Below are 57,671 nucleotides of genomic sequence, written 5' to 3'. Positions count from 1 at the left end.
CCCACGCCGGGGAAATACACCAGTACCTCGCGCTTCTCACCCTGCCCAAAGCCCTGAAGCAGGTGGCCCTCGCCCCATTTGGCATGGTGTAGCCGCAGGGGAGAGGTGGACGCCACTGCCCGCTGAATCTCGCGGCTGGGAATGCTGAGCCGCGCCGAGACTTCTGGCAGCGACAGCCCGCGCAGGTCTAGCAATTCGCGGGCTTGCAGCGGCCAGCCAGCAGGCGGGGCGGGCGGCTGGTCGGGCAGCGGCTGTATGGGCGGCAAGCTGTCTCGCTGCTCTGGGGGCGCGGTGCCTCTGGGTACAGTGACCTGTGCAGTGGGCTGGACATGCAACCCCGGCACCCCGGCCAGCAGGGCACGGGTCGCGGGCTTGCTGGTGGGCCGCCGCTCACCGCTGGGCAGCAGCGGCGCAAAGCAGCGGCTGACCGCAATACATTCATAGCAGCCTTCGGGAGCGGTGCAGCAGTCCTTTTCAGTGAGGTCCAGCGCCCGCTGGAGCAGCTGCGGCAAGCTTTCCAGTGCCCGCCGGGCAATGCCCAGGCCGCCGCGCCAGTCGTCATAAATAAAAAAGGACGTGTCGTGCCCAGTGCGGAACGCTCCCGCCAGGTCGCCTTCGTCGCAGGCCACGGCTTCGGGAATCAGTTTGAGGAGCAGGTGCTTGAGCGTATGCGCGACAGCAGTGGGTTGCTCGGTGGCTCCTGCGTTCACCGCGACTTCCAGCGCCGCCGTCTGAAGCGGTTCCAGCGTGACAGGCTCCTCGTAGAGATGCTCGGAAATTTTCTGGTCCTGCATGCGGTCCTGAATGTGGCCACCACATTTGCGGCAGACCCGCTCGGTGGGTTCGGGCACGCGGTCACAGCCGGTACACACCCGCTCGAACACCGAGCGCAGAATCTGATACCCCCGGTAGATCCGGGTGACCAGCACGTCGCCGCCCCGGTAGGCCACCGGCCCCTGTTTGGTCCACTCGCTCATCCGGCCTGGCAGCGGACGCACCTGCACCTCGTACAGACCGCGTGTCACTTGTCCGCCGCCCACGTAGGGTTGCACCAAGATGGCGGTGCCCTGCGGCGTTTTTTCCCAGCGTGTGACCTTGTAGTCCTGGCCGTCCAGGCTGAATACCGCTTCGGGGTGCTTTTCGGTGAGGGCGTAGTGCTGGCTGGGACTGTCCAGCGGCGCGTGCAGGCTGCGGACGCCTTCTTTGTCCCAGGCGCTTTCTTCGACCACGGCGTGCAGCGCCATGTCGTCGCCCCGCAGCAGCCAGTGGGCTGGAGAGCCCAGCTGTTCGGGTGGTGTCAGGCCTGCCATGCGGAACTCGGCCATTTGCCGCGCCCAGTGCCGGGGGGCCAGGTAAGGATTGGCCGCTTCGACCACGGCCTTTTCGGTGGGGCCGGTCAGCAGTTCGCGGAAGTTGTCCGCGTTGGAATAAAAGGCGTCCACCGGCAGCGGCACCCCGCGTGAGGAGAGCGTGGGCAGGTACAGCACCGCGCCCGGTGCGATGCGCCCGGAGCGCCCCGCCATCTGCCGGAACGCCATGCGTGAGCCGGGGTAGCCGTCCAGAATCACCACTTCCAGATCCCCGATGTCCACGCCCGCTTCGAGCGCATTGGTGGCAAACATCACCCCGCTGCGGGCGCGGCGGAACTCGGTCAGCCGTCCAGAGCGCTCGGCGGCGCCCGACATGTACAGATGCACGTGGTCCTGGAACTGCGGGTCGCGGCGGTAGGTGCCGTACAGCCGCGTCACCCGCGAGCGGCCCCGGAAAAAGGCCAGCACCTTGAGTTCACGGGCCACCGCTGAGCGCACCACCGCGTCCCAGAAGCGCCGGGGCTGACCACGGTGGTCGGCCAGGTAGTAGCGCTTGCCGCGCCGCGCCGCGCCCGACTGCGCTACCTCGACGGCGTCTACGCCCACCAGCTCACGGGCAAACTGCGCCGGGTTGCCGATGGTGGCGGTGCTGAGAATCACCTGCGGAGTTGCTCCTAGGGCCCGGCTGAGCGCCAGCAGCCGCCGCAGCATGCCAGAGACTTCCGACCCGAATCCGCCCCGGTAGCTGTGCGCTTCGTCCAGCACCACAAAGCGCAGATGCCGCAGGAACTCACGCACCCGGGGGTGACCCAGGTTCCAGTGCAGCTTGTCGGGCGTGGCCGTGACCATGCGGACACCTGGCGCAAATGCCGTGCCCGGCTGCGCCCCACCCTGAAACTCGCCAATCGGCCAGCCGCCCGGCTGCCCCGTAAAGCCGCCTTGCTGCGCGAACGCTTCCAGCTTTTCGCGCTGATCCTGTCCCAGGGCCACCAGCGGATAAATCAGCAGTGCGGTGGCCTGCGGGTCCGCTTCCAGCGCCCCAAACAGCGCCGGAAAAAAGGCTCCCGTTTTGCCGCTGGCCGTCGGCGTGGTCACGATGACGTGCCGGCCCTCAGCGAGCAGCCGGTAGGTTTCGGCCTGGTGCGTGTAGGCTGCCGGAAAGCCGAATCCCTGCCGCACGCCCTCGCTCCAGCCCAGCTCGCTTACCGGCACCGTCTGCGCGGGCTGCACCTCTTCTTCGTACAGCAGGCTGGCCCCGCCGCCGAGTGTGTCCCGCACGAACCCTTCCAGGCGGGAAAAGTCGGCGGCGTCGGACATGAGGGGCAGTCTAGAGGTTGAGAGGCAGAAGGTTGATGGAGTGCGCAACATTGGCGCTGAGCAGAGAACTGCTGGGGGTGACTTGAGGCAGGCGCCGTAGATGGCTTCTGGATGTCTCTAGACGTGTCCGAGGATGGCATCCATGCTTTTGTTGATGGAATGATGCCCATCTTGCAGGAGCGCGGTCTGTTGCACACGGATGACGAGGGCGCCACCCTGCGCGGCCACCTGGGCATACCGCGTCACTATGGGCTGGATTAGCGGCTGCGTACCCAGGACTGAAATGCAGCGTGCTGCTGCCCCTACCTGGTGCGCGGCTTATTTCCCTTCGTGTCCGCTTTTCATCTGGCCCGCTACACTGTGACTGTGACCGTTTCACCCCCGCGCCCACGCTCCTCTGCACCGTCAGACCCGTCCACGCCCACCCACTTGCCTGCGCCCACCCGCAGCCGCTGGCAAAAGCCTTTGCTGGGTGTGATTGGGCTGTCGCTGTTGCCGGCGCTGTGGCTGGCCTACGAGCGCGTGAGCTTTGAGCAGGCCCAGCGGACCGTGGCGGTGGTGATGGACTACCCGGCGCTGAAATCGCAGGCCGACCAGTACGGGCGCGACCCGCTGGACCTGCTGGCCGAGTACCGCGCCCAGGGCGTCAACGGCGTGGCCGTGTTCGAAGATGTGCTGGGCAACTGGCAAAACCGGGGAGATGTGTTCGTGAAGTCGGGAGCCGACCTGCTGGAGCAGTATCCCCAAGAAGCCTTTCAGCCGGGCAAGTTCTATCTGGCCGAAGCCCGGCCCGGCGTGCTGGAGCGCCTGGAGGGGCGTTTCTCTATCCAGCCGCGCCCTGTGACGCTGGCTGGACGTGAGTGGCAGGAGTGGAACATCAACCCCACCTATCTGCCGGTGGGCCCGGATACCGCCCTGATTGACACGCTGAAATCGCAGGGCTACACGGTGGTGTACCGCCCCTATGACGACCCAGCTGTCATCAATGTTGCCGCCGACTGGCCGGACGTGCCCTTTGTCGCCTTCAATGGCACCGAGGTGGTCGGTGCCCGCGACCCGGAGCGTCTGGAAGCCGTGAAAGCCGCGATGGGCAGCCGCATTCCGGCCCTGATCGAAGCCACCACCCAAAAGGGCCTGCCGGAGCTGATGGAGGGCCGCAGCGCAGCGCGGATGTTCAGCCTGAACGCCCAGTGGCAAGACACCCTGCTGCCCGAAGAAACGGCGTCCAAATACGCGTTGGCTGCCCGTGAGCGCGGACACCGGCTGCTGTACGTGCGCCCTTACCCCACCATCGCGGAGACGAGCACCCTGCTGACCCGCACGAGTGAGCTGCTGGGGCGGGCAGGCATTCAGACGGCGGTCCCCCAGATTGCGAGCTTTGAGCCGAGCGCCGCCCTGCGCTACGCCAGCATGTTGGGCCCGCTGGCCGCACTGCTGCTGATTGGCCTGAGCTACCCGCTGCCGCGTTTGGGTTTGCTGGTCGCCGGGCTGGCGCTGCTCGGTGCGCTGGGACTCAACCGCTTTGAGCCGTTCGGCGGCATGGCGCTGGTCGCTTCTATCGCTTTTCCGGCGCTGGGTTTCGTGCTGTGGCGCTCGCGCATGGCGCACTGGTTTACGGCCACGGCCCTGAGCCTGGCGGGCGTGCTATTTGTCTCGGCGCTGGGGGCTGGGCCACAGAGCATGCTGGGCCTGGAGCCGTTCCGGGGCGTGGGCCTGACCCTGATTGCCCCGCTGGCACTGGTGCTGGGCAGCTACCTGCCGCGCCAGGACCTGCGCCAGACCGCCCGCGACCTGTACCGCCGCCCTATCAGCACGGGCGACATTGTGGTGATGGGCGTGGCGCTGGCCGCTTTTGCGGTGATGTTCCTGCGGCGGGGCAACACCAGCGCGGTGGGCGTCAGCGACGCCGAAGCCAAGCTGCGCCAGGAAGTGCAGGACTCGATCATTCGTCCTCGCTTCAAGGAAGTGCTGGGGCATCCGCTCGCACTGCTGGGACTGGGTGGCGGCCTGCCAGCGTACTTTCCGGGCCTGCTGCTGCTGGGCGGCGTGATGGGTCAGGCCAGCATCCTCAATACGTTTGCGCACTTCCATACCCCGCTGCTGATTTCGGCCACCCGGATGTTCATCGGGTTGGGCCTGGGTCTGGCGCTGGGCTATGTGCTCACCTACGCGGTGCGCTGGGGCCTGAAGGTCTGGCAGAGCTACGGCGGCGGCCTGTGTGAGCGGGGCGATGGTGAAGTGCAGGTCATGGAGGTGAGGCAGTGAGAGTGCTGGTGAGCGGCTATTACGGCTTCGCCAACGGCGGCGACGAAGCCATTGCCCTGAGCATCGCCCGTGAGCTGAAGGAGCGGGGGCACACGCCCGTGCTGCTCTCGGCTGACCCGGTCCACACGGCGGCGCTGTGCGGCTGCGAGGCGGTCCCGCGTATGCAGCCGCTGACGCTCGCCCGCGAACTGCGCCGCGCCGACCTGCTACTCTCCGGCGGCGGGGGCCTGCTGCAAGACAAAACCAGCGCCCGCAACCTCACCTACTACCTGGGTCTGATTCGGCTGGCCCGGCTGCTGGGCACGCCCGCTGCCGTCTTTAACCAGAGCATCGGGCCGCTGTCGGTGCGCGGCGGCGGGCGGGTGGTGCGCAGCGTGCGTGGTTTGCCGCTGATTGTACGTGACCGGGGCAGCCTGCGAACGCTGGAAACCCTGGGCCTGCAAGGAGAGCTGGGCGGCGATCCGGCGCTGCTGCTGCGGCCTTCGCCGGAGGTGGTGCGTGGCCCAGAGACTGTGGTGATCGCTCCACGCGGCGACGTGGCCGAGTCGCTGCCGCCTCTGCGTGAGCTGGTGCGCACCTTGCAGGCCCAGGGACGGCGCGTGGTGGCCCTGGCGCTGATGCCTGCCCACGACGGCGAAGCGGCCCGCTCACTGGGGGCCGACGCGGTGCTGGAAAGTGCCGATCCGCAGCAGCTGCTGGACACCATCGCGGCCAGCAGCTATGTGGTGGGTGTGCGGCTGCACGCGCTGATTCTGGCTGCCGCTGCTGGGGTGCCGTTCGCGGGCCTCAGCTACGACCCCAAGGTGCAGGGCTTTTGCGCGGACGCCGGGGCACCGGTTCATAGCACCCGTCCGGACGTCGGCCTGCTGCTGGAACAGGTGCAGCAGGGTGTAGGTTTTGATGACAGATGCGTGGCCGAGATGCAGGACCGCGCCCGCCGCAGCTTCGATCTGGCGCTGGCCGCTGGGCGAGGTTAGGCCGTGACCATCCCCTTGCCGCCTGCCCCAGACACGTTGCCGCCCGCTCCAGTGGCTGCTCAGGACCGCGCCCTTCTCCCAGACGCCCTGCGCGGCTTCGCACTGCTGGGCATCGCCCTGATCAATGTGCAAGATTTTTCCGGCTTCCGGGTTTGGGAGCAGCAGGGCCTGGACCGCGCCGTGCAGGTGGTCACTGATGTGCTGTTTAACGGCAAAGCGGTGGCCCTCTTCGCCATGCTGTTTGGCTGGGGCGCGGCGGGCCTGTGGGAGCGGCACGGCCTGGGACTGTACGTGCGCCGTCATCTGCTGCTGTTGGTCATCGGGCTGGCGCATTTCGCGCTGCTGTGGCATGGGGACATCATCGGCGGGTACGCGGTCAGCGCGGTCATTTTTATCCTGCTGCTGCGCCGGCCTACGGGCGCACTGCTGAAGTGGGCCTGGGGGCTGTACCTGCTCAGCGCCCTCAATTACGTGGCGGGCTACAGTCTGTACAAAGTGACACCCGGCTCGCGCATAAGCTTCTCGCCGGACTTTGCGCCCCACCAGAGCTACGCCAGCATCCTGGCCGACCGGATTGCAGAGCTGCCGTCACAGCTGGGCAGTGGGCTGTTTCTGGCCTCCTTTACCATTCCGCTGTTTGCGTTCGGGGCCTGGGCCTACCGCAGCGGCCTGCTCAGCCGCCCTGCAGAGCACCGCCCGCTGTTACGCCGGCTGCTGGCGTGGGGATTTGGCCTGGGCTTGCCGCTAGGCCTGGGGCTGGCCTACCTGAATACCCTGGACACCGAGCAAGCGGGCATGCTGTCGGAGGGCCTGAGGGTGATCAGCGGGCTGCCGGTGGCGTTCGGGTACGTGGGGCTGTTCGGGCTGCTCAGCCTGCGCCCCCGCGTCCCGGCGGCCCTGACCGCCCTGGCCCGCAGTGGCCGACTGGCCCTGACGCACTACATCACGCAGTCGCTGGTGCTGACGCTGATTTTTTATCCCTATACCTTTGGCTTGTACGGTCAAGTCGGCGCGGCGGCAGCAGTGGGCATGGCGTTGCTGCTGGCCTTGGCCCAGATCGCCCTGAGCCGCTGGTACTTGCGACGCTATGGCCGGGGGCCGCTCGAAAGCCTGCTGCGCTGGGCGGTCTATGGGCGGCGCTAGGTAAAGCAGCGCCGTCTAGGGAGCCGCTGGGAGGGCCAGCGAGAAGCAGGCCCCCGCGCCCGCTCCTCCCGAATCAGCCCAGAGGCGTCCGCCCTGGCGCAGCATCAGGCGGCGGACCACAGCCAGGCCCACGCCCTCACCAGCGAATTCGCGGTCCGGGTGCAGCTTGCGGAACACTTCGGTGATGTGTTCGCGGTAGTTGGGGTTAAAGCCAATGCCGTTGTCGCACAGGTGAATGATGATTTCGTTGCCCTGCCGCTCCGCACGGACCTGCAAGCGGGGCTGCGGGGTCTGCGCGGTGGCTTTGAGCGCATTGTCCAGCAGGTGGCCGAGCACAGTTTGCATGGACTGGATATCGCACATCACGCGCGGCAGGTCGTCGCGCTGCACCTCAAGTCTATGGATGGCCCCCGAGCTTTTGAGCGTGGCGTCCAAAACCCGGTCCAGGTCAATGGGAGTGAGGTTCAGCTGTGAGTTGCAGGCCAGCGCCACTTGGTCCAGTGCGCTGATCAGGGTGCTCATCTTGCCCGCCGCTGCCGTGATGGTGCCCACGGCCCGGCGGTCTTGGTCGCTCAGGTCGCTGCGTTCCAGGCGACCTGCGAAGCTCTGAATGTGCCGCAGTGGGCCAGACAGGTCGTGCGCCACCGACTGGGTCAAGCGCTCCATTTCGCCTGCCATGCCCAGCACCTCAGCCGTGCGCTGTTCAATGCGCGTCTCAAGGGTCTGGTTCAGCCGCAGGAGTTCGGCCTGCGCCCGCTTAAGCGCCGTGATATCGGTCAGGGCCATCAGCAGATGGGGCTCGGTGCCCGGCACGCTTTCGGGCCACTCGCTCGCCACCAGCTGCGCCTGGGCCGAGCAGGCTTGGCCGTCGGCCCGCTGCAACTGCAACTCGGTGGTCAGGCTGGGACCGGCTTGGCGGCGGTCCAGCTGGCCCAGCAGGGCTGCCAGGTCGCCGTGATGGCGCGGGTGCAGCCAGTGGGCGAACGATTGCCCCTCAAGCTGCTGACTGGCCAGACCCAGCAGCGCCCCGGCGGCTTGGTTGGCCTGCAAGACTGTGCCTGCGCGGCTCAGCACGACGTAGCCGACGGGCGCACTCTCGAACAGTTGCCGGTAGCTGCCCTGTGCGGCGGCCAGGGCCTGCTCGGCAGGGGTCAGCGTGGGCGCAGGTACAGCGAGGGACGCAGGCGCGTCATTGGCTGCGGCAAAGGGAGGTTCGGTAGAGGGCATAAAGAACTCCTGAGCGGACAGCGCCTGCGGGGGCAATGAGGGGCCAGGCTGGGATAAAAGGGTTGGGATAAAGATAGAAAGCGCGGCTAAAACCAATGGGCTGTTGGAGCAGGAGCCGGCCAAGGCCCTACAGCACTGTGCCTACCCCCCTGTGCCTGCTCCCTGAACTGTTACCAAGCTAACCAAAGTTCCCCAAATATTTGGTGAAGATTCTCTCATTCCTTTGGCCCCCTTCCTTTGGCTGGAGGCGTCTGCACCTGACGGTCCTGTAAACCGCCGCCTTGACAGCGCCCAGGCTTTTCTTTAGGATGGCTGAGCCTGACTGTTTGGCAGTTGTGGTGGGATTAGCTCAGCTGGTTAGAGCGCCTGATTGTGGTTCAGGAGGTCGTGGGTTCAAATCCCATATTCCACCCCAAAACGTAGCCCCGACTTGCTTGGCAGGCGGGGCTGCATTTATTCTGTACTCTGGTTCGCTGTTTGCGGCCCACCGCAGGCAGCATAAGCATGCGAGGATGGCGGAATTGGTAGACGCGCCAGACTTAGGATCTGGTTCTTCGGAGTGAGGGTTCAAGTCCCTTTCCTCGCACCACAGTTCATAAGGCGGCTCTCCTTAGGGGGCCGCTTTTTTGCTGGTTTTCTGTGGTGGGTTGGTGGACCAGGCCCAAGTCGGTGCTGGGCTGAAGCGCAGGCCCAGCGGACATGGGAGGCTTTTGGCCGGCAGCAAGCGTGTATAGTACCCTTTTGAACGACTGGCCCACCTCGCGGAGCCCGCCCAGCGCGGCCTGCGCACAAGTGAAGGTGAGGCCACACGGGAGACGCATGGCAGAGTTAATCAAAAAAGAAGGTCATCAGGTCGAGTTCAAGGTCGAAGTGCCTGCAAACGAAGTGAACGGCGCATTTGACGCTGTGTGGAAGGGCCTGGCCCAACAGGTGCGTGTGCCCGGCTTCCGCCCTGGCAAGGCCCCCCGCCGCGTGATCGAAAAGCGTGTGGGCGAAGGCTACGCCGAAGGCGAAGTGCAAAACCGCCTCGTGAACGCCCACTTCCCCCAGGCCATCCGCGAACTGGAACTGAGCCTGGTAGACGCCCACATCGAGCCGCAGGACGTCAAGAGCGGTCAGCCCTTTACCTTCACTGTCAAGGGTGACCTGTACCCCGAAGTGACCCTGAGCGACTGGAAGGGCCTGAGCCTGAGCGCTGCGGCCCCCGAGATCACGGACGAAGTGGTGGACCGCACCCTGGCCGACATGCAGGAGCGTGCCGCCAGCTTTGAGCAGGTGGAGCGCGCCATTGAGGCCAGCGACCAGGTCACCGTGGAAGAAGAAGGCGAAGAAGGCAGCTACCCCATCTATATGGACATGGCCGGCGAGCACATCCAAAAAGCGCTGCTGGGCAAGAATGTGGGCGACGAAGTAGAAATCAGCGTGCCCGCTGAAGAGGGCGAAGACGACACCCCGGTCAAGGTCAAGGTGCTAGGGATCAAATCCAAGAGCCTGCCCGAGCTGAACGACGAATTCGCTGGCACCATGCAGTTTGAGAACATGGATAAGCTGCGCGCCACCCTGCGTGAGGAACTGGAGCGCCGCGCCCAGAGTGAGGGCGAAGGTGCCCGCCGCGAGGAGTTCCTCAGCGCCCTGATTGAAGGCATGACCGTGGATATTCCCCAGTCGCTGATTCAGCGCCGCCAGGACGAACTGATGAGCGAGATCAAGAATGACCTGGGCCGCCAGGGCGTGCGCTGGAGTGAGTATGAAGGCTTTATGCAGGAGCAGGGCAAGTTGGACGAGTTCATGGGCGAGCTGGGCAAGAACGCCGAGCAGCGCGTCAAGCGTGACCTGGCCCTGGGCAAGCTGGCTGAGGACCTCGGCGTGCAGGTGACCGATCAGGAGTTTGGTCAGAACCTGATGGCGATGGCCCAGATGAATGGCATGTCTCCCCAGGAGCTGCAAAGCCAGATGGGCACGGGCGGCCTGAACGCCTTTTACACCGATATTCTGCGCTCCAAGGCACTGAACCAGGCCCTGGCCCAGCTGAGCGGCGAAGGCCAGAGCGACAGCGCCGAAGCAGACGGTGCCAAGACCGACACTGCCAAAGCGGATGCCAGCAAAGCCGCTGACAGCGAGGGCGGAGCTGCTGAAGCGGACAGCAAGCAGGACGACAAGAGCAGCGAAGAATAAAGTTTCAGCTGCCAGGTGCGCGGAGCTGTGAGGCCCGCGCACCTTTTTTGGTGCTGCGCCCAGTTTGTACCTCATCCCGGATTCATTGAACGGCGGTTCAAAGAATGCTACTTTGCGGCCATGACCTCCACAGAACTGTCGGCTCGTCAGGGCATCGGCATCACGGCGCTGGGCATGTACGTGCCTGAGCGCGTAGTCACGAACGCCTTTTACGAAAGTTATCTGGAGACCAGTGCCGAGTGGATTGAGTCGCGCACCGGAATGCGTGAGCGCCGCTACGCCGCCGAAGATGAGTATGCTTCGCATCTGGGCGTCAAAGCGGTGCGGGACCTGCTGGCGCATGACCCGGACGCGCTTCAGGACGTGGACCTGATTCTGTGCGCGACGGGCACTCCAGATGCTCTGTTTCCCAGCACGGCGGCCCTGATTGGGGAGCAGGTGGGCCTGCGCGGCGTGGCGGCTGCTGATATTTCGGTGGCGTGCTCGGGCTTTGTGTACGGCCTGGCGATGGCCAAAGGCCAGATTGCTGCGGGAATTGCCCGGCGCGTGCTGGTAATCGGCACCGAGGTGCTGTCCAAGCGGGTCGACCAGCAGGAGCGCAACAACGCCATCCTGTTTGCGGACGGTGCGGGCGCAGCAGTGGTGGGGCCGGTGCCCGCAGGCTATGGCCTGGGCGAGTTCGTGATGGGCGCGGACGGAAGCGGTGGGGGCAGCCTGTACATGCCCGGTGCTGCGCCGCAGCTGCCCGACGGCACCCCTATGGGTGAGTACGCCGGGATGAATGGCCGCGAGGTCTTCAAGTTCGCCGTGCGGGTCATTCCCGAAAGCGGCCAGCAGGTGCTTAAAAAGTCTGGTCTGAGCATTGACGATGTCAGCTGGATTGTGCCGCACCAGGCGAACATCCGCATCATTGAGGCGGCGGCGGAGCGGTTTGGTGTGGGGATGGACAAATTCATCGTGAACCTGGACCGCTACGGCAACACCAGCGCGGCTACCGTGCCGCTGGCCGTGGTGGACGCGGTGCGTGATGGCCGCATTCAGGACGGTCAACAGGTGCTGATGGTGGCCTTTGGCGGTGGCCTGAGCTGGGCCGCCTGTACCCTGAAGTGGTGGGCCGGCGCACCCTCGCTGCGGGCGGAGGCCTGAGCCGTGCAGAGCGCTGACCTGCAAGGCAAGAAGATTGCGGCTCTGTTTCCCGGTCAGGGGTCGCACGCGGTGGGCATGGGGGCGGACCTGACCGCTGCCTTTGCAGAAGCCGAAGCTGTCTATGCTCAGGCCGAAGCCACCCTGCCGGGTCTGCGTGGCCTGATGGAGCAGGGGCCGCTGGAAGACCTCACCCTGACCGCCAACCAGCAGCCCGCCCTGGTGGCGGCCAGCGTCGCCGCCTACCGTGCTTGGCAGGCCCGCACTGGCCTGACTCCGACTTTTGCAGCGGGACACAGCCTGGGTGAATACTCCTCCCTGGTCGCGGCGGGAGCGCTGAGCCTCGGAGATGCCCTGCGTCTGACCCGGCAGCGCGGCGAGCTGATGCAGGCCGCTGTACCGGTAGGGCGCGGGGCCATGAGCGCCGTGATGGGCGACCCCGAGCGGGTGCGCGAAGTCTGCGCGTCCATGCAGGGCGTGCAGCCCGCCAACTTTAATGCGCCCACCCAGACTGTGATTTCAGGCGAGGGCGAAGCGGTCATGCAGGCGGGGGCCGACCTCAAAGCCCTGGGGCTCAAGGTGATTCCGCTCAAAGTAAGTGCGCCCTTTCACTGCCCGCTGATGGAGCCTGCCCGCGAGGGGCTGACTCCAGCCCTGCAAGCGGCGCCGTACGGCGAGCTGGCCTTCCCGGTGTACGCCAATGTCACTGCCGCAGCCAATCAGACCCCCGCAGCCTTGCCTGAACTGCTGGCCGAGCAGATCACGGCACCAGTGCGCTGGGTGGAAACCGTGCAGGCGCTGGCGGACGCAGGCGCAGAGGTATTTATTGAATTCGGCCCTGGCCGGGTGCTGACTGGCTTGGTCAAGAAAATCGTGCCCGATGCGGCAGTGCTCAATGTAGGCACGGCTCAGGACATCGCGGCGCTGCTGGAGGAATCACAATGACAGAATCAAAGAAAAAGGTTGCCCTGGTCACCGGCTCCAGCCGTGGCCTGGGCCGGGCAATGGCGCTGAAATTGGCGCAGGACGGCTTTACAGTGGCTGTGCATTACGGACGCGGCCAGGAGCAGGCTGAAGCGGTGGCTGATGAGATTCGCAGCGCGGGTGGGCAGGCGCAGGTGTTCGGCGCAGACCTGTCCGACCCAGCGCAGGCCGCTGAGCTGGTCGAAACGGTGATTAAGGAACTGGGCGGTCTGGATGTCCTGGTCAATAACGCGGGCATTACTCGCGATGGCCTCGCTATTCGCATGAAGGATGAAGACTGGCACGCAGTCATCCAGACCAACCTGAGCAGTGCTTTTAGTGCCAGCCGCGCCGCCATCAAGCACATGATGCGGGCCAGGGCCGGGCGTATCATCAACATTTCGAGCGTGGTGGCTCTGAGCGGCAACCCCGGCCAGGCCAACTACGTTGCCAGCAAGGCGGGCCTGATTGGCCTGACCAAAGCGCTGGCGAAGGAATACGGCGGGCGCGGCATCACAGTGAATGCAGTGGCTCCTGGCTTTATCGAGTCCGACATGACCGCTGACCTGGGGGCCGACCTGCGCGCCGAATACGAGAAGAACATTCCGCTGGGCCGGATGGGGCAGCCGGAAGAAGTCGCCGCGCTGGTGGCTTTCCTCGCCTCAGATGCGGCGGGGTATGTCTCCGGGCAAACCATCGGCGTGGACGGGGGCATGAACCCGCACTGAGGCCCTGCCCGCGCTGGCCTTGCCATTCTCTTAAACCGCGTCCGCACTCGCATGCCGCCCTGGCGGCAATCCGCTACACTAGGCAAGATTCCAGAAAGCAGGAGGTAAACAACATGGCTATTTTTGATGACGTAAAAGAAGTAATCGTAGAGAAACTGGGTGCCGACGCTGATCAGGTAACCCCCGAAGCCCGCTTCGTGGAAGACCTGGGCGCTGACAGCCTGGAAATCGTAGAACTGGTAATGGGCCTGGAAGACAAGTTCGGCCTGAGCATCAGCGATGAAGACGCCGAAGGCATCCGCACCGTTCAGGCGGCTGTGGATTACGTCGAGAAGAACCAGTAAATTTCCCGCTGGGGGCCAAGTGCGCTCCCGGCCCAGCTCCTGATCTTTGCCGCATCTGTGGCCCGCGAGAGACAAAGCACCCCACGCTGGGCCTTTGTCTCTCGTCTGCTTATGTGCTTCGCTGGCCTGCCTCCTGCCCGCATGGCCCGCACTACTCCTCACATTCATCAAGGATGGACAACCATGACTGAACTGAAACGCGTCGTGATGACCGGACTCGGCCCCGTGACCCCTATCGGCACTGGCAGAGACGCTTTTGCCCAGGCCCAGCGCGCTGGCAAAAGCGGCATAGGCCCGATTACCCGCTTTGACCCCAGCGAGATTGCCAGCAAGATTGCTGGCGAAGTGGGGGACGACCTCTCGCCCTGGCTGGACGCCAAGGAAGCCCGCCGCCTGGACCGGGTGGTGCAGTTCGCTCTGGTGGCTGCCGACCTGGCCCTGCAAGACAGCGGCCTGACCCGTGAAGATGTGGCTGGTGAGCGCACCGGGGCCATCGTGGGCAGCGGCATCGGCGGCATGGAAACCTTCGAGGCGCAGGCCCGCGTCAGCTTTGAGCGGGGCGCGGGGCGCATCAGCCCCATGTTCATTCCCATGATGATTGCCAACATGAGCACCGGGCATGTCGCCATGCGCTACGGGGCGACAGGCCCCAGCTCCACGGTGGTTACGGCCTGCGCCACCGGCACTGGCTCAATTGGCGAAGCCGCCCGCTACATTGCTCTGGGGCTGGCAGACCGGATGTTTGCGGGCGGCACCGAGGCCAGCATCGTGCCGCTGGCCATGGGCGGCTTTGCCAACATGAAGGCGCTCAGCACCCGCAACGACGACCCCCAGGCCGCCAGCCGTCCTTTTGACGCCGAGCGTGACGGCTTTGTGATGGGTGAAGGGGCTGGCGTGGTCCTGCTAGAGGAGTACGAAACCGCCAAAAAGCGCGGGGCCCACATCTACGCCGAAATCCTGGGCTTTGGCGTGAGCGCCGACGCGCACCACATCACCATGCCCGCACCTCAGGGCGCAGGTGCGCAGCTGGCCATGCGTATGGCCCTGCGGACGGCGGGTGTCAACCCGGAGCAGGTGGGCTACATCAATGCCCACGGCACCTCCACCCCGGCCAACGACCTGCATGAAACCCAGGGTATCAAGCACGTGTTTGGCGAGCATGCCTACAAGTTGGCGGTCAGCTCCACCAAGTCCATGACCGGCCACCTGCTGGGCGCGGCGGGCGCGGTAGAAGCGATTGCTGTGGCCCAGGCGCTGAGTGACGGTATCCTGCCCCCCACCATCAACCTGACCAACCCCGACCCCCAGTGCGACCTGGACTACATCGCAGAGGGAGCGCGTGAGCAGCAGGTGCAATATGCCCTGAGCAACTCGTTCGCTTTTGGCGGGCAAAACGCCGCGCTGCTGTTTGGCCGGATTTGAGCCACCGGCCACCCGGTTTGGGAAAGCAGATGGTCTAGGGGAGCAAAGAGAGTCGCCTGGCGGCTCTTTTCTGTTGTTGGACCGCTTTGGCAGGCCTTTCGGGGAGGGAGCAGCCCAGTTCGTATACAGACTTTTAGGCGGCTCTTGCCAGCTGACTTTGTGCTGACAGTACAGTGACGCCACCCCGGTCTAATAGAAGTGCTTTTGGCCCCTCACACCTACCTTTTTCCTGTTCTTGCCCTGAGGTACACATGACCAAACCCAAGTCCAGCCCCAGCAAGGCGGCTTCCCGCAAAACACCGCAAACACCGGCCCCCTCCAAGTCCAGCCGCCCTAAGAGTGGTCCCAAGAGTGGTGGTCCCAAGAGTGCCCGTTCTAAAGCGGCCAGCCCCAAGAGTGCCGCCAAGAGTACTGCTTCCAAGCGGAGCCGCCCACAGGCGGCCACGGCGGCTGCGCAGAAGGTGGCCAGCCGAGCCAAGGCTCCGGCTGTGCGTTCTCAGGTGGCGGAAAAGCCCGCTGCTGAGGTTGCTGCGCCGCCACTCCGCGAGACCTTCAGCACGGTCAGCAACCCCGCCAGCAGTTTTCTGAACCGTGAGCTGTCGTGGCTCTCGTTCAACGAGCGCGTGCTGGCCGAAGCCTGCGATGAGCGCAACCCGCTGCTGGAGCGGCTGAAGTTCACGGCCATCTGCGGCAGCAACCTCGACGAGTTCTTTATGGTGCGGGTGGCCGGAATCCATCAGCAGATTGCCGCCGGGGTGCAGACACCCAGCCTGGACGGACTGCTGCCGCGTGAGGTGCTCAAGCTGGTGCGGGACCAGACCCACGACATGATGGAGCGGGTCGAGGCGACCACCCGGCAGATTCTGGGCCAGCTGGAGGCGGGGGGCATCAAAATCTGGCGCATGGACGAGCTGGATGCAGAAGGCCGCCAGGAAGTCCGCCGCCACTACCTAGACCAGATTCAACCGGTCCTGACCCCGCTGGTGGTGGACCCCAGCCACCCTTTTCCCTATATCAGCAACCTCAGCCTGAACCTGGCCGTGCTGCTGGAAGGCAAGAAGAAAAAGTCCCCTGATTTTGCCCGCGTCAAAGTGCCGGTGGGAGTCCTGCCACGCGTCGTGACCATCGGCGGGCGGCTGATGCTGCTGGAAGACGTGATGGCCGCCCACATGGACGAGCTGTTCAAGGGGCGGCGGGTGCAGGCCGTGTACCTGTTCCGCGTGACCCGCAACACCGATTTTGACTTTGACGAAGATGAGGCTGAGGACCTGCTCGCCACGGTGGAAGACGGCCTGCGCCGCCGCCGCTTCGGGGACCCGGTGCGCCTGGAAGTGACCCAGGACATGCCTGCACGGCTGCTGGACTTCTTGCAGGAGCGCATGAGCATTTCGCCGCGTGACGTGTTTCAGCTGCAGGGGCCGCTGGGCACTAGCGATCTGATGGGCCTGCGGGTAGAGCGCCCGGACCTGAGCTTTGAGCCGCACCAGCCGCACCTGCATCCCTACACCCGGCGCGAGGACGAGGACATCTTTGGAGTGCTGCGCCGCCGCGACCTGCTGCTGCACCATCCCTACGATTCGTTTGATCATGTGCTGAACTTTCTGGAAGAGGCCGCCGCTGACCCTGACGTGCTGGCAATCAAGCAGATTCTGTACCGCACCGGCGACGACCCCCGGTTGCTGGGTGCGCTGCGCTCGGCGGCCGAGACCGGCAAGCAGGTGGTGGCCTTTATTGAGCTCAAAGCCCGTTTTGACGAGCAGCGCAACATCTCCTGGGCCAAGCAGCTGGAGCGGGCCGGGGCCCACGTGGTCCACGGCATGGCTGGCCTCAAGACCCACGCCAAGGTCACGCTGGTGGTGCGGCGTGAAGAAGGTGGCCTGCGCCGGTATGTCCACATCGGCACTGGCAACTACAACCCCAAGACGGCGCGGTTGTATACCGACCTCAGCCTGCTAACCTCTGATGGCGAGCTGGGCGCTGACGCCACCGAGTTGTTCAACCACCTGACTGGGTATGCTGAGGCAGAGTACCGTCACTTGCTGGTCGCCCCCCGCTGGGCAAGGGTGGGCATGGTCGAGCGACTGGAGCGCGAAGCCGAAGTGGCCCGCCAGGGCGGCGACGCCTGGTTCGTGGGCAAGTGCAACCAGCTGACCGACCCGGCCATGATCGAGGCGCTGTACCGCGCTTCGCAGGCAGGCGTCCGCATCCGCATGGTGATTCGTGGGGTGTGCTGTTTGCGCCCTGGCGTGCCGGGCCTCAGTGAGAACATCGAGATTCGCAGCCTGCTGGGCCGCTTCTTGGAGCACTCGCGCATCTATGCTTTTGGCAATGGTGGTCAGCCGGAAGTGTATTTCGGCAGCGCCGACTGGATGAGCCGGAACTTGGACCGCCGTGTGGAGGTGCTGGCCCCGGTGCTGGTGCCAGCGCTACGGGAAGAGTTCCTGGACATCATGGACACCGAGCTGAGCGACGAGCGCGGCTCCTGGCGACTGCGCGAAGACGGCGTGTACGAGAAGCTGCCCGGCGAGCGCAGCGCCCAGGCGGAGTTTGCAGCAGGCAATCTGACCTAAGTACATCGAAGTTAATCTTTAGATTAACCGAGCGAAGCGAGTACCCGAAAAAAGTGCGTCGCACCGGGGATGAAGAGGTTCCGGTGTTCTTCCGGAAACTCGAAATGTGAGGTGCGAGGTACTTAGGCCCCACCTTCAGCCAGCCAATCGGGCGCGTGAATGGTCAACCAGGGCCAGCGCGCCCGGTAGTCTTTGGCTTTGGGCAAAAAGAGGTCTGGGGTACGGTTTAAAGGGTTGAGTGTGAGCTGTCCGGCGGCCAGTTCGTCCAGGCCATAAGGGGCATACAGTTCGCCCGCCGCAGTGACGCCGACACAGGTGCAGCCGGCGAGGAACTGCTGCACACCTGCTCTGGCCGTTAGCAAGGGCGGCCGGGTTTGCCCTTACTTCTCCTGGAACCAGAGGTGAACCCTGGCCTGATTTCGCAGTTGAATTTCGGCAGGCAGGTCCCTGAAGAGCTCTTCAGCCTGCCTAATGGCATAGTCTTCGGCTTGATAGCTGGTATCTGCTTCCCAGTAAAACAGGTCATAGTCCCGAATTCTGGCCTCAGGAGGTTCATCGCTCAGCACGTTCCAGACCGTCTGAAAGAGGCTGCCGCCCACCAGCATCACCTGTGACGCCACCGCTTCCAGACGGGGCAGCCGGGCCAGAATCTCGGCATTGACCGAGTTACGCTGGACCAGTTGCAAGAACTGCTCCTCGGTTACGCCAGCAGCCCTGGATAATGTTCCACGCAGCTCCACTCCCGCTCCCACCCCGGCCAGGAGTGGCCCAGTCGCAGCGGCGGCAGCAAGTGCTCCGGCACCTTCAGACCCCGTGCTCCAGCAATCGCCCCAGCCACGCAGGCCACCGTGTCGGAGTCGTCGCCCAGCAGCGCGGCAGGTTCGATGCAGCCCAGCCAGTCGTCGGCGCGGGCATGGGCCAGGGCTGCTTCCAGCGTGTCCAACACGTAGCCGCTCTGCGAGGTGAGGTGTCCCTCCAAGCCGCTGCGGACCCGTTCGCGCACCTGCCCACGGGCTGAGCGGCTGTGCTCACCAAACTCGGCATAAGCGGCGCGGCTTTCTATCTCGAACAGCCCTGCGTCCAGCATCACGGCGCGGGCGTCCACCTGTTCCAGCAGCGCCAGGCCGTGGGCAGCGGCGCGGGCGAGTGGCTCATCCTGGCTCAGCGCTTCCAGCAGACCAGTGAAAAAGACAGAGGCGTACACGCAGCGCGGGTCGGCGTGGGTCAGGGCCGTGACCAGCACGCTCTGACGGGCCAGCTCCTCGCCACTGAAGCCTGCCAGCCAGACAGCGGCAATTCGCATCAGGCCGCCGTTGCCCGCACTCCCATACCCGCTGGCCTGCCAGGCCCGGACACCCCCGTCCAGCGTGCCGTATCCGAGTGCGCTGCGGGTCAGGCCGCCCACGTCCGGCGGGCGGGTACTTAGCCAGTCGCGGAGGCCCGCCAGCACGCCGCTCAACTCTTTCTCACGTTGCCCTTCGCTGCGGGCGTAGCCCAGCAGGGTCGCCGCCACCATCTGGCTGTCGTCGGTGGCCTCGCCGGGTGCGAATCCGAAGACACTGCCCTCCTGATACTCGCGGAAGGTCTCGCCGTACCGCTGGCGGATGGCCTGCGGGGTCTTGAACTCTGTGGCGGCAGCCAGGGCGTCGGCGGCGGTCAGGGCAAATAAGGTGTTGAGGCGGCGGTTCATCCCGCTCCCTGGGTCACTTCGGCCAGCCAGTATTCCAGCCGGGTCTGCGCATTGTCCTGACTGCCGTAGATAGAGCGCACCACTTCCCCACCTTCCAGAGCGGTCCAGTGCGGCGTGCCTTCGGTGGCGTAAGCCTCGGCCAGTGAGCCGTCCACATCCAGCGCCACTGGAAAAGGCAGCCGGGCAAATTTCTGGGCAAAGTGCAGCAGCGTGGGCAAAATCTCCTCGCGGTCCAAGTGCCGGTGGCCGCGTGAGGTATGCACTGCGACGAAGTTCACCTGTTCCCCGTACTGTGCATGCAGCCGCTTCATAAAGGGAATGCCGCGTGACACGCAACCTGCGCATTCCAGGTGGAAGAACATCATCAGGCTTGGCCGCGCTGGGTCTATGTCCTCCGCGTGCCAAACAAAGTCCCCCGCCGCAGGCCAGGGCAGGGGAGAGGAAGGTTCAGGAGTCATGGCTCCATTCTAGTGGTTCAGTCGCGGCCCACATTCCGCAGGAACGCGGGAATATCGTAGTCCTTGGGGTCATAGGCTGCGGAGCTGCCGGTACGGACCGGGCGCACGATGTTGTCAAAGCTGCTGCTGCCGTCAAAAGGACCGTCGTCAAAGCCGGTGGCAATCACGGTGACGCGCACTTCATCGCCCGCCGCTTCGTCAGGAGTGATGCCGAACAACACATCTGGGTCTTCTCGGCCAGTGGCTTCGCGCACACGTTCCAGAATCTCGTTGGCGTCGTTCATGCTCAGGTCGTAAGAGCCGGTGACGTTCACCAGAATGCGGCTGGCACCCTCGATCCCGCGCTCCAGCAGCGGCGAGTGAATGGCCGTCATGGCGGCTTCTTCGACCATCTTGTCGCCCCGGCCCGCGCCGATCCCCATCAGGATGGTGCCCGAGTTGCTCAGCAGGTTGCGCACGTCGGCAAAGTCAAGGTTGATCATACCCTCTACATTGATCACGTCGCTGATGCCTTTGACGCCGAAGTACAGCACCCGGTCAGCAATGAGGAAGGCTTCGCGGAACGACACCTTCTTGTCAATGGCGGTCAGCAGTTTCTCGTTGTTGACCACGATCATGCCGTCCACGCGCTCGGCCAGCTTGGCGATGCCCTCTTCGGCCACGCGCTGACGCTTGGGGCCTTCAAACTTGAAGGGACGGGTCACGATAGCAACGCTCAGGATGCCCATTTCACGGGCAATTTCAGCCACAACAGGCGCAGAGCCGGTGCCGGTGCCGCCGCCCATACCTGCCGTGATAAACAGCATGTCGGTGCCGTCCAGGTACTCCTTGATGCGCTCTTTGTCCTCCATGGCAGCCTGCTCACCCACTTCGGGATTGGCCCCAGCGCCCAGACCACGGGTCAGGCGGTCACCCAACTGAATCCGTATCTCCGCGTGGCTCTTGGCGAGCACCTGCGCGTCGGTGTTGCCGGCGATGAATTCCACACCGTCCAGGCCCGATTCGATCATGCGGTTCACGGCATTGTTGCCGGCTCCGCCCAGTCCAATTACGCGAATTTTGGCAGCTTCCATATCTGACTCCTTTGGGGGTGGGCAATAAGGCTGCCCAGGGTGGCTGAGAGGCTCTCTGTATCGGTGTATCTGGCCTGCGGAGAGCCTCGCAGCGGTTGGGGACATGACGACTTGCGCAGTGTAGCGCGGCGGACAATGAGGCTCAGAGCCAGTCGCTAAACCATCTGCGAATCTTTTCCATCAGCCCTGGCTTGTGGTCTGCGGAGGACGGCTGCTCCTGCGCTTTGGGCGAGGTCCGCACCACGGTCTGATGAACCGGGGCAGACACCGGCTCCGTGTGCTGCGGTGCGGACTGCACTTCAGCCGGGCGGGGCCGCTCGGCACGCTGCGGCGCAGGCTGCGGCTGAGCCTCCGGCTCGCGGTCTTTGCGGGATTTGATCAGGGGGGCTTTGACAGGCTGGGGTTCCGGCTCCGGCTCGGGCAGAGGCAGCGGCGCAGGGGCGACCAGGCGGCCATCTTCATGCAGCCCGAACAGCACCAGGCCCACGCCAGCGGCGTACTCCGGGCCATTGACGATATCCACCAAGCCGCCGATGTTGCCCGGCTTGCCCAGGCGCACCGGCACCCGGAAGCGGTCGCGGGCCAGTTCGGGGGTACCGCGCAGCTTGCTGGCCCCGCCGGTCAGAATGACATTCTGGGCGATCAGCTCGACTGGGCCCAGTGTCTGGTCAATCTCATCGCGGATCATCCCAAAAATCTCAGCGATGCGCGGCTTGATGACCCGCGAGAGTTCCTGCGCGCTCAGGGCATGGGTCTTGCCCTGTCCGGTGGTGATTTCCAGGGTGAGGTCGGCGTCGGCCATTTCGGGGAGGGCTGCGCCGTAGCGGCGCTTGACATCCTCCGCCTCTTCCATCGGAATCTTGAGAATCTGTGCCAGGTCAGCGGTCACATGGTCACCGCCGATAGGAATAGAAGCGCTGTGGGCCAGGTTGCCCCGGCGGAACACGCCGATATCAGTGGTGCCGCCGCCCATATCAATCACGATGACCGACTGGCTTTGCTCGCCGGTATCCACCGTGGAGAGGCCCGAAGCGAGGGCCTGAAGCACGAAGCCGTCCACCCGCAGGCCCGCTTCCTGCACGCAGCGGCGCAGGTTCAGTAGCGGCCCAGCGGTTCCGGCCACGATATGCACATCCACTTCCAGGCGCACGCCGTGCATGCCAACAGGGCTCTTGATGCCTTCCTGGCCGTCCACCTCGTACTCCTGGGGCAGCGTGTGTAGCACCTCCAGATTGGGGTCCAGCGGCACAGCCTGAGCATTCTCGATGGAGCGGTGAACATCCGTGTCAGTGATTTCGTGGCCCCGGCGGATGGCAGCCAGACCGTGACTGGTGATGGCTTTGGTATGGTTGCCCGCCACCGACACGTAGGCGCTTTCGACCTTGACACCGGCCACACGCTCGGCGCGGTGTACCGATTCCTTGATGGCCTGCACGGTGCGTTCCAGATTCACGACAGAGCCGCGCTTGAGCCCTTCGCTTGGCACGCTGCCCTGGCCGATAATGTCCACGCTGCCGTCGCCAGCCAGCTCGCCGATCACGGTGGTGATTTTGGTGGTGCCTATATCCAGGCCTACGATCATTCGGTTGTCCTTCATTCCTGGACGCTCACCCCCCAGGGGTAGATATGAATTTGTTGATTGGGATATTCCGCCAGTGCTCCGGCGTACTTCAGCAAAGATTCGAGGTCGCCGCTCCATGCTGAACTGCCTGCCGATTTGACAGACAGACCAGAGGGAGTGTACTCCACCGATTGTACATGGTATGGCGCGAGGGCTTCCAGGGCGGCCAGAGCGTCACCGGTTCGCTCTGGACCCCAGCCGGTCACGTTGGGCAGGGCAGCAGCCGGTTCAGCGCCGGGAAGACGGGTGCCGTCACGGGCTACGGCCACCGGCTGCTGGCCCGATTCCCGCAGCATGGCGTAGGGTCGCCGCTCGGTGATGTGTACATTCAGCCGCCCTGGGAACTGCCGGGTCACTTCCGCCGACTCAATCCAAGGTTCGCGGGTGAGGCCCGCCGCCTGCCGCGCTCCGTAGTAGAGCCAGCTGCTGCCTTTATCCACTCCGGCGGCCCGCACCACTGCTTCAGCACTGAGATGCTGGTTGCCACTGACAGCCACTTCGCGGATGGGTAAGGCGTACCACGAGGCGGCCAGGGCCAGTACGGTCAGGGGAAGAAAAACCCAACCCCAGAGCACGTTTCCATGACCGCGGCTGGGCGACGGAGCCGCTGGTAGCAGTTCCGCAGGCAGCTGGGTGGGTAGAGCTGGTGAAAGCTCAGCTGAGGCGGCTGGTGCGCGAGGTGGCGTGGGGGCTGAGCGCCGCCGGGGGAAGGAGAATCGCCTTTGAGATGGGGAAGGGGAAGTAGCAGCAGGCACCAACGGGGACGGGGGCTGCTCTGTCTGGCCCGTTGATAGAGCAGCGGACGTGACGCGTCCGTGTGGAACGTCAGGGTCTGTCTCGCTTCCCCCAACAGGGCCCGCCTGCGCGGCAGATTCAGCCCAGACCGCTTGTCCAGCGTGCTCCTCCCCGTCATCAGTGACATATTCCAGGTCATCAAGTCCCTCGTACAGGACTGTTTCCTCATCATCAGGGTGCCACTTCTTGCGAACAGGTCTAGGGTCGGGAGGCGAACGGCGAAACATAAACCCATCTTAACTGTTTTGCCGTGAGATAAATCGCATTCTGATACAGCCCTGCTAAGGCGCTGTTCGCAAAGTGCAGAAGATACAGCCAATGAGAGACATTCCCTGCTGCCGTAGAGGTCCCGATGAGATGGCGTCGGGAAAGCACTTATTCTCCACCCGACTCCATGTGTTGTACTCGCCCGTTCAAAAGATATGTATCTTTTTGCCAACTGCTTTAGCGCAGGTCAGCTGCCGCTTCTTCAGGCCAGATCTCGTATTCCAGTTCCAGTGGGCCACTCAGCTCGGGAGCCAGTCGGCCTTTGATCAGCCGCAGCAAGCCCAGCACGTCGGCGGCGGTGGCTCCGCCCAGATTCACAATGAAATTCCCGTGCTCAGGGGCAATGCGGGCTTGCCCGATCTGCTCGCCCTTGAGCCCGGCGCGGTCAATCAGCAAGCCGGCACTCACGCCGCCAGGGTTTTTGAAGGCGCAACCGGGGGTCTTCATCTTGGGCTGGCCTTTGCGCGCTGCGTCGGCCTGATCCATGCGCTCACGTACGGCTTCGGGGGTACTTTGCTGCAAGCGGAGCCGCACCCGCGACACAATATGACCACGCGGAATGTCACTGTTGCGGTAGCCCCAGTTCAGATCGTCGGGGGTGACTTGGCGCACACCCTCAGGCGTCACGATTTCAATGGTGTGTAGGCCGTCGAACATCTCGCCAAAGCGGGTGCCAGCGTTCATCCACACTGAGCCGCCCACCTGACCCGGGATGCCGACTGTGCCTTCCAGGTTGCTCCAGCCCAGCGCCTGCAACTTGCGGAGCAGTCCCGGCAAAGGTGTGCCGCCGCCTACCCAGCCGGTCACGATCATTCCGCTGGCCGGGTCGCTCAGCTCGGGGTCAGGTGTCAGGTCAGCTTTGGCCAGTGGGCCAGACAGCCGAATCACGCGCTCAGGTACACCACTGTCGTCAATCACCAAGTTGCTGCCGCCGCCCAGGATGCGGTAAGGCTGCTCCACCGCTTCAGCCAGCGCTTCGAGCGTCTCCACAAACCAGATTTCGGCTTCACCGCCTACGCCGACGGTGGTGTAGCGGGCCAGTGGCTGGCGCTCCACGCGGGTGCCTAAGCGGCTGGGGGAGGGCTGGGCAGGAAGGACGGCGCTCACCGCGCTTCCTTGAGGGGTGACAGAGGATCGTCAGCCGGCTCGACCAGTTGCCGGGCCAGCTGCCAGACGTCGCCCGCTCCCATGGTCACGATAATGTCGCCCTGATCAGCCGTGCGGCGCAGGTAGTCCACCACGTCGCCGCGCTGCGGCCAGTAGCGCGCACCTGCGTGGCCGCCGCCGCTCATGCGGTCCACGATCAGTTGGGCGTGAATGCCCTCAATCGGGGTTTCGCCCGCTGCGGCGATGTCCAGCACCATCACCTCGTCAGCGTCCATCAGGGCGTCGGCCAGCCGGGGCCACGACTGCTGCGTGCGCAGGTAGCGGTGAGGCTGGAAAATCACCCGGACGCGGCGGCCGGTCTGCTGAGCGGCCTGGACAGCGGCATGCAACTTGGTGGGGTTGTGAGCGTAGTCGTCCACAACCTGTGCACCGTGCAGTTCGCCGATATGCTGCCAGCGCCGGCCCGGTCCCTTGAAAGCGGCCAGGGCCTGTGCTGCCCGGTTGAAGTCGCCGCCGTACAGGTGGGTCACAGCGAGCGCAGCTAGTGCATTCATGGCGTTGTGATGTCCCGGCAAGCTGACGCGGGCTTCGCCCAGCACCTCGCCCCGGCAGGTCACAGTAAAGCTGGTCCCAGCGGGATCGCGGCGCAGGTTCTCGGCGCGGTAGGTGCAGCCCTGCGAAATCCCGTACGACAGCTGCTCGGCGCAGCCTGCAACCAGATGGTCCAGGTTGCGGCCTTCTAGGCCTTGCCAGTCGGCGTAGTACAACACCCGCTTGGCCTGCGACACGAACTGCGCAAAGCCCTCGTGCTGCTCCTCCACTGTTTCCCAGTAGGTGGCCTGGTTGCCGCCCACATGGTCATCTTCGGCATTGGTAAATACGGCAGTCTCACAGCTCAGCTGCGCGAAGCGGCGGTCGGATTCGTCCACTTCCGCCACAAAAGGCCCCTGACCGGCGCGGGCGTTGGCCCCGAATTCCGGCACAATTCCGCCCACAAAGGCGGCGGGGTCCAGGCCAGCGCCCTCCAGCGCCACGGCAATCATGGAGCTGGTGGTGGTCTTGCCGTGCGTGCCGATCACGCCGATAGAGGGCGAGGCGGCCAACAACTGCGCGAGCAGCTCCATGCGCGGCAGCACACTGAGCCCGGCGTCTAAGGCAGCCTGCACCTCAGGATGCGTCTTGGACACAGCTTCAGAAGCCACCAACACGCTGGCGGCTGGGCGGCTGCCGTGGGCCAGCAAGTGAGCGGGGTCATGGCCCAGCTGCACCGCGATGCCCTCGGCTTCAAGCTGACGGGTCAGCTCCGACGCCTGGGCGTCACAGCCAGAAACGTGGTAACCCCGCGCTTTGAGCAGCCGGGCAAAGGCACTGACGCCGATGCCGCCGATTCCCATCAGATGAATGTGGGTATCTCGGGGAGAGGGATGTTCAGCAGTAAACAGTTTGGTCATGGTGGAAGGGGACGGCACAGGCGCTGACGAATCATTGCGGAAGAAGGCGTCTGAGAGATTCACAGCTGCTCGACCAAATCGGCCAGCCGGGCCGCAGCACCCTGTGGGGAGCGCTGCCGTGCGGCCTCCCGCATCTCGCTGCGCGTGCCTGACAGACCACACTCTAGCACCCGCTTTCCTAGATCACGGCTGAGGGCGCTCTGCTCTACCAACCGGCCAGCGCCCACTTTTTCTACGGCCTGGGCATTGTGGAACTGGTGATTTTCGGCGGATTCGGGTAGCGGCACCATGATCAGCGGCACGCCGTGGAAAGCGGCTTCGGCCAGTGTGCCGGTACCAGCGCGGGTCACCCCCAGGTCCGCCACGCTCCAGGCGGAGGGCGCGTCCACAAAGCCTGTGACGTGATACCAGGGCAGGTCGGCCACAGTGGGGGCGACCGCTTCCACCCAGCGCGGCCCGGTAGAGTGCAGCACCTGCACCGGCTCACCGTGAAGTGTTCCGCTGCCAAGCACCTCGCGCAGCACCGGGGGCACGCCTTCATTCAGCGCCAGCGAACCCTGTGACCCGCCCATGACGAGCAGGGTGAGGCGCTGCGGGTCCAGACGGAGACCAGCGGCACTCAGGCGTGCGAACGCCTCCGCACGGCTGACTCGTTCTTCGCGGATGGGCATGCCGACCAGTTGCCCTTTGCCCGCTGGCAGGCCGATCACTTCTTTGTAGGCGGTAGCGACAGCGCGGGCCCGTCCGGCAGCCAGGCGCTGGGTGAGGCCCAGGTGGGCATTTTGCTCGTGCAGGACGGTGGCAATGCCCAGGCTCTGCGCCGCCAGCACACCCGGCAAGCTGGCAAAGCCGCCGTAGCCCACCACTGCGGCGGGTCGGCGTTCAGCCAGCCAGCGCCGCGCCTGCACCACGCCGCCCGCCGCCCGCAGCAGCTCGCGGGGGTCTGGCCGTCCCTGTCCACTGCGGGCCAGCTTGCCGGCCTCTACTCCGAAGAATTCCAGGCCTGCGCGCTCGGCTGCGCCTTCTTCCATTCCGCCGCGCTGCCCCAAGATGGCCGCGTGGTGCCCCCGCCTGATGAGTTCCTGAGCGGTGGCCACCGCCGGATAAATATGCCCGCCGGTGCCGCCGGTTGCCATCACGAAACTTGCCATGTCAGGCACTATAAGCGCAGGAGGCGCGTAGACCGAACAGCTTGCGGGCAGGGAGGCAAATGGTGATCTGCGGTATACGCGAAAATGTCAGCGAACCCTTCTGTTTGCCTCCTGCTCTGCTTGACAGCTCTTGGGTTTCCAGGTCTCCAGTTTTCAGGTTTTCAGGGCATACTGAAGCTCATGCCCCGGCTGCGTGCCTTGCCTGACAAATTGCGCCGCCTGCGCCGCAGCTTCCGCGAGTCGCAGGCGCGCCCCGACGACTGCTGGGCACTGGCTCGCCTGACTCCCGCCGAGGGCCGACTGTACCTGCGGATGGATGCCCGTGACCGCGAACACGCCGTGCGAGTGGCGCAGGCCCTGTTGGCTGCCTGCTTGGAGGAGGATTCACCGCCCAGTTCCGAGCTGCTGGCCGGTGCGATTCTGCACGACTGCGGCAAGCTGGTCTGGCCCTACCGTGTGTGGGAGCGGGTTGGGGCAGGGCTATTGCCCTACCGCATAGCGGCCTGGGTGCCCTGGATGCCCGCACAGGTGCGCGCCCAGCATGCAGAGTGGGGAGCGCTGCTGGTCCGCCGGGAGGGAGGCCGGGCGCGGGTGTCAGAGCTGGTCGCCGCCCACCATCATCCGGCGGGCGACCCTGAAGCCGCCTGGATTCACCGCCTGGACGATCTGGAATAAGTCCCTAGAAGCCCAGCCGACTCACGGGATATTAGGGAGAGACAGGAGCCAGCTGGTCGCTGGCGGGCTCCTGCGCGTCCGGAGCTCCCTGTGAGGGCGCGCCAGACTCTGGGGTGCCCAGTCCCTGAGTGCCAGGCCCCTGTGGCCCGAGGTCCTGGGGCACGGGACCGGCGCTGCCCTGGCTCTGCGACTGGAACTCCTCCAGGCTGCGCTGCTGCAAGGTGACGCTGAGCTCCTGGCGGCGGCCATCGCGCCACACGGTCAGGCGCACCACGTCGCCGGGACGCCGCGCGGCCACCAGTGAGGTCACGTCAAATGGCTGGCTGACAGGACGGCCATCCACAGCCACGATGATGTCGCCCAGTGGTGCCAGCAGTTGCCCGCGTGAGTTGCGCAGTGAGCCGCGTAGGCCAGCGCGTCCAGCGGGGCTGCCTGCCTGGATTTCGTCGACCAGCACACCTTGGTTACTGACCAATCCGGCCAGTTGGCGCAGGGCCGGGTCCAGGTCTTCGAGACCCACCAGAGTTACGCCCAGATTGCCGCGCTGCGGGGCCCCCGTGCGCTCCAGGTCGCTGAGGGTCTGTTTGACCAGGTCGCCCGGAATACTGATGCCGATGAGTCCTGCCGCCATGGAGTTGGCAGCGGCGTTGGCATTGGCGATGCCCACCACCGCGCCGCGTGAATCCAGAATGGGGCCGCCGGAGTTGCCGCCCTGGATGCTGTTGGTGCTGATAATGTACTCGCCCACTTCGCTCGCCAAGTTGTCGGAGCGGGGAATCTGCGTGGCGGGGGCCATCACGCTAAAGACGCCAGTGCCCACAAAGTTCTGAATCTTGAAGGGCGAGCCGATGGTGATCAGTTTCTGTCCCTGCACCAGCGCGGCGCTGGACCCGAATTCCAGCGTGGCCGGTGCGGTCACAGCTGTGACCCGCAGCACCGCCACGTCAATGCCGGGGTCCACGCCCTCGACTTTGGCCGGTACGGTGCGGCCATTTTGGAGCGTCACGGTGAGGTTCTCGCTGTCCTGCACCACATGATAGGCCGTCACAATCAGGTCCTTCTTGTAAAAGAACCCGGTGCCCACTTCTACCGGGTCGTCGCCGGGCATCAGCGCTTCGGGAGCCAGGGCATTGTTGACCTGTACCACAGCTGAGCGGGCTCCGCGCACCACCTCGGTGGTGTTGATCTCATCCGGCACGACCAGCGCCCGCTGAGCACTGACTTGCCCCGTCACGTAGGCCCCGCCCGCTGCACCTGCAACCAGAAGGGCGGCCAGCCAGGGGCGCAGTGAGCGGGGGGAGCGCGGCTCGGTCATCCCTTGTCTCCGCCGCTTTTATCTCCGCCGCTTTCGCTGCCAGAGCTGCGCGAGTCGGTCACATAAAAGCCGCTGCCCTTAAAGGTGATAGCGGGCGGCGAGATGACGCGCTTGACCGGCGCGCCTGTTTCAGGGTGCTGGGTGTAGGCGTCGTCCTTCATGCTCTGCTTGAATTCATACAGTTCGCCAGTTTCCAGGTTTTTGTAGATATAGGTGGGCATCAGACACTCTCCGGCTCTCATGCTAGCCCATGTGATGTTGAGAACTACAGGCTCACTGGTTCTGCAGCCCGGCAGCCCGCAGATGCAGGAAGTCTATGAAGCAAGTGGCATGAGGCACTCAGGAAGGCAGCCACTTTCATCCAGAAGCCTGAACCCCCGGCCTGAAGCGCTGAGAGCTATGTTTCCACGCGGTAGCTCCGTCTCTTCTCTAAGTTGCGAATGCAGTATTGTTGCGTGACACTTTATCTTCCTCAAATTTTTGCCCTTTCTCCAACTTCTGACGCGGTGCCCCTGTGGGCCCTTTCTCCCCTCGTATGAAAAGAGGCACATTATGACCAGTTCCAGTCATTCGCAAGCTCCAGGCAAAGATGCTGTGCAGCGCTTTGGCCGTTTCCTAAGCGCGATGGTGATGCCGAATATCGGCGCGTTTATTGCCTGGGGTCTGATTACAGCCCTGTTTATCAAGACTGGCTGGCTACCCAATCCGATGTTGGGCGGTTTTGAAGATGCTTCCGGGCAGTCCCATACCGGTTTGGTTGGCCCAATGATCACCTACTTGCTGCCGCTGCTGATTGCCTACAGCGGGGGCAAGCTGGTCGCAGACCACCGTGGTGGCGTGCTGGGCGCTATTGCCGCGATGGGTGTGATTGTAGGGACCGATATTCCTATGTTTATCGGGGCCATGATCATGGGTCCGCTTGGTGGCTGGGTCATCAAGCAGTTTGACCGGGCGGTGCAGCACCGTATTCCCGCCGGCTTCGAGATGCTGATCAACAACTTCTCGGCTGGGATTATCGGTGCGCTGCTGGCAATTCTGGGCTTTTATGCTATTGGGCCGGTTGTGGAAGGCTTCAGTGCCCTGGTGGCGAGTGGCGTAAGCTGGCTGGTCAACGCGGGCCTCCTCCCGCTGGTCTCGCTGTTTATTGAGCCTGGAAAGATCCTTTTCCTCAACAATGCGATCAACCACGGCATCTTGACTCCACTGGGCACTCAGCAGGCCGCCGAGACGGGCAAGTCTCTGTACTTTCTGCTGGAAGCCAACCCTGGCCCTGGCCTGGGCGTGCTGCTCGCGTACTGGGCCTTTGCCAAAGGCACCATCAGGGCTTCAGCTCCCGGCGCGGCCATCATCCATTTCCTGGGCGGCATTCACGAAATCTACTTCCCCTATGTGCTGATGCGCCCCGCGCTGCTGATCGCTGTGATTGCTGGCGGTATGGCCGGGATTGCCACTCTGGTGGCTCTGGGTGGGGGACTGGTCTCTGCCGCTTCACCTGGCAGCATCTTCGCCATCTTGGCCCTGACTCCCCGTGACGCCTTCTTGGCAAATATCCTGTCGGTCCTGGTGGCCGCCGCCGTTTCGTTCGCTATTTCGGCGCTGATTCTGCGCGGGGCCACCTACACCGAGGATGACCTGGCCGCTGCCCAGAGTGGTTCCAAGGCCATGAAGGGCAGCCCCGCCGCAGGGGCGCCCGTCAGCGCCAGCGCTGCTGTGACCACCGACGTGAGCGACTTGGGAGCCCGCCCAGTCCGCAAGATTGTGTTCGCCTGCGACGCTGGCATGGGGTCAAGCGCGATGGGAGCAACGGGCTTTCGCAAGAAGGTTCAGGCCGCCGGGCTGCCTATCGAAGTCACCAATACGTCTATTGAGAACATCCCCGCCGACGCCGACATTGTGGTCACCCAGCAAAATCTGACCAGCCGCGCCCGCGCCAAGCAACCTGGCGCTCAGCACGTCTCGATTGACAATTTTGTGGGCAATCCTATCTATGACCGCATGATCGATGAGCTGAAAGCGGGCGCTGCTGCGCCTGTGGCCGCCACTGCGGTGGCTGGGACCGTTGCCGCAGCGCCTGCCGCTGCCGTGGTTGGAGCCCAGCCCGGAGTTCAGGTGGTGCAAGGGGCCCCAGTGGCGGCTGTGACTCCCGCAGTGGCTACCCCCACAGTCGCAGAGCCGGGCCATGAGTCCAGCAGCGTGCTGCGCCGCGAAAATATTCGCCTGGGCCTGAGCAGTGAGTCCCGTGATGACGCGATTCGCCGCGCCGGGGAGATGCTGGTGGCTTCCGGCTATGTGGAAAGCGAGTACGTGCCAGCCATGTTGCAGCGCGAAGAACTGGTCAGCACCTACATCGGCAACGGCGTGGCGATTCCGCACGGCGTGGACGAAGCCAAAGCCCGCATCAAATCCAGCGGCATTGTGGTGAACCAGTACCCGCAGGGCGTGGACTTTGATGGCCAGACTGCTTATTTGGTCATCGGCATTGCTGGGCAGGGAGACGACCACATGGAGATCCTGTCGAACATTGCCGGCGCTCTGGAAGATGAGCAGGCCGCGGCCCGCCTGGCCCGCACAACTGACCCGGACGAGATTTACCGCGCCTTTACTGGACGCTAAAGTTTTGGCGAAGTTCTGAAGGTGCCGGCCAGGTGAGGACTTGGCCGGCACCTTCAGTTTGTGGACGTTGGGCCTGTCAGGTCACAGACCATAAGAATGGTACTTAAGGACAAGTACAAGCGGAGCGGGCATAAGCGTAAGGTGGATGATGAGGGCTGAAACTTGTCAGGAAAATGGTGCTGTGACAGGTAGGGCAGTCGCCATCCGCCAGCCGTCGCTGCTTGCAATGGCGCACAATGGGCGAAAGTCACCCGGTCCATTTCCTGTCATTCCATTCTCTGTCCTACAGTTCCTCTCAGCACAAAGGAGACTCACCATGACTCAGGCAGATCAAACACAGACGCAGCGTTCCCAGCCGAACTCCGGAAAAATGGCCCTGCATTTCGGCGCAGGCAACATTGGCCGCGGCTTTATCGGGGCGCTGCTGTCCCAAAGTGGTTACCGCGTGGTGTTCGCAGATATCAACGAGCAGGTCATCACGGCGTTACGTGAGCAGGGCGAATACGACATCCATATCTTGGATCAGAATGCACGGACCGAACGCATCTCAGGCGTCAGTGGCGTCCTGTCGAATGGCCCTGAAATCGTGCCGGCGATAGCCGAAGCTGACTTGATCACCACAGCAGTTGGCCCCAACGTGCTGAGAATCATCGCCCCCACCCTGGCCCGTGGCATCGAAGCGCGGGCGGCGGCTGGCGGCGGGCCTCTGAACATCGTCGCCTGTGAGAACAAGGTCGGGGCCAGCAGCTTCCTGCGGGACGAGGTGCTGGGCCACATCAGCGAGGAGGGCCGCGCTTATCTGGAGCAGAATGTGGGCTTCCCGAACGCCAGCGTGGACCGCATTGTGCCGCCATTTGAGGGGGAGCACCTGTTGGATGTGGGCGTAGAGGAATTTCACGAGTGGTATGTGGAAGGGCCAGGATTTAGGGGCGAGATTCCTCAGATTGAGGGCATGAAGGTAACGGACGACCTGATGGCCTATGTGCAGCGTAAGCTGTATACCCTCAACACCGGGCACGCCATCGCCGCCTATCTGGGCCAATTGCGCGGTCTGGACACTGTGGCCGCAGCCATGCAAGATGAGCAGACCGCTCAAGAGGTGCGTGCAGCCATGCAGCAAAGCGGCGCAGCCTTGGTGCAGACTCACGGCTTCGGAGCCCAGGAGCACGCCGAGTACATTGGCCGGATTGAGCAGCGCTTCACAAACCCCTACATTCATGATGAAGTGACGCGTGTTGGCCGCGAGCCAGTGCGTAAGTTGGGACCAAAGGAGCGCCTGATTGGCCCAGCCCAGATGGCCAAAGAGCTGGGTCTGCCGGTAGACGCCCTGCTGCGTGGTGCGGCAGCGGCGCTGTATTTCCGCAGTGCTGAAGACCCGCAGGCACAGGAGTTGCAAACCATGTTGGCGCAAGACGGCCTGGCGGCAACCATCACCGCTCTAACGGAACTGCCTGAGGGCGACCCCATGCACGCTGAAATCGTGCGCCAGTATGCCGAGCTGAGCCACTGACCTTGGGCTGCGCTGCTTGTCGGCCAGCTCCTGAAGTTTTGGTGAGGACTGGCCGACTGGCTCTGGGCCTACAGTTCCTTCCGGGCGTGCTATGCTGCGCCGCGAAATGAACGAAGTGGTGTTCGTTCGTTCTCGTGAACGGGAAGCGCAAGGTCTGGGACGCGGCGAGATAGACGGCCCCCAGAAGACGAGGTGAAGGTGAGCGAGTTTCTGCGGATACCTTCCGGTGGCAGCACCCACCGACCCGGCCCTACGGCACTGCCCAGGGCAAGCGCGGCGATAACCCCTCAGGTGACTGAGGCATAAGGCCAGCGCAGTGACTTCTTCAGTAGACCCAATGTCTGCTGCAGTAAAGTAGATCTACAGCACACCACAGCCCTTTTTCCCAGCTTTTGGCTGGGGTGCATCCAGGCGGCCTCACAGGTTGCCGGAGGAGAACATTATGTGTGGAATCGTCGGATATATCGGCCCCAATAACGCCCAGGAGATCCTGATCTCGGGCCTGAGCAAACTGGAATACCGTGGCTATGACAGCGCCGGTATCGCGGTTGGTGACGGTGCTTGCATCGCCACCCGCAAGAAGGCCGGTAAGCTGGCCAACCTGGCCGACGACCTGGAACATAGCCCACTGAGTGGGACATTCGGCATCGGTCATACCCGCTGGGCCACCCACGGTCCACCCAACGACACCAACAGCCACCCGCACACCACCGAGAACGGTGACATCGTGCTGGTTCATAACGGCATCATTGAGAACTACATGGAGCTCAAAGAGGGCCTGCTCGCCCGCGGCCACGAGTTCCGCTCCGACACCGACTCCGAAGTGGTGGCCCACCTGATTGAGGAAGCCTACGCTGGCAACCTAGAAGAGGCCGTGCGCGCTGCTCTGGCCAAAGTGCGCGGTGCTTACGCGCTGGTGGTGACCCACAAGGACCACCGCCAGATCGTGGCGGCCCGCACCGTCAGCCCACTGGTGATGGGCGTGGGCGAAGGCGAGATGTTCCTGGCCTCGGATGTTCCCGCGCTGCTCAATTACACCCGCCAGATGGTGTTTATCCAAGACGGCGACATGGTCATCTTGGACGACGATGGCTACCGCATCACTGACTTGCAGGGCAACTCGGTGGAGCGTGAAGTGGAAACCATCGACTGGGACGCTGAAGCAGCAGAAAAAGGCGGCTACGACAGCTACATGCAAAAGGAAATCTTTGAGCAGCCGCAGGCCCTGAGCAACACACTGCTGGGCCGGTTGCATGATGACCAGGGCAGTGTGGAGCTGGACATTGAGCTGGACCCGAACTCCTTTGACCGTATTCATATCGTGGCCTGCGGTACGGCGTACTACGCGGGCATGGTGGGCAAGTACCTGCTGGAGCAACTGGCCCGTGTGCCGGTAGAACTGGACGTGGCGAGCGAATACCGCTACCGCGAGCCGGTGGTCACCGACCGGACGCTGGCGATTGCTGTCAGTCAGTCGGGCGAAACCATCGACACCCTAGAAGGCATGCGCGAAGCGATGCGCGGCGGCGCACAGACCCTGGGCATCATCAACGCCAAGGGCAGCTCCATGACCCGCGAGCTGGACCACACCCTGTACGTACACGCCGGTCCCGAAATCGGCGTGGCGAGCACCAAGGCCTACACCAGCATGGTGAGTGCGTTCCTGCTGCTGGCGCTGTGGCTGGGTCAGCAGCGCGGCACGCTGAGCAAGGAAGAAGTGGCCCACCTGGTCCACGAGGCCCGCTCGCTGCCCCGCCTGATCTCCGAGGCCCTGAGTGACGAGCGCCTGGCCCGCGTGCGCGAAGTGGCTCAGAAATACCACCAGGCCCGCGATTACCTGTTCCTGGGACGTGGTGTGAACAACCCCACTGCCTACGAGGGTGCGCTGAAGCTCAAGGAAATCAGCTACATCCACGCTGAAGCCTACGCCGCTGGCGAGATGAAGCACGGCCCCATTGCGCTGATTGACGAGCACCTGCCGGTGGTCGTGGTGGCCACTGAGTCGCGCCTGCTGGAAAAGACCATCAGCAACGTGCAGGAAGTGCGGGCCCGTGGTGGCCGCGTGATCCTGATTCTCAGCGACGGTGACACCGAGAATGTCCAGCATGCCGAAGACGTTCTCTACGTGCCCCGCTGTGACGAGATGATCAGCCCCATCGTGAATGCCGTGCCGATGCAGCTGCTGGCCTACTACACTGCCGACACCCTCGGCAAAGATGTGGACAAGCCCCGCAACCTGGCCAAATCGGTGACAGTGGAATAAGGGATGTTGTCATGCACTCCCGCTTTGGCTTTGGCCTGAGCGGGAGTTTTGCTCTATCTGGCGCTGTGTTGCTGTGGTCGTGACTTCTTACTGTTTGTGAGGCTCACCGCTTCTGGGTAGAGCCGCCGAGTGTGCAGCCGTTCATGAAGCGCTGGCCCCGTAGCCCGATTTCATCAATCTGTTTCTGTTCCTCTTGCGGCTGCTGGGCGGCAACCCGGCTGATCCCGGATTCCCTGAATCATGCAGATGAGCGTTTTCTGGCCTATCTGGGCAGAACCTCGGCGCGCAGGCTGACCGGCAAGTCTGGCCGGATGTCACTGCGGGCGCTGAGGCGCACGGTGACGCGGCGGCCAGGTTGCTCCTCAGAGAGAGAAACCAACTCGGCCAGCAGCTCGACCATTTCGCTGACTGGCAGGGCACTGCCCACCAGGCTGCTTTCGGTCAGGCCCCGGGCCAGCAAGGTTTGCCGCGCCTGCTCGGACAGGGCTTCCACCTGCCGCTGCAAGTCTGCTGCGTCACCGCCCAGCTGCACTGCGCCTTCGGTCACCGGAGCCCCGGCAGCGAAGATGACCCGGTTGGGCCGGGCCTCACAGCTGAGGTTGACCGCAAAGCCTTCGGGGACGTTGGCGGCGGCGCGGCACTGCACGAAGCTGCCCGCACTAAAAGACCCCACCGAGCTTTCCAGGCCAGCGCGGGAGCTCGCGGGCAGCTCGGCGGCGCGGCTACCACGGTTCAGGGCCGCCTGCGAGGCACTGCTCAGAAAAGTGTCCAGCTCGGCGGGCGTGCTGATGACGCCGGAATATACCAGCTCATTTTTGGTGTAGGCCAGGTCGCTGCCCAGCGCCGCGCTCAGCTCGGTGCGGGTAGAAGAGTAATCGTCCTGCAACTGACCCAAGCTGGTGCGGGTGCTGACCAGATCGGAGGCCAGCTCGGCATTGGCGGCCACCAGTTCGGTCTGCTGGTCCAGCAGGTCACGCTGCAGGGTCTGCAGCTGCGCCACGTCACGGCGGACTGCCGCGAGTTCCTGCGCGGCCTCGTCGCGCTCAGTGCGCAGGTGGTCGCGCTCCTGAGCCAACGCGTCCCGCTCGGCTTCGGTGGCCTGGCGCTGGGCTTCGGCCCTGGCCTGTGCGGCCAGGGCCGCGTCGCGTCCCTGCACGGCGCTGTCCCGCTCAGCGGCGGCGCTGTTTCTGGCCGTCTCCGCCTGTTGTTTCTCGGTCAGTGCGCTGTCACGCTCGGCCACGGCCTGCTGGCGCTGGGTGTCCAGTTCCCGACGGGTGCGCTCCAGGGACGTCACCTGGGTTTCCAGTGCGGCGGCCCGTGACGCCGCTGCCCCGGCTCTGGCCTGCAATTCGCGGGTGCGGAGCTCGGCGGCCTGGGCGCGGCGCTCGGCCTCACGGGTGCGCCCGGCAGCGGCGTCTGCCTGGGCGCGGGCTTCTTTGGCCTGGGCCCGCAGGGTGCCCAGTTGACCGTCAAGCTGCGCCACCTCGGCGTCCAGTGCCTGCGCCCGCTCCTGGCTGCGGCCCAGTTCCTCCTGGCTGCTTTGGAGCTGCGTACGGGCTTGCTGGGCCTGCGCTTCCAGAGCGCTGCGGCGCTGCTGCAAGCCCGCGACCCGCTGTTCCAGCGCCCCGGCGCGGGTTTCCAGGGTCTGTCCAGCCTGCTGCGCCTGGCGCAAGTCCTCCTGGGCGTTGCCCAGTTCGCTGCGGGCCTGCTGGTATTCATCTTCCAGGGCCTGAGCCGCTTGCTGCGCCTGGTCGCGTTCCTGCTGGGCCGTTCGCAGTCCCGCTTCGGCGCGGGTCAGTTCGGTGCCGACCTGCTCGATTTCAGTGCGCAGGCGCTCCAGTTCAGGGCGCAGCTGCTGGGCCTGCTGAATGGTGGCAATCGCGTCACGGTTCAGCAGGCCAAAGGCCCCCAGGCTGGCCAGGCTGATCCCCATGCCGGACAGCACCGCCACCAGCAGCGCCGTGTCTTTGGGCCGCAGGCCGAACATCCGCAGGTGTCGGCGGCCCACCTTGCGGGCGATGACATCGGCGGCATAAGCCACCACACCCGCAAGCAGAACCACGAACCCCAGAAAAAGCCACAGCACGCCCCGGAGTCTATCAGGGGGTCAGGGCAGAACATGAGGGCGCTGTCGGCGGCGGCCCGCCAGCCTGCGCCGGTTTACAGCTCGAAGTCTTCGCCGAGGTAATGGGCCCGCACGTCCGGATTGGCGGCAAACTCAGCGGGGGTGCCCTGAAACGTCACTTGCCCGTCGAACATCAGATACACCCGGTCCGTCAGCGCAATGGTTTCCCGCACGTTGTGGTCCGTAATAAAGACGCCGATGCCCCGCCGGTCCCGCAGTTCCCGGATCAGGCGCTGAATTTCACGGATGCTTTTGGGGTCCACGCCGGTAAAAGGCTCGTCCAGCAGCAGGTAGTCGGGGTCGGTGGTCAGGGCACGGGCCAGTTCCAGGCGTCGTCGTTCCCCGCCCGAAAGCTGATAGGCGTAGGAGTTCGCCAGGTGGCTGAGCCCGAACTCTTCCAGCAGGGCGTCAGCGCGGCGCTCCTGCTCGGCGCGGGGCAATTTCTGATATTCCAGAATCGCCAGCAGATTGTCGCGGGCCGAGAGCCGGCGAAAAGCGCTGGGCTCCTGCGGCAAGTAGCCCAGGCCCAGCTGTGCCCGCTGGTGCATCGGGAGCGCCGTCACGTCGCGCTGGCCCAGGGTGATGTGACCAGCTCCAGCGCGGATAAAGCCCACGATCATATAGAAGGTGGTGGTCTTGCCCGCGCCGTTGGGTCCGAACAGCGCCACGATCTCGCCGGGGTTCACATTCAGGTCCACCCCGCGTACCACTTCGCGCCGCCCGTAGCTCTTTTTGAGGCCACTGGCGGTCAGTGGTGGGCGGTTGCCCGCAGGAGCAGGGGAGGCAAACGTAGGCTGTGGTACGGCGGGAGCGGTCACGCCCGGCAGTCTATCAGGCAGCAGATGAGACGCGCTGAGCAGCGGCCATCTAGTGAGGCATGACTTGGCCCCAGCGGCCCAGAATCAGGTAGATAATCCACCCCGTCACTGCCACGTACAGCCACACCGGCACGGTCCAGCGCACCCACTTGCGGTGCATGTCAAAGGCGGCGCGTGCCACCGGGTTGCTATCTACATTCGACAGGTTTCCGGCGGCCTTCAGGCCCTTGTAGGCGTAGCCCAGCGGAATCACGGCCAGGGGCAAGTTGGCGGCGGCCAGCACGATATGGCTGATCAGCAGGGCGTAGTAGCCGGTCTTCCACTCGGCAGGTCCGGCATAAGCTTTTTCGTAGCCCAGCGCCAGCCGGGTCAGGTACAGCACCAGAAACAGGGTCGCCAGGGCGCTGGCGCTTAGCATGGCGCGCATATGGTTTTCGCGGTTGCCCGAGCGAATAAAGAACACGCCCGCCAGCAGAGCTAATCCACTCAGGACGATGGTGACAACGGCAGCTTGATTGATGGCGGCGGCATCTAGAGGCATCACCGGCCACTATAGCGGGGGGCTGAACGCACGGTCAGGGCAGGGAGTCCCTTGCGCTGTTTCAGCCTGGGCCCAGAGTGGCAACCGGGATGAAGCCAGCGCATTACAGTAGTGCGCCCTGGACCGGGACAGGCGGGCATTGGGCACCTCCTAGAGCATTTATCCCACGCGTCGCCGCACCCGCCCACCCGCTTGGCCCTGCCGCGCACCGGGTCGCTCGTGCCAGATGTGGGCGGGCTGGGCGTCCACTACGCCGAACGGTGTGGGCTGAGTCAGGCGCAAGAAGGTGCGTGGCTGCTCTGGTTGTGGAGGCTGGGCCGAGCGCCATACGCCCGCGCTGCCAGGCCGCAGCAAAAAGACTTCGGCTGTCTCGCCGCCGACCTCTTCATCCGGCAGGCGCTGCACATGCACGCCGCTGCCCGCCAGCCGCACCACCTGCTGCTCACCGGGGGCCGCCGACCACTCGCGCACCCACAGCAGCAAAGACACGGGGTCCAGATAGTCGGCCACCAGGGGCGCGTCCGTTTCCTCGCCGCGCTGACGCAGCCGCACCTCTCCGGCGCGGTAGTCCATGTTCAGTTCCATCGTGGTGCGGCTTCCCTCGCCCTCGGCATAGGTGAGCAGGGCCAGCGTGCGCGGATGCAGCCGGCTGGTCTGGTGAATGCGCAAGTGGGGGAGTACGCCCCCAAATTCGGTGTCCACCTGCGCCACCACAGCTCCGCGCTCTGGGCGAATGCTCCACCGCTGCGCACCTGCGTACTGTCCGCCCAGGCTCAGGGCCAGCTCGAAGCTTTCGCCGGTGCGTGCCCAGTGTGGCAGGCCGCCGCGCAGGTCAAACAAGCTGGGCGGGCCATCTGTGGCCCTCGCTTCAGCCACGCAGCTGCGCCCAGAAACTCTGGCCGGGGCCGTCCCAGTCGGCACCCAGGGCCTCGGCGGCGGTTGCGCCCACGTCGGCAAAAGTCTGACGCGTGCCCAGGTCGGTCAGTCCCTGCATGCCGGGCCGGTAAGCCAGCAGCAGGCCGTGCTCGCGGGTGTGGTCGCTGCCGTACCAGGTGGGGTCGTTGCCGTGGTCCGAGATGATCAGCAGAGCGCCGCCTTCGGGAACAGCTGCCAGGAATTCCGGCAGGGCGTCGTCAAATGCCCCCAGCGCCGCCGAGTAGCCTGCGGGGTCGCGGCGGTGCCCATACTTGGAGTCAAAATCCACCAGGTTGGTAAAGATCAGCCCGTCCAGGCCCTCGGCGGCAGCCTGACGCATCCGTGCCAGCGTCTGGCGAATGCCATCAGCGTTGTCGTCGGTGTGGTGCATCTCCGTAAATCCCTTGCCCGCGTACAGGTCCGGAATCTTGCCGATGCCCACCACGGCCTTGCCCGCGTCCTTGAGGGCGTCCAGCACGTTGTCTGGGGGAATAAGCGAGTAGTCCCTGCGCTGGTCGTTCAGCCGCTCGAAGTGGGGAGGCTGCCCCGTAAATGGCCGGGCGATCACGCGGGCCACCGCATATTCACCTTGCAAGATTTCGCGGGCCGCTTCGCACCAGGCGTACAGCGTTTCGAGCGGGACCACATCAACGTGTGCGGCCACCTGAAAGACACTGTCGGCGCTGGTGTACACGATGGGCTGGCCGGTTTGCAGGTGTGCTTCGCCGTAGTCAGTCAGGACTTCGGTGCCGGAGTAGGGCAGGTTGCACAGATGCCCGCGCCCGGTGGCTGCGTCAAAGCGGTCCATCACTTCTTTGGGGAATCCCTGTGGGTAGACCTGAAAGGCATTGTCCAGCTGAATGCCCATGAATTCCCAGTGGCCGGTAGACGAGTCCTTGCCGGGACTGACCTCTTCCATTCGGCCAAATGCGCCGCAGGCTTCCTGCACATCGGGAATGGTCGCGGGGCTGCGCTCCACGCCGGGAATAGCGCCAATGCCCAGGCGGGCCAGGTTGGGAAGCGGTACTGGAGCCGCCCTCAGGGTGTGGTTGAGGGTAAACGCACCTGTGTCACCGCCCTGCTGTGGATCGCCGAAGCTGGCGGCATCGGGCAGCGCGCCCACGCCGACGGAATCAAGAACCAAAATGGTGAGGAGCATGCTGACAGGATAGATCACGGCCAGAGGGGCCGGAGCCAGTGCTTTAGCATGGGCCTATGCCGTCCCATCCCCTCGCCGCCCCGCTGCTGGCCGGGCAGCGCCGCGCCCTGGCCCGCGCCATCACCCTGATAGAGAGCACGCGCCCCGAACACGAGGTTCAGGCTCAGGCGCTGCTGGCCGAGCTGGCCCCGCACGCGGGCGGTGCGGTGCGCATAGGGCTGACTGGGGTGCCGGGGGTGGGCAAAAGCACCTTCATTGAGGCGCTGGGGCTCTGGCTGGCGGAGCGCGGTCACCGGGTGGCGGTGCTGGCGGTGGACCCCAGCAGCGTGCGGACCGGCGGCTCCATCATGGGCGACAAAACCCGGATGCCGGGGCTGAGTGTGCATCCGGCGGCGTTTATTCGGCCCAGTCCTTCGAGCGGCACCCTGGGCGGGGTGGCGCGGCGAACCCGCGAAGCCATGACCTTATGCGAAGCCGCTGGCTACGGCGTGGTACTGGTCGAAACGGTGGGCGTGGGCCAGAGCGAAACCCAGGTGGCTGGGATGACCGACCTCTTTGTGCTGCTGACCCTACCCAATGCCGGTGACGAGCTACAGGGCATCAAGCGCGGCATCATGGAGTTGTGTGACCTGGCGGTGGTCAACAAGGCCGATACCGATCCACGGGCCGCCAACCGGGCGCAGGCCCAGCTGACGGCTGCGCTCAGCCTGCTGACCCCGTACGGGGCCGAGTGGCGACCACGGGCGCTCCAGCTGTCCGCGCTGACCGGGCAGGGCATTGAGGCATTTTGGGAAGCGGTCCAGGCGTTCCGCGACGAGGTGGATGTGAGCGCCCGTCGCCGCCAGCAGACCGCGGCTTGGTTCGATGAATTGCTGCGTGAAGCGGTCTGGACATCCTTTGTGCGCGGTCACAGCGAAGCTCTGGCTCAGTGCCGCCGCGAAGTCCTGACTGGTCGGCTGACCCCGGTGCAGGGCGTGCAGGCGCTGTGGCCCGCTCCAGCGTCTGCATCCGGGGAAGTACCCAGCGGGAGCGAGGCTTCAGCGTCTTCATCCTGACCTCTGGCCTGGCCGCTGTATCTGAGAGCGCTCCGCTGAAGAGGACTGCACCGTGACCCGGTTGACAGGGCCGGGGGAGGCGGCTATCCTTTACTCCGCTGCTTAGAGCGGCACGGTCCGGTAGTGTAGCGGTTAGCATATCTGCCTGTCACGCAGAAGGTCGCGGGTTCAAATCCCGTCCGGACCGCCAGAGTCTCCCCTTTGGGGAGAAGCACGGCAATGTAGCTCAGTTGGTAGAGCAAACGACTGAAAATCGTTGGGTCGGCGGTTCGAGTCCGCCCGTTGCCACCACATATTTTTTGGCAGCTGCCAGTGTAGCTCAGGGGTAGAGCAACTGATTCGTAATCAGTAGGTCGTCGGTTCAATTCCGACCTCTGGCTCCAGCAGAACCGCCCGCCGCAAGGCGGGTTTTTTATTTGCTCTATGGGCCTACGGCTTCCCAAAAAAGGGCAGTTTTGACTAAAGTGTGTCTGAAAACTCTTCACGTCACTATTTTGGCTAGTCGTTTGACCATCAAGCGAATCATGACCTCGTAGACGAGGTTTTCTGAGGTTTCTGGCAGTGCTTCGTAATCTTTGGACATCCGTCGCGATTTGCCTATCCAGGCGAAGGTTCGTTCAACCACCCAACGACGTTTCAGCACGACGAATCCTGCTGGCACCTCCACCATCCGTGGAGGTGCGTCTTTTGGTGCCCAAGTACCCTGCCGGCCCGACCAAGGATGCTTGACGATTTCTAACGTCCAGCCCAAATGTTTGCTGATTTCAGCACCTAATTTGCCGGTATATCCTTGGTCTGCCCAAACGTGTTGCATGCGTGGGAAAACATTGGGCAAGTCTCGCAGCAGGAGGATCGCGCCGGCGCGATCCTGATAATCCGCTTCATGCACCTTGATCGCCATGACGAGGCCTATCGTATTGACCAGGATGTGCCGCCTTCGACCGTTCACTTTCTTCCCACCATCATAGCCACGAGGTCCGCCTGCTTCTGTCGTTTTTACCGATTGGCTGTCAATAATTCCCGCAGAAGGTGTGGGGTTGTGGCCTGCCTGTACGCGAGCCCTTTCCCGCAAGACAGCATGAATCGCTTTCCATAGACCCTGTTTCCTCCAAAGTCGGTGGTAGTGGTACACCGTCTGCCAAGGTGGAAGGTCATGCGGCATCAGCCTCCAGGCGATACCACCGCGAAGAACATAGAAGATCCCATTGAGAATATCGCGCCAGGACCACTTTCTAGGTCGTCCTGTTGAACAGACAGGTGGAAATAGAGGTTCGAGGATCATCCATTCGGCATTGGTCAGATCGCTTGAGTAGACGGACGACATACCCATAGAATTTACGAACACGCGAGATGAAAAACCCGCACCAGGAGGCTTTTCAGACACACTTTAAATATGGACTACTTCGAGTGATTCGACCGGAATGCTTCGGCTGGGGCCAGTGGAGGAAGCACATATCATTCTCAGAGTTGCTCTAGGACCAGGAGCTGTGCGTCATACAGAGTTGCTCGGGCGTCAGGTTGAACCCTACCTGTGGCGTTCGGGACGATCCAGCTGGGGACTCCGGCGGCTGGCGAAGAATCAGGGTAAGAACCGGCCCAGGGTCAAGCAACTGGGGGGGCTAGGGGCTTGCAGACCGCACCGCTGAGTGAGGCGCTGGGCCGTCTTTATCCGGCTGTATCACTTCATCACACTTCACCAAGACAAGATTGACTCAAGGCCGGACTACTTTCAGTCTGCTCCCTCCCCGTTTGTTGGCTTTTTGTGAGATATACCTCATTAGACTGGGTTCAATTTCTTATGATCACTGCCCAAAACTGGAACATACCGAACGCTCCTGTCGTGGGCTACGCTTGGGAAATAGAAAACCCAACGGGCATTGTTCTGATCACCCATGCGCTGGCCGAGTATGCTCAGCGCTTGCATGACCGTTATAACCAACTGATTCCAGCCCTGAACCGCGCAGGTTTCAGCGTATATGCCTATGACCTGCGGGGTCACGGCGACTCGCCAGGCGACATCAGCATGGTGGACGCCTTCGCGCAGGTGCAGGACCACCTGGCTGCCCGGCAGGCCCTGAAAATCCGGCACCCCAAGCTGCCCTTTTATCTTTTCGCTCACAGTGCCGGGGCATTGTTCGCTGCTGGAAGTGTGATAAGCGATCAGGCCGGACTGGATGGCGTCATCCTGTCTAGCCCTATGTTGCAAGCGGGCCAGGATCAAGTGGCGCTGATCAGGCGAATCATGCCTATAGCTTCCATGATGGCTCCGAGCCTCGCCATCATTCCTATCAATTCACGCGGACTTTCACGTATTGACGCTGAGGTGGAAGCGTATCTGGCCGATCAGCGCATCTACCACGGTAAGGTAAAACTCCTGACGGCCAATAGCATGATGCTTCTTGCGCAGGAATTGTGGCCCCACTACACCACCTGGCGGGTGCCGACCTTGGTGTTCTACGGCTCGGCAGATCAGGTGTCCTATATGGGGGGCCTGCCTGAATTCTTCAATAAGCTCGCCACCACTGACAAGACGCTGCGGCTGTTTGCGGAGGGATACCACGAACTGCTCAACGACCTTGATCGGGACGCTGCCCTGGCACTTATCCTGGAATGGCTGGCGGCCCGTACATCTTCCCCGGCAGCAGGCGAGGACAAGCTGGCGGCTCAGCAGCAACGCCTGGCCCAGCTCCGTCAGGCTCGCACGAGAAAAAACTGACCTCCTTCCTTTCAGAAGCCTGCCTTCAAGTCCTGACTTCCCCAGATACTCTGGCTGTTCTCAGCTTCTGAGCCGTATTTCCTTCATGGAACCGCCCGCCGCTTAGCGGGTTTTTTGGTTGTGGCCTTTGTCAGTTGGGTGGCAACGCCCTCTCACAATGAGATCGGGTATTCTGGCAGGCGATGAACGTTCGTCAAGGGAGCCAGCGATGACCAGGCTGGGACATAACCGGGGCCTGCCGCTGTGGGCCAAGATTGCGATGCCGCTGCTGATGCTGCTGATTCTGGGTGGTGGGGTGGCTGCCTGGCTGCTGACTGGTCAGACTGGCCCAGCTGGCGGCGGCGACTACACGCTGGAAGTGAAGTCCGGCGACACGCTGGCCGCTGTAGCGCAGGAACTGGAAGACAACGAGGTGGTTCGCAGCGCGGACGCCCTGCGCTACGAAATGCGCCGCGCCGGCACTGACGGCTCGCTCAAAGAGGGACTGTATGACCTGAGCGGTCAGATGACGGTGGCTGAGGTGGCCGAGGCTCTCGCGGCCACACCCCGCATTCCTACCGTCAAGGTGGCGGTGCCCGAAGGTCGCCGCATCAAAGACCTGCCGGCCATCTTTGAGAAGTCAGGCTTTGATCCAGCTGCCGTCAAAGCAGCGCTGAATGATCCTTCGCTGAGCGAGTACGCCGAGACAAACCTGGAAGGTTTCGTGTTCCCGGCCACCTATGAGTTCAAAGAAGGGGCCGAGGCCAAAGAAGTCGTGACGCAGATGGTTGAGCGCATGAATCAGGAGTTCACCCCTGAGCGGGTGGCCCAGGCCGAAGCTGAGGGACTGAGTGTCTACGACTGGGTCACGCTCGCCAGCATGGTGCAGGCCGAAGCCGCCAACAACGAGGAAATGCCGGTCATCGCTGGTGTTTTCCTCAACCGCCTGCGCGATGGCATTGCTCTGGGCAGTGACCCAACGGTGGCCTACGGTCTGGGCAAGGACTTGCCCGAATTGGACCGCAGCGCTGGCGATTTCACCACGGACCATGACTGGAACACCTACACCCGCCAGGGCCTGCCCAAGACCCCCATCAATAATCCCGGTGAGCCTGCGCTGCTCTCGGTGCTCGACGCTCAGCGCAAGCTTGATGATGGCCGTGACGCTCTGTACTTCCTGCACGCCACAGACGGTAAAATCTACGTGAACCACACCTATGATGAGCACCTGCGCGACAACGCGCGCTACCGCTCGCAGTAACGCAGCAGGACTGCGGCCAGGGCCGGGAAGAGTTGTCCTAGTGGAAGACTTCCCGGCCCTGGGTCATTGAGGCGGCTGCCTGGGGTTCCTGCCATACCAGGCAAGATTTTGGCTGCGGTGGGCAGGAAAAAGTGTCCACTGCGCCCTACGGAGGGGACAATTGGGCCTGTGACTTTGGTTCTCTCTACCTAGAATGCACGGCGAAGACTGCCGCTCCAGTGCGGGGCAGTGGCCCTGAATCCTGATCACAGTGGGCCAGAATCACCGTGGCGCAGAACCTTATAGCGGCGCAGCCCCCGGATCAGGGAGGCACAGTGGCTACGTGCTCCGTAGATGCCGCGGACAGGAGAGGAGAAAAGACCTTGAATAAGGGAGTGACTCTGGCTGGTGAGCACCGGCCAACCGAGGGACCCATGAACCGCAGACTGACCTATTTGGCCTGGGGCGCTCTGGTCTATAACCTGGCCGTGATCCTCTGGGGCGCGGTGGTCCGCATCACCGGCGCTGGGGCAGGCTGCGGCGACCACTGGCCGCTTTGTGACGGTCAGGTGGTGCCGCTGAGCTTCACGGCGGAGCGGGTCATTGAGTTCAGTCACCGCCTGACCAGTGGAGGCAGTGGTCTGCTGGCGATGGGCCTGTTTGCCCTTGCGTTTGCTGCCCCGATGCGGCAGGCGGTGACTCACCCTGAGCTGGCCGGACGCGTTCGTCTTAGCTTTGTGGCAGGGTTGGTCGGGGCTGCGCTGCTGGTGGCCGGTGCCGTGAGTGCGGCGGGCTCTTTGGTGCTCTGGGGGGCTGGCCTGGGGCTACTCGCTCTGCTGGGCTGGCTCACGGCGCTGCTTTCGCTGCGGCAGCTGAGCTGGGCTGAGACTTTTCGGCGCTGGCCGGTGGTGTTCGGCGCGGCGCTGTCTTTTGGGCTGATTCTGCTGGAAGGTGTGGTGGGCGGTCTACAGGTGCTCTGGGGCCTGACTGCCGATTCGGCTGATCCGGCGCGTGGTCTGGTGCAGGGCGTCCACCTTGCCAATACCTTTGCGCTGCTGGGGGCCTTGCTGCTTACGGCCCTGTGGGCGGGAGGCAGTCCAGCGCTGTGGTGGACAGGCCGCCGCAGTGAACCGCACCAAAAGCAGGTGTGGGGCTTGTGGAGCCTGGGCCTGCTGCTGACCCTGTTGGTGGGCATGGCAGGTGCTGTGACGGCCCTGGGTGACCTGCTGTTCACGCCAGCGCCCGGGACGCCACTAGATACGGTGCGCCGTGACTTTGGCCCAGCGGCGACCCTGATCGAGAATCTGCGGGTGGTTCATCCTGTGCTGGCCCTGGTCGGCAGTGGCTACCTGCTGTGGATGGCAGCCCGCCTGCGCCAGCTGCGGCCAGGTGCGGTGGTTAACCGCTGGGCCGGGTGGCTGTCTGCGGCGATTGCGGTGCAGGTGGTCGCCGGGTTTTTGAATGTCGCCCTGAAAGCCCCGGACTGGATGCAGCTGGCGCACCTGCTCCTCGCCTGTATCATGTGGCTTATGACGGTGATGTTGGGATACACAGCGCTAACATTGCCGGAGATGAACACTGAGGAGACCCGGACCGGCCAGGAGATGCCCGAATGGCAAGGCGCTGGACAACATCCCACAGGGCTGAACCGACGGGAACGGGAAGGAGTACGGGTATGACTGTGAGCACTGCGCCGTCCCCCGTAGCGCCTGAGGCCAAGGCCACCTGGCGCGACTATCTCTCGCTAACCAAGCCCAAAGTGATCAGTCTGCTGCTGTGGACCACCCTGACAGCTGTATTTATGGCCGCGCAGGGCTGGCCGGGCGAGACTTTTGTGCGGGGGCTGTGGCTCCTGACGGTGGTGTCGCTGGCTGGTTACGCATCGGCTGGGTCGGCGGGCGTGTTCAACATGATCCTTGACCGCGACATTGACCTCAAGATGGCCCGCACCGCCCAGCGTCCCACCACTTCAGGACTCATCTCGACCCGCAGCGCTTTTATCTTCGGTCTGGCTCTGCAAGTGGCGTCCTTTGTAGCGCTGTGGGTCTGGACGACGCCGCTGGCCGCCTGGATGAGCCTGGCCGGTTTCCTGACCTACGTGGTGGTGTACACCATGTGGCTCAAGCGCACCACCTGGCACAACATCGTGATTGGGGGAGCGGCTGGTTGCTTCCCGCCGCTGGTGGGCTGGGCCGCCGTCACGGGTGACCTGAACCTGTTTGCCGGATTTTTGTTCGCCATTATTTTCTTCTGGACGCCCGTGCATTTCTGGGCACTCGCCATGATGATTCAGGATGAATACAAGGAAGTCGGCATTCCCATGCTGCCAGTGGTCTACGGTGACCGCCTGACCGCCGCGCAGATTGGCCTCTATGCCATCTATACCGTGGTGCTGTCGGTGATGCCGGTGTACTTCGGCGCCGTGAGCTGGCTGTATTTCTTCTCGGCGCTGGGCTTGGGCGGCTGGCTGCTGTGGCTCTCGTGGAAGCTCTACCGCTACGTCATGTCTGGTGGACGTCCCAACAAAAAGGAAATGCTGCCGCTGTACTTGTATTCCATGCTGTACCTGGCCCTGCTGTTCCTGGCTGGTGCGGTTGACCGGGTGCTGCTGGCCTGAGCTGAGCCTGGGGCTACGTCCTACAGGAGCAAGGCGTAGGCCTTAGGCTCAGTAAGGTAAGGCACAGAACTCCAAGAGACAGAGCCCAGGGGAGAGTGGCACAGGCCCCTGCGCTCTGTGCAGTCAAGCCTGTCCAATGGCGGTGTAGTCGAGAATCCGGTGAGGACAATTGACACCGCTCAGGGGTGATCTGATAGCAGAACATGCGACTTCTGGCCGTCAGGACCGGCTGCTCAGACTGCGGCTTACGTCCAGGCGGCTGACCAAACGTTCAGCAAGGCGCATCGCCAGGAGCAGAATCAGGCTGTGGAGAGGCGATGGCCTCTGGGCTTGGTCCCTGGCAGGAACCCCGCATGTTTTCCGCTCAGGGGAGACAATATCAACATAGCCGTGGCATTCTTGCTTAGACTATGAAGCGAGGAAAGGAGAAATGTTGAACACCAAGCGTACCTGTAGAGGCAGGTCAGGCGGTCTGCCGCCCAGTGGCATGCAGCGCATGTCCGCAGCAGCCGTCCTGTTGGGTCTGGCCCTGCTGACAGGTTGTCAGCCCCATCAGCAGACCCTGACCATCGGCGACCAAGCTTCCCGCTACAACACAGCGATGTGGGAGCTGAGCATCGTGGCTATTGGCCTATCCATCATTATTTTCCTGGGCGTTTCGGCCCTGCTGTTCTATACCGTTTTCCGTTTCCGTGAGGAGAACAACAAAGCGGAGCCCGCGCAGTTCCACGGCAATGACAAGTTGGAAGTGGTGCTGATCGGGTTCCCTGTGGTCATCGTGATGCTGCTGAGCGTGCTGAGCGTGCGGACGATGGCCCAGACCACTCCGGTGCAGGAGCAGCAGGTGGGAGCCAATATCACGGCGCTGGCCAAGCAGTTCTGGTGGAACTTTACCTACACTGACCGTGAGTCGGCAGCTGGCGGCCCCGTCGCCAACGGCAACGAAATGGTCATGCCTGCAGGCAGCAACGGAGATGCGCCGATTGACACCAAGCTGACCCTGCAAGCGGCTGACGTGGTCCACGAGTTCTGGGCCCCCAACATTGGCCCGCAGCGCCAGGCCATCCCCGGCTCTGAAAAAGTCTGGACGGTCCATACGGACCGCCCCGCGATTTATCAGGGCAACTGTAACTACTTGTGCGGTGCCAGCCACGCCAACATGCGCTTTAAGGTGATCGCCTTGGCTCCGGCGGACTACGAAGCCTTTATCTCGGCGGCACAGAACTACTCTGCGCCCACTCCTGCCCCCGGCAGTGCCGAGGAGCGCGGCTACAACCTGTTCATGAACGGCAAGCCCGAAACGGGTGCCGTGGCCTGCGCCGCTTGTCACCGCGTGCAGGGCACCCAGGCCAACAGCCCGGTGGGTCCTGATCTGAGCTTCTTCGGTACCCGCCGCACGCTGGGCGCTGGCATGTGGGAAGCCCCGCTGGAGCAGGGGTGGAATGATCCCCAGGCCAATGGGCACCTGCTGGCCTGGATCAAGCACAGCCCAGAAGTCAAGCCTGGCAGCCTGATGCCCACCTATGACGGCAGCGAGTATCAGGTGAACGGCGAGTGGCAAAAGGGCGGCGTGCTGACCGACGAGGAAATCGCGGATGTGGCGGCCTACCTCAAAACTCTGCAACTGCCTGAAGAGGCCAACTACTGGCAGAAGGCCCAGGTCTTTAACGAGCCCGCCATTCTGCCTGGAGGACAACAATGACGGTAAGACACTCCCCTCAGGTGGCCGAACGTAAGGGCTTCGGGGCGGTCATCTGGGACATGATGAATACGGTGGACCACAAGAAGATCGGGCTGATGTATATCATCCTGTCTCTGGTGGGTCTGGCGGTGGGCGGCATCCTCGCGGTGCTGATTCGCCTCCAGCTGGCGCTGCCAGACCAGACCTTCTTGGTCGGCAATATCTACAACCAAGTTCTGACCATGCACGCCGCGGTCATGCTGTTCTTCTTCCTTATTCCGATTGGCCTGTTTGGCTTCGGAAACTACTTCTTGCCGCTGCAACTGGGCGTGCGCGACGTGGCTTTGCCCCGGCTGAACAACTTTGCCGTCTGGTCATTCGCCTTTTCGCTGTTGCTGGCCCTGTTGGCTGTGGTGGGCGGTGGCTACCCCACCGTAGGCTGGACCTTTTATTACCCGCTGACCCTGGACGCCAACCAGACCGGCGTGGCGATCTTCATGATGGCGATTTTGTTCAACGGTCTGGGCTCACTGTTTGGCAGTGCCAACTTTGCAGCCACCGTCATGAACCTGCGTGCCGAAGGCATGAGCCTGTGGCAGATGCCGATCTTTGCCTGGTCGCTCTTTGCCACGGCCATCTTGCAGCTGATCAGCCTCAGCGGCCTCACCGCCGCCGCGCTGACCACCTTCCTGGAGATCAAGCTCGGCCTGAGCATGTACAACTCCGAGATTGGTGGAGCTCCGGTCATGTTCCAGCAGTTCTTCTGGTTCTACTCTCACCCTGCCGTGTACGTGATGCTGCTGCCCTACTTGGGCATCGCGGCTGAAATCGCTTCCACCATGGCCCGCAAGCCGCTGTTCGGCTACCGCGTGATGGTGTACTCGATCATGGCCATCGTGTTTGTCTCGCTGCTGGTGTGGATCCACCACATGTTCGCTGTGGGCGTGCCTGAAGCCTGGCAGATCGCCTTTATGATTGCCACCCTGATCGTGGCCGTGCCGACTGGTGTGAAAATCTTCAACCTGATCGGCACCCTGTGGGGCGGACGCATCATGATGAAGATGCCGACCCTGTGGCTGGTGGGCTTTATCTTCAACTTCCTGATCGGCGGGATTACCGGCGTGAGCCTGGGCATGATTCCCTTCGACTATCAGGTGACGGCTTCGTACTACGTGGTGGCCCACTTCCACAACGTGATGATGTTCGGCACCGCCTTCTTGGCGATGGGCGCACTGTACTACTGGTGGCCCAAGATGACTGGCCGCTTCCTGGACGAGAAGATGGGCCGCGTCCACTTCTGGCTGTTTATGATCGGCTCGTGGATGACCTTCTTGCCCCAGTACATCCTGGGTCTGCTGGGCATGCCCCGCCGCTACTACACCTACCCCGCTGGCAACTACGCCTGGACCGAGCTGAACTTCATCAGCACCATCGGTGCGCTGTTGCTGCTGGCTGGCGGTATCGCAATGGTCTGGGCCATGCTGCAGAGCATGCGCAAGCCCATCACGGCTGGTCCCAACCCCTGGGGTGGATACACCCTGGAATGGGCCACCAGCAGCCCGCCTCCTGCTTACAACTTCGCTGTGGAGTTCCCCAAGACTTTCCCCTCTGAGCGTCCGCTGTACGACTGGGAGAAAAACGGCGATACCCTCACTCCGCTGGACCCCAAGACCATTCACCTGCCGGTGGACAGCCCCTGGCCTTTCCTGACGGCGTTTGCGCTGCTGCCCTTTACGTTTGGCCTGACCTTTGGTTGGTTCACCCCGTACACTCCCGCCGCTGGCCTGCAAACCTGGGGCGACATGACCGGTCTGTTCAAGTTCGCTTCTGTGCTGCTGTACCTGAGCATCCCGCTGTTCTTCTACGCGCTGTTCAAGTGGGCGGGCACCCGTGAATACGATGTTCCGGTGGCCCACCACGGCCTGACCAAGTACGAGAACGGCTTCTTGGGCATGTCCTGGTTCATCATCTCGGAAGTGACGCTGTTCGGTGTGCTGCTGGCCGGCTTTATCTACTACCGCGCCACCGGCCTGGCCATTCCTGATGCGGTGAGCCGCCCGGCCATGTGGCTGGCGATTCTGAACACCATTGTGCTGGTGAGCAGCTCGGTGACCATTCATACCGCTGAGCAGATGCAGCACCAGGGCCGCCACAAGTGGGCACGCATCCTGATGTTCATCACGCTGCTGCTGGGCGCATTGTTCATGAGCTTCCAGGTCTACGAGTTCACGCTGTTTGGCCTAGAGAGCGACTGGAAACAGAACCTGTGGCAGTCCTGCTTCTTTATCATCGTGGGTCTGCACGGTCTGCACATCTTGATCGGCGCGACTGGTGTGGCGCTGCCCTTCTATCAGTCGCTGACTGGCAAGATTGACAAGTACAACCACGGCTCCCTGGCCCCTGCCAGCATGTACTGGCACTTGGTGGACGCTGTGTGGCTGTTGATCGTGGCCCTGTTCTACGCCTGGTAATACTCCGCCTCCTTCGCTTCAGCGCCCTCTCTGGTCTACAGAGGGGGCGCTTTGTTTGGCTGGGCGGGACACCCGGCACGTTCCAGAGCCGGTAGTCTGCGGGGCGTGAAATGGTTGACTTCTGCCTTGCTGCTGGTGGCTGCCGTGCTGGCGGGCCTGCTGCTGATGAAAAAAGCCGACCCCCAGCTGCAGTACGGCACTGCTCTGGATGAGCCTAAGCCCTTGCCTGCGGTGGCGCTGCTGGATGACCGGGGCCAGGCGGCCACCCTGAGCGATTCACGCGGCAAACTGCGGCTGATGTTCTACGGCTTTGTCCGCTGCCCCGATGTTTGCCCGGCCACCCTCAGCGTGCTCTCGGACACCTACAAGGGACTGAGCCCGCAGCTGAGAGAAAAAGTGCTGGTGCAGATGGTCAGCGTAGATCCGGCCAATGACCGGCCTGAAGTGCTGCGGGCTTACCTGGACCGCTTCGACCCGGCTTTCGTGGGCCTGACCGGTGAGACCGCCGATATTGACCGGTCCGCGCAGGAGATGTTTGTGGGAGTTGCCCGTCCGCCTTCGCTCACCGATCACAGCGGCCATATGGGTGCAGGCCATGGCAGCACTTCTGCAGCGGCCACCGGGGAGGCGAGCGCTGCCGCCGTCAATCCTGAGGTGACCGGAGCCACCCAGGCCGCCATGATCCACGGTGACCAGGTCAGTGTGGTGGATACTCAGGGCAACTTCGTGCGCGTGTACGGCAACCAGGACATCCTGGCCGGGCGACTGGCTGAAGACCTGCCTACGCTGGCCGCGCAGTACGGCCCGCAGTGAGCCGCTGCCTGAGCTACTGGTCCGAGTAGGCCCGCTCGCCCTGGGCGGGCCGGTAGATGACCTGTAGCCGCGCCATATCGCGCACATAGTCCAGATTGACCAGCTGCACCTGCTGCACATCCAGGCCGGTGCGGCGGCGCAGTTCGGCGATCAGTTCGGGTCGGTGCTCCTGCGCAGTGTGGGCCACATGCTCATAGTCCACCATCAGCGAGGCATAGGGAGTGGCAAATAAGCTGCTTTGGGCCAGGGTCAGTGCCAGCAAGACGGCCAGGTTGACCAGGAACAGTGCTCCAAGGGGCGCTCCCGAAAGCCCATTGATCATGGCCGTCGCCACCACCACGAACAGATACGTCAGGTCACGGGTGGAGATGGAACCGGTGCGGTAGCGCAGGATGCCGAATACCGCAAACAGCCCAAAGCCAAACCCAATGCTGATGTCTGCTCCAGCAAAGACGCTGACCACCAGGAAGATGGTCACGCCGAACATCAGCAGGCTGAACAGCAAATCGGGATTTTGCTGGGTGCGGCTGTAGAGGCCTTTGGTCACCGCCAGGACAAAGGCCAGGTTCAGGGCGAACATTTCGGGCCGGAAGCCTTGCAGGCCCCACGCCCAACTTTCTGGGCCGGGCATCAGGCCAGCGCTCCTTGCTGCTGGACCCGGCGCAGCAGCCGCAGTTGGGGCCGAATCAGATTGCTCTTGACCTGAGGGTAGTGCAGGGCCACAGCCACCGAGTATTTGCTGACTTGGTCAGCGTGCAGCCCAAACTGGGCCGCGAACTGCGCGAAATGGGTGTGCTGGGCGGCTACTTCCGATTTCAGCTCTACGATCACCGCGCCAGCGAACTGGTGCTCTGCGCCGCACTGCTCGCTGATCAGGCGCAGGTTCAGGTCCAGGGTGACGCGCTCAGGGACCGGACCGGTACGCACCAGCGTCAGACGTTCACACAGGACGTCCACAGCGGGGCACAGCTGGTCAGCGTCAATCCCATGGGTCTCCAAAAAGCGGCGTTGTGCGTCTACATCTCCCTGGGAGGCCACCCTGACCTTGTGGGTCACGCCTCCGTCCTGGCGCTTGATTTCCAGAAAGCCTGCGCCGGTGCTGGCATAGCGCCGCCAGCGCACCTTATGCCTGCGGTTCTTGCGGACATACTGGTCGTAGAAGAAGCTGAATTCCGGCGTATCGAAATAGCGGCTGGCGTACCCCTGGAGCGCCGTGCCGCCAACCGTGAGCACGCGGTACTGCCCCTGCAAAGCCTGGAGGAGACGCGGCAGTTCACTGGCGGGCAGCGTGTACTTCGTTTCGCGGCGGTCCATCAGCTCAGCGCCGGAGAGTTCACTCAGGGAGATGGGCTGGAAACCAGCGATAAGGGGCGAGAGCTTTACTGACAAATCCATGACAATCAATTGTGATTAACTTCGTTCCAAGATTTGGAGAGCCAGACATCGTTTGCGGCTTGTGGGCGAACCTGCTGGACAAGAGATGGTGTCTGGAACGCTGAATATCTACATTAAGTAAATCTTAGGTGTCGGCCAGGGTGCTCGGGGATGGTCCAGCGTGCGCCTCTGTTGTTCAGAGGGGAAAAAAAGTAGAATGGATATTATGACTGGAACAGAATCAAACGACGTGGCACTGCGTCCACGTTCACTGGCCGAGTACGTGGGTCAGGCCAAACTCAAAGACAAGCTGGGGGTGTATCTCCAAGCGGCGCGGGGGCGCGGCGAAGCCCTGGACCACACCCTGCTGTTCGGGCCGCCCGGACTGGGCAAAACCACGCTGGCGCACATCATCGCCTACGAGCTGGGCGTGAATATCCGCGTGACCTCTGGCCCAGCAATTGAGAAGCCGGGTGACCTGGCCGCCATCCTCACCAACAGCCTGGAAGAAGGTGACGTGCTGTTTATTGACGAGATTCACCGTCTGGGCCGCGTGGCCGAGGAGCACCTGTATCCTGCAATGGAGGATTACAAGCTGGATATCGTGCTGGGGCAGGGCCCGGCGGCCCGCACCATTGAGCTGCCGCTGCCACGCTTTACGCTGGTAGGGGCCACGACCCGGCCCGGTCTGATCACCGCTCCGATGCGCTCACGTTTTGGAATCATGGAGCACCTGGAGTACTACACCCCCGAAGAGATCGCCCAGAACCTGCTGCGTGACGCCCGCCTGATGGGGTTTGAGCTGGACACGGACGCTGCGCTGGAAATCGGTGGGCGCAGCCGGGGGACCATGCGGATTGCCAAGCGGCTGCTGAGGCGCGTGCGTGACTTTGCCGAGGTGGCCGGTGAGCCGAGCATCTCCCTGGAGCGTGCCCATGACGCCCTGGACAAACTGGGCCTGGACAGCGCTGGCCTGGATGACCGCGACAAAAAGTATCTGGAGACCCTTATTCACCGCTTTGCTGGTGGGCCGGTGGGCCTGGACACCCTCGCTACGGCCATCAGCGAGGACGCCCTGACCCTGGAAGACGTGTATGAGCCGTTCCTGATCCAGCTGGGCTTTATCAAGCGCACGCCGCGTGGCCGCGTGGCAACCGCCCACGCCTACGACCACCTGGGCCTGCCGCCGGGCAATGACCTGGGCCTGTACGTGAATTGATGGTGGGCACCGAGCTGGAATGAGGCTCATGTGGTCTCAGGTCTAAACTTGGCTGCCGCTGCTCGGCTCCTGACCACGCCCGTGCCACACTGAACCCATGGCAGAAGTGCAGATCTTCGGCACCAAAAAGAGCAAGGGCGCACGCGCCGCCGAGCGGTTTTTCAAGGAGCGGCGCGTGAAAGTGCATTACGTGGACTTGGCCCAGCGCCCCATGAGTAAGGGCGAGCTGACCCGCTTTGTGCAGAAGTTTGGGCTGAATGCTCTGCTGGACATGGACGGCAAAGCCTACCGTGACGCCGGGCTGGAGTACCTGCGCGTGAGCGATGAAAGCTTGCTGGGGAAGATGCTGGATAGTCCAGACCTGCTGCGCTTGCCCCTGGTGCGCAGCGGCAAAGTGCTGGCGGTGGGCGAGGACGCAGCAGCCAAAGCTGCCTGGGCCGAGATGGTGCCGTGAGCTGCGGCGTCAACAGGGCCCAGGTGCTGTGGGCTGGCGGCGTGCTGTGGGCGCTGAGCGCACCGCCAGCGGAAGCACAGCTGTATCAGCGCCGTGATCTGCTGGGTGAACCGTATCAGGCGGCCAGTTTCGGGCCCTGCCGGGAGTGGGGCTGCCGTGAGCTGGGCCGCACTGGGCCAAGTCACAGTGGGCAGAGCGTCACCCTGCAACTGCTGCGCCAGGACATCAAGCTGCGGCTAAGCCTCTCGCCGTCCGGGCGGGTGCTGGGGATTGAGGCGCTGGCTCCGGCATCGGCAGACCGCAATGCTTACTGGTCACGGCTGACCCAGCAGGCCTTTGGGCAGACGTTCGCCCCACAGCGGTTTGCGCAGTGCTTCGCGTCTCTGCGCGGCGATGTGGCCCAGGCACGGCTGCATGGTGGAGGCGGCGAGCACTACGGGGTGCAGTGCTTTCGCCGCAGCGGATACGCAGGGATTCGCCTCTACTTCGACTGGTAAAGCTGGCTTGGTTTACGAGAAAAGGCGGCCAGCCCCTTACTCTGGGCTGGCCGCCTGCCTTCTTGTTGGGCGTGCTAGAGCATTTGACATAAGAATATTCCAGGATAGGCGTGGGTCATCCAGGCGGAAATGTCTTGTGTGGTCACTGCTGAAAGCGCGTTCCCAATGCCATGAATCAGGGCACCCACCTCACGGAACTCGCCCGCCCGAATCCAAGCTTTGAGCTTGGAAAACATCATCTCAATGGGGTTGAAATCTGGACTGTACGGTGGCAGAAAAAGCAGTGTGCAGCCGCGCATCTCTATCAGGGTCTTCACTGCTTCACGGTGGTGAGCTGAAAGATTATCCAAGACGACTACCTGTCCCGGCGTCAATGTTGGACATAGGATTTCGCGGACGTACCATTCAAAGACATCACCGTTGA

General features: G+C 63.5%; 47 protein-coding genes, 5 tRNA genes and 1 pseudogene (1 of these 53 running past the window's edge). 31 read left to right on the top strand and 22 right to left on the bottom strand.

Features of this window, described 5'->3' with window-relative positions; translation table 11 throughout:
• Positions 1-2,627: the 5' portion of a DEAD/DEAH box helicase gene (locus tag IE158_RS06925; protein ID WP_189642926.1), read on the bottom strand. It extends 49 nt beyond the left edge of the window; 2,627 of the gene's 2,676 nt are visible here — the first part of the coding sequence; the start codon lies at positions 2,625-2,627; its stop codon lies beyond the left edge, outside the window.
• Positions 2,628-2,738: 111 nt separating this feature from the next.
• Here IE158_RS06925 and IE158_RS06920 point away from each other — a divergent pair, with 111 nt between their 5' ends.
• The 4 genes from IE158_RS06920 (at position 2,739) to IE158_RS06905 (ending at position 7,012) form a co-directional block, all read left to right on the top strand.
• Positions 2,739-2,888, top strand: coding sequence for a hypothetical protein (locus tag IE158_RS06920; RefSeq protein ID WP_189642925.1), 150 nt, complete (start codon positions 2,739-2,741; stop codon positions 2,886-2,888).
• Positions 2,889-2,993: 105 nt separating this feature from the next.
• Complete coding sequence (locus IE158_RS06915) at positions 2,994-4,892, top strand: DUF5693 family protein (protein ID WP_229838966.1); 1,899 nt, start codon at positions 2,994-2,996, stop codon at positions 4,890-4,892.
• Positions 4,889-5,869, top strand: a complete 981-nt coding sequence (csaB, locus tag IE158_RS06910; protein ID WP_189642924.1) for a polysaccharide pyruvyl transferase CsaB — start codon at positions 4,889-4,891, stop codon at positions 5,867-5,869. The genes IE158_RS06915 and csaB overlap by 4 nt, the downstream gene beginning before the upstream one ends.
• A 3-nt stretch (positions 5,870-5,872) precedes the next feature.
• A complete protein-coding gene (locus IE158_RS06905) occupies positions 5,873-7,012 on the top strand; it encodes a DUF418 domain-containing protein (RefSeq protein ID WP_229838965.1) in 1,140 nt (379 codons plus the stop codon).
• A gap of 15 nt (positions 7,013-7,027) precedes the next feature.
• On the opposite strand, the gene IE158_RS06900 is transcribed toward IE158_RS06905, so the two are convergent.
• Entirely contained in the window at positions 7,028-8,239 is a 1,212-nt protein-coding gene (locus IE158_RS06900) for a sensor histidine kinase (protein WP_189642923.1), read from the bottom strand.
• A gap of 338 nt (positions 8,240-8,577) precedes the next feature.
• Here IE158_RS06900 and IE158_RS06895 point away from each other — a divergent pair.
• The 9 genes from IE158_RS06895 (at position 8,578) to ppk1 (ending at position 17,584) form a co-directional block, all read left to right on the top strand.
• Positions 8,578-8,654 (top strand) — tRNA-His (locus IE158_RS06895).
• A 91-nt stretch (positions 8,655-8,745) separates the two neighbouring features.
• Positions 8,746-8,828 (top strand) — tRNA-Leu (locus tag IE158_RS06890).
• 230 nt (positions 8,829-9,058) lie between these two features.
• The gene (tig, locus tag IE158_RS06885; RefSeq protein ID WP_189642922.1) at positions 9,059-10,414 is read left to right on the top strand and encodes a trigger factor; all 1,356 of its coding nucleotides are present in this window, start codon (positions 9,059-9,061) and stop codon (positions 10,412-10,414) included.
• A gap of 120 nt (positions 10,415-10,534) precedes the next feature.
• The gene (locus IE158_RS06880; RefSeq protein ID WP_189642921.1) at positions 10,535-11,560 is read left to right on the top strand and encodes a beta-ketoacyl-ACP synthase III; all 1,026 of its coding nucleotides are present in this window, start codon (positions 10,535-10,537) and stop codon (positions 11,558-11,560) included.
• Between the two features lie 18 nt (positions 11,561-11,578).
• The gene (gene fabD / locus IE158_RS06875; protein ID WP_189642936.1) at positions 11,579-12,502 is read left to right on the top strand and encodes an ACP S-malonyltransferase; all 924 of its coding nucleotides are present in this window, start codon (positions 11,579-11,581) and stop codon (positions 12,500-12,502) included.
• Positions 12,499-13,248 carry a 3-oxoacyl-[acyl-carrier-protein] reductase gene (gene fabG / locus IE158_RS06870; RefSeq protein WP_189642920.1) on the top strand — a complete coding sequence of 250 codons (750 nt, stop codon included), beginning with the start codon at positions 12,499-12,501 and terminating at the stop codon, positions 13,246-13,248. Before fabD ends, fabG begins: the two co-directional genes overlap by 4 nt.
• Positions 13,249-13,361: 113 nt before the next feature.
• Positions 13,362-13,592, top strand: a complete 231-nt coding sequence (gene acpP / locus IE158_RS06865; RefSeq protein WP_189642919.1) for an acyl carrier protein — start codon at positions 13,362-13,364, stop codon at positions 13,590-13,592.
• A 183-nt stretch (positions 13,593-13,775) separates the two neighbouring features.
• Positions 13,776-15,014: a beta-ketoacyl-ACP synthase II gene (gene fabF, locus IE158_RS06860; RefSeq protein WP_189642918.1), complete on the top strand. Its 1,239-nt coding sequence runs from the start codon at positions 13,776-13,778 to the stop codon at positions 15,012-15,014.
• 251 nt (positions 15,015-15,265) lie between these two features.
• Positions 15,266-17,584: a polyphosphate kinase 1 gene (gene ppk1 / locus IE158_RS06855; RefSeq protein ID WP_229838964.1), complete on the top strand. Its 2,319-nt coding sequence runs from the start codon at positions 15,266-15,268 to the stop codon at positions 17,582-17,584.
• 122 nt (positions 17,585-17,706) lie between these two features.
• Here the strand turns inward: ppk1 and IE158_RS06850 are convergent.
• The 9 genes and pseudogenes from IE158_RS06850 to murG form a co-directional block, all read right to left on the bottom strand.
• Positions 17,707-18,189: pseudogene (locus tag IE158_RS06850) on the bottom strand (nucleotidyltransferase family protein).
• Between the two features lie 95 nt (positions 18,190-18,284).
• Positions 18,285-19,274 carry an ADP-ribosylglycohydrolase family protein gene (locus IE158_RS06845; protein WP_189642917.1) on the bottom strand — a complete coding sequence of 330 codons (990 nt, stop codon included), beginning with the start codon at positions 19,272-19,274 and terminating at the stop codon, positions 18,285-18,287.
• Positions 19,271-19,732, bottom strand: coding sequence for a TlpA family protein disulfide reductase (locus IE158_RS06840; RefSeq protein WP_189642916.1), 462 nt, complete (start codon positions 19,730-19,732; stop codon positions 19,271-19,273). The genes IE158_RS06845 and IE158_RS06840 overlap by 4 nt, the downstream gene beginning before the upstream one ends.
• Positions 19,733-19,749: 17 nt before the next feature.
• Entirely contained in the window at positions 19,750-20,805 is a 1,056-nt protein-coding gene (gene ftsZ / locus IE158_RS06835) for a cell division protein FtsZ (protein WP_189642915.1), read from the bottom strand.
• A 142-nt stretch (positions 20,806-20,947) separates the two neighbouring features.
• Positions 20,948-22,402, bottom strand: a complete 1,455-nt coding sequence (ftsA, locus tag IE158_RS06830) for a cell division protein FtsA (RefSeq protein WP_229838963.1) — start codon at positions 22,400-22,402, stop codon at positions 20,948-20,950.
• Complete coding sequence (locus tag IE158_RS13565) at positions 22,399-23,001, bottom strand: cell division protein FtsQ/DivIB (RefSeq protein ID WP_229838962.1); 603 nt, start codon at positions 22,999-23,001, stop codon at positions 22,399-22,401. Before IE158_RS13565 ends, ftsA begins: the two co-directional genes overlap by 4 nt.
• Before the next feature lie 664 nt (positions 23,002-23,665).
• Positions 23,666-24,595 (bottom strand): UDP-N-acetylmuramate dehydrogenase, encoded by a 930-nt coding sequence (locus IE158_RS06820; RefSeq protein WP_189642912.1) that lies wholly within the window; start codon positions 24,593-24,595, stop codon positions 23,666-23,668.
• Positions 24,592-26,046, bottom strand: a complete 1,455-nt coding sequence (gene murC, locus IE158_RS06815; protein ID WP_189642911.1) for a UDP-N-acetylmuramate--L-alanine ligase — start codon at positions 26,044-26,046, stop codon at positions 24,592-24,594. The genes IE158_RS06820 and murC overlap by 4 nt, the downstream gene beginning before the upstream one ends.
• Positions 26,047-26,105: 59 nt before the next feature.
• A complete protein-coding gene (gene murG, locus IE158_RS06810; protein ID WP_189642910.1) occupies positions 26,106-27,197 on the bottom strand; it encodes an undecaprenyldiphospho-muramoylpentapeptide beta-N-acetylglucosaminyltransferase in 1,092 nt (363 codons plus the stop codon).
• 180 nt (positions 27,198-27,377) lie between these two features.
• Between murG and IE158_RS06805 the strand changes: the two genes are divergently transcribed.
• Positions 27,378-27,872, top strand: a complete 495-nt coding sequence (locus tag IE158_RS06805) for an HD domain-containing protein (protein ID WP_189642909.1) — start codon at positions 27,378-27,380, stop codon at positions 27,870-27,872.
• Between the two features lie 31 nt (positions 27,873-27,903).
• Here the strand turns inward: IE158_RS06805 and IE158_RS06800 are convergent, their stop codons facing one another.
• Positions 27,904-29,187 (bottom strand): S1C family serine protease, encoded by a 1,284-nt coding sequence (locus tag IE158_RS06800; protein WP_189642908.1) that lies wholly within the window; start codon positions 29,185-29,187, stop codon positions 27,904-27,906.
• Positions 29,184-29,408, bottom strand: coding sequence for an FmdB family zinc ribbon protein (locus IE158_RS06795; protein ID WP_189642907.1), 225 nt, complete (start codon positions 29,406-29,408; stop codon positions 29,184-29,186). The genes IE158_RS06800 and IE158_RS06795 overlap by 4 nt, the downstream gene beginning before the upstream one ends.
• Positions 29,409-29,739: 331 nt before the next feature.
• Here IE158_RS06795 and IE158_RS06790 point away from each other — a divergent pair, with 331 nt between their 5' ends.
• The 3 genes from IE158_RS06790 to glmS all read left to right on the top strand — a co-directional run bounded on the left by IE158_RS06790 (position 29,740) and on the right by glmS (position 35,573).
• A complete protein-coding gene (locus IE158_RS06790) occupies positions 29,740-31,800 on the top strand; it encodes a PTS mannitol transporter subunit IICBA (protein ID WP_189642906.1) in 2,061 nt (686 codons plus the stop codon).
• A 316-nt stretch (positions 31,801-32,116) separates the two neighbouring features.
• On the top strand, positions 32,117-33,310 hold the full coding sequence (locus IE158_RS06785) for a mannitol-1-phosphate 5-dehydrogenase (protein WP_189642905.1): 1,194 nt from the start codon (positions 32,117-32,119) through the stop codon (positions 33,308-33,310).
• A gap of 442 nt (positions 33,311-33,752) precedes the next feature.
• Positions 33,753-35,573, top strand: a complete 1,821-nt coding sequence (gene glmS / locus IE158_RS06780; protein ID WP_189642904.1) for a glutamine--fructose-6-phosphate transaminase (isomerizing) — start codon at positions 33,753-33,755, stop codon at positions 35,571-35,573.
• Positions 35,574-35,835: 262 nt separating this feature from the next.
• Here glmS and IE158_RS06775 read toward each other — a convergent pair whose 3' ends face one another.
• The 5 genes from IE158_RS06775 to IE158_RS06755 all read right to left on the bottom strand — a co-directional run bounded on the left by IE158_RS06775 (position 35,836) and on the right by IE158_RS06755 (position 41,131).
• Positions 35,836-37,659, bottom strand: a complete 1,824-nt coding sequence (locus IE158_RS06775; RefSeq protein ID WP_189642903.1) for a DUF3084 domain-containing protein — start codon at positions 37,657-37,659, stop codon at positions 35,836-35,838.
• A gap of 74 nt (positions 37,660-37,733) precedes the next feature.
• Positions 37,734-38,516: an LPS export ABC transporter ATP-binding protein gene (gene lptB, locus IE158_RS06770; RefSeq protein ID WP_189642902.1), complete on the bottom strand. Its 783-nt coding sequence runs from the start codon at positions 38,514-38,516 to the stop codon at positions 37,734-37,736.
• Positions 38,517-38,565: 49 nt separating this feature from the next.
• Positions 38,566-39,057, bottom strand: coding sequence for a DUF420 domain-containing protein (locus IE158_RS06765; RefSeq protein WP_189642901.1), 492 nt, complete (start codon positions 39,055-39,057; stop codon positions 38,566-38,568).
• Positions 39,058-39,216: 159 nt separating this feature from the next.
• Positions 39,217-39,933 carry a DUF3108 domain-containing protein gene (locus tag IE158_RS06760; RefSeq protein WP_229838961.1) on the bottom strand — a complete coding sequence of 239 codons (717 nt, stop codon included), beginning with the start codon at positions 39,931-39,933 and terminating at the stop codon, positions 39,217-39,219.
• Positions 39,926-41,131: a phosphopentomutase gene (locus IE158_RS06755; protein ID WP_189642900.1), complete on the bottom strand. Its 1,206-nt coding sequence runs from the start codon at positions 41,129-41,131 to the stop codon at positions 39,926-39,928. Before IE158_RS06755 ends, IE158_RS06760 begins: the two co-directional genes overlap by 8 nt.
• 56 nt (positions 41,132-41,187) lie before the next feature.
• Here IE158_RS06755 and meaB point away from each other — a divergent pair, with 56 nt between their 5' ends.
• From meaB to IE158_RS06735, 4 genes are all read left to right on the top strand, one after another.
• Entirely contained in the window at positions 41,188-42,186 is a 999-nt protein-coding gene (gene meaB / locus IE158_RS06750) for a methylmalonyl Co-A mutase-associated GTPase MeaB (protein WP_189642899.1), read from the top strand.
• 114 nt (positions 42,187-42,300) lie between these two features.
• A tRNA-Asp gene (locus IE158_RS06745) sits at positions 42,301-42,376 on the top strand.
• A 25-nt stretch (positions 42,377-42,401) separates the two neighbouring features.
• Positions 42,402-42,477: transfer RNA gene (locus IE158_RS06740), tRNA-Phe, on the top strand.
• A 17-nt stretch (positions 42,478-42,494) separates the two neighbouring features.
• A tRNA-Thr gene (locus IE158_RS06735) sits at positions 42,495-42,569 on the top strand.
• A 98-nt stretch (positions 42,570-42,667) separates the two neighbouring features.
• Here IE158_RS06735 and IE158_RS06730 read toward each other — a convergent pair.
• Positions 42,668-43,516: an IS5 family transposase gene (locus IE158_RS06730; protein WP_189642933.1), complete on the bottom strand. Its 849-nt coding sequence runs from the start codon at positions 43,514-43,516 to the stop codon at positions 42,668-42,670.
• Between the two features lie 468 nt (positions 43,517-43,984).
• Between IE158_RS06730 and IE158_RS06725 the strand changes: the two genes are divergently transcribed.
• From IE158_RS06725 to IE158_RS06695, 7 genes are all read left to right on the top strand, one after another.
• Positions 43,985-44,902: an alpha/beta hydrolase gene (locus IE158_RS06725; protein WP_189642898.1), complete on the top strand. Its 918-nt coding sequence runs from the start codon at positions 43,985-43,987 to the stop codon at positions 44,900-44,902.
• 208 nt (positions 44,903-45,110) lie between these two features.
• Positions 45,111-46,142, top strand: coding sequence for an endolytic transglycosylase MltG (gene mltG / locus IE158_RS06720; protein WP_189642897.1), 1,032 nt, complete (start codon positions 45,111-45,113; stop codon positions 46,140-46,142).
• Between the two features lie 413 nt (positions 46,143-46,555).
• The gene (locus IE158_RS06715; RefSeq protein WP_189642896.1) at positions 46,556-47,800 is read left to right on the top strand and encodes a COX15/CtaA family protein; all 1,245 of its coding nucleotides are present in this window, start codon (positions 46,556-46,558) and stop codon (positions 47,798-47,800) included.
• Complete coding sequence (locus IE158_RS06710; RefSeq protein ID WP_189642895.1) at positions 47,797-48,738, top strand: heme o synthase; 942 nt, start codon at positions 47,797-47,799, stop codon at positions 48,736-48,738. Before IE158_RS06715 ends, IE158_RS06710 begins: the two co-directional genes overlap by 4 nt.
• Positions 48,739-49,168: 430 nt before the next feature.
• On the top strand, positions 49,169-50,440 hold the full coding sequence (gene coxB / locus IE158_RS06705) for a cytochrome c oxidase subunit II (protein WP_189642894.1): 1,272 nt from the start codon (positions 49,169-49,171) through the stop codon (positions 50,438-50,440).
• Positions 50,437-52,890, top strand: coding sequence for a cbb3-type cytochrome c oxidase subunit I (locus IE158_RS06700; RefSeq protein WP_189642893.1), 2,454 nt, complete (start codon positions 50,437-50,439; stop codon positions 52,888-52,890). The genes coxB and IE158_RS06700 overlap by 4 nt, the downstream gene beginning before the upstream one ends.
• Positions 52,891-52,995: 105 nt before the next feature.
• On the top strand, positions 52,996-53,703 hold the full coding sequence (locus IE158_RS06695) for an SCO family protein (protein WP_189642892.1): 708 nt from the start codon (positions 52,996-52,998) through the stop codon (positions 53,701-53,703).
• A 13-nt stretch (positions 53,704-53,716) separates the two neighbouring features.
• Here IE158_RS06695 and IE158_RS06690 read toward each other — a convergent pair whose 3' ends face one another.
• Positions 53,717-54,334, bottom strand: coding sequence for a DUF4956 domain-containing protein (locus IE158_RS06690; protein ID WP_189642891.1), 618 nt, complete (start codon positions 54,332-54,334; stop codon positions 53,717-53,719).
• The gene (locus tag IE158_RS06685) at positions 54,334-55,098 is read right to left on the bottom strand and encodes a VTC domain-containing protein (protein ID WP_189642890.1); all 765 of its coding nucleotides are present in this window, start codon (positions 55,096-55,098) and stop codon (positions 54,334-54,336) included. Before IE158_RS06685 ends, IE158_RS06690 begins: the two co-directional genes overlap by 1 nt.
• 205 nt (positions 55,099-55,303) lie before the next feature.
• Here IE158_RS06685 and ruvB point away from each other — a divergent pair, with 205 nt between their 5' ends.
• The 3 genes from ruvB to IE158_RS06670 all read left to right on the top strand — a co-directional run bounded on the left by ruvB (position 55,304) and on the right by IE158_RS06670 (position 57,247).
• Positions 55,304-56,296: a Holliday junction branch migration DNA helicase RuvB gene (gene ruvB / locus IE158_RS06680; RefSeq protein ID WP_189642889.1), complete on the top strand. Its 993-nt coding sequence runs from the start codon at positions 55,304-55,306 to the stop codon at positions 56,294-56,296.
• 97 nt (positions 56,297-56,393) lie between these two features.
• Positions 56,394-56,750 (top strand): ArsC/Spx/MgsR family protein, encoded by a 357-nt coding sequence (locus IE158_RS06675; protein ID WP_189642888.1) that lies wholly within the window; start codon positions 56,394-56,396, stop codon positions 56,748-56,750.
• A complete protein-coding gene (locus tag IE158_RS06670; RefSeq protein ID WP_189642887.1) occupies positions 56,747-57,247 on the top strand; it encodes a hypothetical protein in 501 nt (166 codons plus the stop codon). Before IE158_RS06675 ends, IE158_RS06670 begins: the two co-directional genes overlap by 4 nt.
• A 74-nt stretch (positions 57,248-57,321) precedes the next feature.
• Here the strand turns inward: IE158_RS06670 and IE158_RS13755 are convergent.
• On the bottom strand, positions 57,322-57,671 hold a 350-nt coding region (locus IE158_RS13755; protein ID WP_189642886.1), incomplete at its 5' end, for a transposase.

The sequence above is a fragment of the Deinococcus piscis genome (assembly GCF_014653275.1).
In the GTDB taxonomy this organism is placed as follows: Bacteria; Deinococcota; Deinococci; order Deinococcales; family Deinococcaceae; genus Deinococcus; species Deinococcus piscis.
Note: the sequence above shows the minus strand (reverse complement) of the source record. Positions and strands in the feature narration are given on the sequence as shown.

Coding starts and splice junctions, on each gene's coding strand:
- IE158_RS06730 (WP_189642933.1), bottom strand. CDS start 43,516: ATGGGTATGTCGTCCGTCTACTCAAGCGATCTGACCAATGCCGAATGG.
- ppk1 (WP_229838964.1), top strand. CDS start 15,266: ATGACCAAACCCAAGTCCAGCCCCAGCAAGGCGGCTTCCCGCAAAACA.
- mltG (WP_189642897.1), top strand. CDS start 45,111: ATGACCAGGCTGGGACATAACCGGGGCCTGCCGCTGTGGGCCAAGATT.
- acpP (WP_189642919.1), top strand. CDS start 13,362: ATGGCTATTTTTGATGACGTAAAAGAAGTAATCGTAGAGAAACTGGGT.
- IE158_RS06785 (WP_189642905.1), top strand. CDS start 32,117: ATGACTCAGGCAGATCAAACACAGACGCAGCGTTCCCAGCCGAACTCC.
- IE158_RS06795 (WP_189642907.1), bottom strand. CDS start 29,408: ATGCCCACCTATATCTACAAAAACCTGGAAACTGGCGAACTGTATGAA.
- IE158_RS06710 (WP_189642895.1), top strand. CDS start 47,797: ATGACTGTGAGCACTGCGCCGTCCCCCGTAGCGCCTGAGGCCAAGGCC.
- IE158_RS06690 (WP_189642891.1), bottom strand. CDS start 54,334: ATGCCCGGCCCAGAAAGTTGGGCGTGGGGCCTGCAAGGCTTCCGGCCC.
- fabG (WP_189642920.1), top strand. CDS start 12,499: ATGACAGAATCAAAGAAAAAGGTTGCCCTGGTCACCGGCTCCAGCCGT.
- IE158_RS06805 (WP_189642909.1), top strand. CDS start 27,378: ATGCCCCGGCTGCGTGCCTTGCCTGACAAATTGCGCCGCCTGCGCCGC.
- IE158_RS06845 (WP_189642917.1), bottom strand. CDS start 19,274: ATGAACCGCCGCCTCAACACCTTATTTGCCCTGACCGCCGCCGACGCC.
- fabF (WP_189642918.1), top strand. CDS start 13,776: ATGACTGAACTGAAACGCGTCGTGATGACCGGACTCGGCCCCGTGACC.
- coxB (WP_189642894.1), top strand. CDS start 49,169: ATGTTGAACACCAAGCGTACCTGTAGAGGCAGGTCAGGCGGTCTGCCG.
- IE158_RS06765 (WP_189642901.1), bottom strand. CDS start 39,057: ATGCCTCTAGATGCCGCCGCCATCAATCAAGCTGCCGTTGTCACCATC.
- IE158_RS06840 (WP_189642916.1), bottom strand. CDS start 19,732: ATGACTCCTGAACCTTCCTCTCCCCTGCCCTGGCCTGCGGCGGGGGAC.
- IE158_RS06800 (WP_189642908.1), bottom strand. CDS start 29,187: ATGACCGAGCCGCGCTCCCCCCGCTCACTGCGCCCCTGGCTGGCCGCC.
- IE158_RS06880 (WP_189642921.1), top strand. CDS start 10,535: ATGACCTCCACAGAACTGTCGGCTCGTCAGGGCATCGGCATCACGGCG.
- meaB (WP_189642899.1), top strand. CDS start 41,188: ATGCCGTCCCATCCCCTCGCCGCCCCGCTGCTGGCCGGGCAGCGCCGC.
- IE158_RS06700 (WP_189642893.1), top strand. CDS start 50,437: ATGACGGTAAGACACTCCCCTCAGGTGGCCGAACGTAAGGGCTTCGGG.
- IE158_RS06755 (WP_189642900.1), bottom strand. CDS start 41,131: ATGCTCCTCACCATTTTGGTTCTTGATTCCGTCGGCGTGGGCGCGCTG.
- IE158_RS06900 (WP_189642923.1), bottom strand. CDS start 8,239: ATGCCCTCTACCGAACCTCCCTTTGCCGCAGCCAATGACGCGCCTGCG.
- IE158_RS06920 (WP_189642925.1), top strand. CDS start 2,739: ATGTCTCTAGACGTGTCCGAGGATGGCATCCATGCTTTTGTTGATGGA.
- IE158_RS06675 (WP_189642888.1), top strand. CDS start 56,394: ATGGCAGAAGTGCAGATCTTCGGCACCAAAAAGAGCAAGGGCGCACGC.
- IE158_RS06790 (WP_189642906.1), top strand. CDS start 29,740: ATGACCAGTTCCAGTCATTCGCAAGCTCCAGGCAAAGATGCTGTGCAG.
- IE158_RS06715 (WP_189642896.1), top strand. CDS start 46,556: ATGAACCGCAGACTGACCTATTTGGCCTGGGGCGCTCTGGTCTATAAC.
- ruvB (WP_189642889.1), top strand. CDS start 55,304: ATGACTGGAACAGAATCAAACGACGTGGCACTGCGTCCACGTTCACTG.
- glmS (WP_189642904.1), top strand. CDS start 33,753: ATGTGTGGAATCGTCGGATATATCGGCCCCAATAACGCCCAGGAGATC.
- IE158_RS06685 (WP_189642890.1), bottom strand. CDS start 55,098: ATGGATTTGTCAGTAAAGCTCTCGCCCCTTATCGCTGGTTTCCAGCCC.
- murG (WP_189642910.1), bottom strand. CDS start 27,197: ATGGCAAGTTTCGTGATGGCAACCGGCGGCACCGGCGGGCATATTTAT.
- tig (WP_189642922.1), top strand. CDS start 9,059: ATGGCAGAGTTAATCAAAAAAGAAGGTCATCAGGTCGAGTTCAAGGTC.
- murC (WP_189642911.1), bottom strand. CDS start 26,046: ATGACCAAACTGTTTACTGCTGAACATCCCTCTCCCCGAGATACCCAC.
- IE158_RS06725 (WP_189642898.1), top strand. CDS start 43,985: ATGATCACTGCCCAAAACTGGAACATACCGAACGCTCCTGTCGTGGGC.
- ftsZ (WP_189642915.1), bottom strand. CDS start 20,805: ATGGAAGCTGCCAAAATTCGCGTAATTGGACTGGGCGGAGCCGGCAAC.
- ftsA (WP_229838963.1), bottom strand. CDS start 22,402: ATGAAGGACAACCGAATGATCGTAGGCCTGGATATAGGCACCACCAAA.